Origin of the sequence: Brevibacillus daliensis (genome assembly GCF_021245735.1) — a bacterium.
In the GTDB taxonomy this organism is placed as follows: Bacteria; Bacillota; Bacilli; order Brevibacillales; family Brevibacillaceae; genus Brevibacillus_B; species Brevibacillus_B daliensis.
This window is the reverse complement of sequence record NZ_JAJISB010000046.1, coordinates 1-41,270: the sequence shown is the minus strand read 5'-3', so window position 1 is coordinate 41,270 and position 41,270 is coordinate 1. Positions and strand designations below refer to the sequence as shown.

Sequence of the window (41,270 nt, the reverse complement as noted above, 5' to 3'; positions counted from 1 at the left end):
TGTTCAAACTCTAAATTATTCGTTTTACAGGAATTCTAACGTGTCCCGTTAGCTTAATTAATTACCGGTGCAATTCTAATGGTCAACCTGCGTTTTTTTCTGCAAAATCGCACCAAAATTTACTCAAGTTTAGCAATACTAATGAATGTATCGATTAGATGATGGATAATAAATTAATGAACAAGGTATATATGTTGAGGATTACTTTCAGACAATTGACCCTTCTGCTGATGAAGCAGATGGGTCTTTTTGTGTTCCTAAAAATAATATCCATAAGAGTGTGAAGTTTACAATAGTAATCTGATCATTGAACATCTAGTATTAAATATAGTGAAATGACACATTTGGCGGATAAGGCGTACTACGGGTTGTTTATATTATCCTCGCATAATTTTTTCGAAATGGAGAGTTTATGAAAAAGACTATTGTTTTTGTATTAACGATACTTTTATTATTCTCAGGATTCGCAACACAAAGTTATGCGTCGTTGTCAGATACGCAATCTGCGGCAATACAAGCGTTGCTGGATGATGCCTGTCGTATATCAGGTGTGCCGGGAATGTCAATCTCAATACTTGCTGATGATGAAGTGTTCTACTTTTCTTCCGGGTATGCAGACCGTGAAAGTGGGTTGTCTGCAAGTGAAAATACACTATATGAGTTGGCCTCGGTCAGTAAAGCTTTTACCGGCATGGGTATTCTGCTCTTGGAAGAGCAAGGGCTGCTGTCAACGACTGACACTGTCCAAAAATATTTACCTTGGTTTACGTTAAAGTATCAAGGGAAACCTGTTGATGTGCAAAGCCTTACACTAAATAACTTTCTTCACCATACTAGCGGCCTAACAAATGGTAGGCATACTCAAAATATTCCACAAGGCAATACGCCAGATATGCTGCAAAAGACTGTGGAAATGCTGGTAGATGCTGAGTTGGCGTTCCCTCCCGGTGAACAGTATAACTATGGAACCGTTAATTATGACGTATTGGGTTTGGTTATTGAGATTGTGTCGGGACAAAGCTATGAAGACTTTATGAGGGAACAAGTATTTCAGCCGTTAGGTCTTCACCAGACGTATGTTTATAAAGAAGATGCTCAAGCCACCGGACAGTTGGCACAGGGCTACCGTTCTTCCTTTTTTATGACAACTCCATATAACGCGCCGGATTATTCCGGGAATAAACCCGCAGGCTACATCATTTCTTCTACAAAAGATATGGCGCGTTGGATGGGCATACAGATGGGTATTGTGCAGGACATACCCGAAATATTCCATACGGTTATCGAAAAATCACATCAGGGTGATATGTCTGTTCCGGCTGTCAACGAAATGTATTATGCGGCGGGCTGGTCGGTAAACGCCAACCAAACGATTATAGAGCACCCAGGGGGCAATCCCAATTTCGGAACCGAAGTGGTCATAATGCCAATTGAACGAACAGCCGTCTGCTTGCTGACCAACGGCGCAAATATCAATAGAAGCATGGTACTAAAAGTCAAAGATATATTAGACGGCAATCTAACGCAGTCATATGAAATAAGCGGCACACAGCTTTTGGACATCATTTTATCGTCTACCACAATTATTCTTTGCCTATTGGCCGTTCTGTTCTTTCTCTTAGGATTACGCAGAAGGAAAACGAATGAGCGGCAGCCAATGACAAAAAAGCGAATAATCGTAACAGCTATTTTGCTGATTGCTACGATTGCCCTGTGTATAATGTGCTATGCATTAGATTGGTCAACGATACTTATTTGGCAAACATATAGTGTTCTTACAGCTTTGATTTCGTCGGCATTATTAACAGCAAGCATTACATGGTTTGTATACACTCACCGATATAATGCCTCGCTCCGAAAATAAGCATTTTGTTCGTTCGCCTTATTGGATTATTGTGAAGTAGACATTTGATAACAAACAATGTTAGCACAAAGGGAGTGTCTGCACACTCCCTATTTTTCGCCGTTACTTATGATAGGGTTCAACGCAAATGATCTCAAACTATCCTGTTCGTTAGCTTAACATCGCCCCACCTATAGCATTAAAAGTTCTTGATATTATCAATATTTGTTTTAAATTATCAAACTTTATTTTAAAGCTACATGATATTCTTAATCTGCAAATTATTTTCAACATTATGTTTTTAGACACCCTCAATTTAAATCTTTTACAATCAAGCCAAGAAAAACTCATAATCTACCTTATTGGAATAACAACAAATTTGTTGGAGTAAAAATTACACAATTAAAGTTAGTGCAACTTTGATGTACAAAACAAAATATCGATTTAGCAATATTATTTTGTATATTAAGAAAAATATTGGGTATCAATGTTATTAAGCAAGAGTATACTAATAAACTTGAAAAAATTACATCAATGAATAAGGACTCAAAAATTTTATAGAAAGAATTGTACAGATATGGCTAAAAGAATTCGCTCGACAACATTGTCGGTAATTGAAAGAAGGCTTAAGGAAGGTAGAGGGACAGGACACTTCTCGGAATATAAACCATGGTTAACTATTCATGATGTCCCTTCTAAGGGTGTAGTCACAAGAATTTTTGGTTGGAAGAGTGGTAGGCTACACCATTATTTATCTGAACATTTTGAGTTGGCCCATCATTACCAGTTAGAGTGGTCTAGCAGTGTTATAGACATCCGAGAACAATTTCCGCTTTTACCATTAGAGAAGACACTGTTCATAGCAGAAAAATTAGGAATAAAGCATCCGATTGATCCAAAGACAAAACACCCGATAGTTATGACAACCGATATGATGTTAACAGTGAAAGGAGAGAGTGGTGTAGAATATATCGCGCATTCGATTAAGCCGATTTCAAAAATTAACAAGCGAGTATTAGAAAAATTGGAGATTGAGAGATGTTTTTTCAAGGATGCAGGTGTTACTTGGAGATTAATTACTGAGAAACAGATAAATTATGAGCTAGTTAGGAATGTTAAATGGATTCATTCTGCACGCAGTATTGAAGGATTTAGACAAATAACTCCAGCATTGATTGATCTGGTAACTCCATTGCTTTTCGAAGACATTAAGAAGGCAGAAAGACCTCTTGCTAAAACAACACATTATTTTGATCAACAATTGGAGTTAGAACCTGGAACGTGTATCCATATAGTAAAGTATTTAATTGCCAATCGTATATGGTTGGTTGATATGACTAAAAGAATTAACCCTACATTGGAGCCACTCAAAATTGAACGAAACTTATTTTCAGTGGAAGGTGAGAGATTATGAATGTATTTGTTAATAATCTTTTTGAGTATAAAAGGGATGAAACATTGTTAGAGTGTGAAAGGGTACTTTGGATAAATCGAAAGGAAGACATAGTCATTACTATCTCAATAATCAATGAAAATGCTCTTCCAACACGTAAAGAATTGTCGGTATTAGAAGAAGAAATAAAAGAAGGGAAAGTACTTAAACTAGAGTATGAACCTTTCTCAACCTTTATGGTTCCTGAAGACAAGCTGACAGTAAATGAGATTAAAATCAGAGAGAATGCTTGGAAATGCATCAAAGATATAGTTGAGTTGGAGCCAAACATATATGATCCCAAAGAGAGATATCAATTAATAAAGGAGGTATGTGCTAAGACAGGCAAAACAAAAAAATACATTTACAAATACCTCCGATATTACTGGAAAGGGGGAAAGGTAGAGAATGCTCTGCTCCCTAGGTTTCGAAAGTGTGGGGGAAAAGGGAAGAGAAAAAATCCTACAAAGAAAATGGGAAGGCCTAGGATCACAGTTGAAATTAATCCCGAGAATGCTGGAGTTTCTGTAAACGAGGGGATAAGAAAAATATTTGATGAATTTATTCAGTCGGTCTATCTAAAAGTAAATCGAAGGGATTCTGTGAGATTTACATACATCGAGATGCTAAAGAAGCGTTTCAATATAGGAGTCGAAATAAAATCAGGGAAAGAGATTCCGATCATCCCTCCCGGACACAAGGTTCCAAGTATTGCTCAGTTAAGATACTACATTCGAACCCAATACACCAATCGTGAAACACTAGTTGCACGTGAGGGCGATGTTACCTTTGAGCGTGACTTTAGACCGCTGCTTGGCTCAGAAACGAGAAAGGCTAGCGGACCAGGACAAATATTTCAGGTAGACTCAACTGTTGCAGATGTTTATCTTGTTAATTCAGATAATCCCAACCTAATTATTGGGAGACCTGTAGTTTATATCGTCGTTGATGTGTGGACGCATATGGTAGTCGGTCTATATATAGGTTTTGAAGGACCTTCCTGGCAGGGTTTGATGATGGCTATTGAAAATACAGTAGTAAATAAAGTTGAGTTTTGTGCAGATTATGGTATTTCGATTGAGGAAGAAGATTGGCCATGCCATCATATGCCAGAAACATTTTATGCAGACCGAGGTGAGATGGAGAGTAAATATGCTGACTCTTTAGGAAGAGCATTGGGTGTTAAACTCAAAAACGCACCTCCTTATCGAGCCGATCTGAAAGGCATAGTAGAACAACAATTTCGTACGCTGAATGTAACGGTTCAACCATGGATGCCAGGTGCAGTTAAAAAAGAGTATATTAAACGCGGCGGTCCTGATTATGTACTCGATGCGAAATTGACGCTTAAGGATTTTACAAAAATGATTATCGAAACGATTCTTCACCGAAATAATTATCATTACATGGAATATTACCCTCTGGATAAAGCTATGGTACGGGATAATATTAAGCCGATTGCAAGAGAGTTATGGTTTTGGGGGATGGCACATGACCATTACCTCAAAGAAGTACATCCGGATATAGTGAGGTTAAATGTTTTACCTGAAGCGAAGGTAAAGGCTAGTCGAGAAGGTGTTTTTTTTGAGGGTATGTACTACGGATGTGATGAACTTATTCAACAGGGATGGTTTGTACAAGGGAAATCTATTAAAACCGTGATTGCGTATGATCGGCGTTGTATGAACCATATATATGTTAAGTCAAAAGATAGTAAAAGTTATATCAAATGTAATTTGCTTGATAAATCTTCTCGATACACCGATTTAAGCCTAGAAGAAGTAAAAGAGCTTCGACATGAGGCGAAACTTAATCAAGCTATGTATAAAGATTTCATTCAACTTCAAAAGGAAGTTGAGTTGAGTGCGAAGCTAGAGGATATCAAACTAAGAGCAGAACAACGAATGGAGAAACAACGTGATTTCTCATTGACCAAAACAGAAAGAAAAAAAGGTATTCGAGAGAATAAAAGGGAAACTCGTGATCAGTTACGTAAGAAACAAAGCTATGAACTTGGGAATATGGCATATTCTTCAGAAGAAAGTCAAAAAGAAACGGACAATGCAATATCTCTTATAGAAACCTATAAACCTATTTCAAAACTTGGCTTACTCTCAAGTGTTAAAGAAGGTAGGAATAAAAATGGCTAAGAGAGTTCAGTTTGAGTCAATGTATCAGTATACACCGAGTCTAATAGGGCGACAAGTTGAAGCAAAATATATAACTCAAGAGATTCTAGGGTATAAGGATAATCCATTTATTGAGGCGCTACCTCCAATATTTGAAGAAGTCTATGTGGCTGCAAATATTGGAAAGTATCCAAGTTACCACGATGAGCAACGTAAACTCGGGAAGCTAACTAGATTGCATCTTGTTCAACAGATTTCAGATTACGTTGAGCCACTACAGGCACATTTATTAGTTGAGCAACGTTTATCCAGGTTAATTCGCCACGGTTATAAGGCGAGAAATCCATTTGCCGCTGAAAGTGTAAGGCAGTATCACATTGGATTTAAGAATATCCTTCATGCTGGAATTGATGAGGAAGGATTAAATTTAGCTGGTGTCAGATCCACAGCTGCTGGTTTCGCTATTCTCGGAGTCAGTGGCCAAGGGAAAACAACCGCTATCGAAAGTACACTACTTTTGTATCCACAAGTTATCCACCACACAACATATAATGATCAACCGTTCTTACGAAAACAACTTGTGTGGCTCAAGTTGAACTGTCCGTTTGACGGATCATTAAAAGGCCTATGTTTAAACTTCCTACAAGCAGTTGATTCCCATTTAGGTACAAATTATTTTCAAAAATTCGTCTCTAAAGGCTCTTCTGTAGATATATTAATTCCGGTAATGGCCCATATAGCTACACTTCATGGACTAGGGACACTAGTAATCGATGAGATTCAAAATCTAAGTTTTATGAAAAGTGGTGGAGCTGAGAAAATGCTCAATTACTTCACCCAATTGATTAATACAATAGGGGTACCGGTAGTCTTAATTGGGACATTTAAGGCTATGAAGCTACTTTCAGGTTCGTTTAGTCAAGCACGTAGAAGCACTGGACAAGGTGATTTGATAATGGACAGGTTAACAGAAGGAGAGGAATGGGATTACTTTATTGAAAATCTATGGGGCTATCAATGGACTGCGATAAAAACTCCTTTAACTCCACCTATCAGAAAAATGATGTATGAACTTTCACAAGGAATAATAGATATTGCAGTTAAGCTTTATATGCTAGTTCAATGGGAAGCAATAGGGAATGAGGAAGGTGAAGAAAAAATAACCTTAAGTTTGCTAAAGTATGTAGCAGATCGTCATATGCAGTTAGTTCAACCACTCCTTAAAGCATTGAAACGTAAAGATCCAAATATTTATGCCCTTGTTGACGATCTTTATCCGAAATGGGGTGAGCTAGATCAGTTCTTGCAAAAGTCTACTGAAAAGATCAATATGCAAGGTGAAATCAGAACAAAGATGATTCGCCACGAAAAAGTGGAACTAGACCAAAAAAATTACATTGAATTGGTCAAAACGGCAATCGACTTTGGTGCCAATTCAGACGTAGCCGATGAGATTGCCCGAAGGATATTACAAAATAACGAGGTGGATTGCGATTTTGTAGAGTTGCGAAAACAGGTAGTACGTGAAATTAGTAATAATACTGGAGAAGCGAATGCAGCTTATTCAACTGAAATAAAAAGTAGTAGCTCAGAACGTAAAACGAGAAAGAAAAAAACCTCTGCTGTCCGAGATGAAGGTGATTTAAGAAATGCAGTTCAGAACAAGACAGATAAAGGTGATACTATCTACAAAAAATTAGTCGAAATGGGGAGTATACCTACTGAAGATGAACTGAACAAATTAATCAAATAAAAATATAGGGTCACGTAATAAATTGCAAAGTACTATTGGGAAGGAAAGATTCTATTGCTATCCCATTTTCCTGTGTTATTTCAAGATGAGTTGCTGTATAGCGGAATTGCTAGATACCATTTGATATCCGGTAATTCATCACAGAAACAAACGATTAATGATTTATTTGGTGATAAATCCTCAAGTGCAACAGTAGATCTTCCAAGTAGTTTGAAACAATTATCTCAAAGATTGAGAGAACATTACTCGATAGATACATTAATCCGAAAACATACAATTTACCCATATTACACTGCTTTTTTAACGGAAAGAAAAGCTGTAGACATATACAACCTAATGTCAGGAAGCTCCTTGTGTGGAGAAGTTCATGTTACGTTAGGATTGTCTGCAAGCCTAATTAAGTCACCGAGATACTTAAAGTTCTGCAAAGTTTGCTATAAAGAGAATATTTTACAATTTAACGAGCCTTATTGGCATCGTTCACATCAATTACCAGGAGTATACATCTGTCATATACATAAATGCCCGCTAACTGAAACGGAGATATTTTTTACTACCCGGGAACGACAATTTGAGTTTGTTCCTTTAGTAAAGTTGGATATAGATCAATATAGGGATATAAAAATTAACTTAAATTATTGGGATCATTTGCTGATGATCTCAGAACAGTCAGCAAGATTGATGAGTTTACAAAAAATAGGTATGGAACCCTTAAAAAGTTATACAACAATGCTCAGTAGTAGGCGATATATTACACCCGGCGGGAGATTTCGGTTTGTAAAACTCATTCATGGTTTTTATGAATTTTACACTGAAGGCTTTCTGCAATATTTAAACTGCACGATAGATTCGAGTGATTCATGGTTCCATAAAATGTTGCGAGGACAACACGAGATCTTCCATCCTTTGAGGCATCTGCTTATGCACAAATTTTTGGATTTAGAAATAACTGAGCAGCTACCTAAAGCTAAACTACCTTTCGGAAAAGGACCATGGCCTTGTTTGAACAAAATAGCCGAGCATTATGGAGAGCTAATAATTGATCATTGCACAGTAACGAGGTGCTCGAAAACGGGACTGCCAATTGGGACATTCAGCTGTTCTTGTGGGTTTATTTATTCAAGAAGTGGGCCAGATAAAACGCATAAGGATATAGTTAGAATTGGTAGAATCAAACAATTTGGACATGTATGGAATATAAAATTTAATCAGCTATATAGACAGAATATGTCTTTGCGGGCAAAGGCTTCTTTATTAGGTGTGGATCCAGGTACGGTGAAAAGAAAGTACGATCAACTGGTACTTATGTCCACCAATAAAGAAAAGATAGACACAAAGCAGGAGTTATCAACTCGTCGGGAACGGTTTATGGTCTCCGTCAAGGAAGCAAACCTTAATAATATTCCTATTCGGAATTTGAACGCTAGAGACTACTTATGGTTATATCGTCATGATCGAACATGGTTACTCCAGGTTATTTCCGATAACAGAAGAGAATCTTTTAAGCGAAGTTCAATTATAGATTGGCAAGAGAGAGATAAAAGATTTCTACATGATATTAAACAGGCAGTTTTTATGATTAAGAATGTAATTCCACCTCAACGGGTTACAATGGCAGCAGTGATAAGAAATATTAACAGGGTTGTCCCTGTAGCACTGGATAAATGTCTAAATAAATTACCAGAAACCAAGTCGTATTTAGATACACAGATTGAAACCACTGAACAATTTCAAATACGTCGTTTAGAATGGGCTGCTGAAGAAATCAGTAGTAATAATCTTAAGATTCAGGGGTGGAGATTGTTAAAGGTTGCAGGAATTAATAAGCCACTTCGAAAACGAGTGGAAATAAGGTTCTTTAAGTTAATTAATGGTAAGGACAGTTTCTTAGAAGTTAATGAAGGAGGATAATAGTGTGATTTCTATTGGGTATTTTCCAACACCATTACCTAATGAAGACTTTAGAAGCATACTATATCGTTATCATCTTTGTTCACTTAATCCAGAGCTAACAGACACGAATAAAGAGTTGTTTGACTCAAAAACAGAATTTACAGTCTTCCCTAGAGGGCTTGAAGTAATGTTAAGAAAACTGCCTTTGTCTTACAAGTTCACTGTTAAATCAATCATTAACAATTACACGCTTCTACCATTACTTCTTCCTTTTATTTCTGAAAGACGTAAGGAAGAGGTTCTAAATGATATTTATTATGGTGGAGGGTTAGCAGAAAGTTGCGTTGGAAAATTGGTTGGTAATAAATATGGGAAGAGTGTCTCTGATCTTATTAAATACTGTCCCAGTTGTATGAAAGAAGATATGAGTAATTATGGTTGTTCGTATATTCATCGTGAGCATCAAATTGCATTTATTTACTATTGTAATAAGCACTCAGTAAAATTGATTTCACATTGTAACGACTGTGGTGTGGAGCTAAAGTATTCATCAGTAACTGGTAAGTGCAAAAATGGACACAGGATAGAGTATAGAAATAATAATGACGATGATGATGTATTTGAGAAAAACTTGTATCAAGATCTACACTTTTTAATCAGTAATTCAAATAGTATAAGAGTTTGGTTAATTAAACAAAGGTATTTAGAATACCTCAGTTCAAGAGGATATCTGGAGTTCGAAGGTAAACGTATTAGACGAAAATTATTCATTAGAGATTTTACTGTTGCCTATACACCTGAACAGTTTACACGATTAGGAATAGATGTTGAACATATTACTCAACGGAATACGTTAGAGAGGGTCTTTTGGGGTGATCTCATGGTTATCAATCTCCCTCTGATTCTCCTGATCATTCGATTTTTAGCGGGCTCATTGGAGAATTTCATTTTAATAGGAATTCCGTATTCCTGTGAAATCCCTTTTGGAACAGGTCCATGGAGTTGTGAAAATAAACATTGTCCTAGTTATAAGAAAACGACAATACATAGATGCAATCGTGTAGACAAAGGATTCGGTAGAGTGAGTTGTACATTTATGTGTGAGGACTGTCAAGTTGGTTATGTTATAGAGTGGAAATTGAGAACAGTGGCAAAGGAAAAAAAGCATAAGAAAATTATATATTCAAATGAAAAAGAAGATCTAGTGATCCAATTTTTAGAGGAAAGAAGACCATACAAAGAAATTGCTGAAAAACTATATTGTTCTGTGGACTATGTTAAAAGAGTGGGAAAAGAATACTTAAAACAACAAAAAACAGGAGTGTTAAGTACCTACAATGAAGTGGCTGCTACCATTGAAATTAACCAAGATAATTTTAAGAAAAAGATATATCGCAGGGCATTACAGCAAGTATTAAATGATTATCCAAAACTTAATAGGTATCAACTTAGTTTAAAGTGTAGGACAGCATATATGTGGTTGAAGCGTAATGATTCTATTTGGTTCGAACAGCATCTTCCTCCTTCTAAATCAATTAAAAGGTTTGACTGGAAAGAAGTAGATGAAGCATTGGCAATAAGAGTCAAGGAAGTGGCCCAGCAATTGAAACTATCAAATCCTAGTACGCAGGTGAGAAGATATACAATAATGTCAGCTCTTTCCAAGAATGAAAACGGTAGACTGAAAAATTACATACAACATTTGCCAAATAGCAATCAGGCACTTATAGAATGTGCTGAAACCAAGGAACAGTATCAAATAAGACATTTACCGGCATTAGTCTGGCAACTCAAAACTTACTATAATTATGGAGAGGTAACAATAGAATCAATTCAAGCATATCGAAGGTCTTATCGAGGGATAACGGATGAATTTAAACATGTACTTAGGGAAAAATTGAAAGAAATTAATGAACAATGGGATGCAGTTAATTATAAATGAAGCTGTATCTCTCTAGAATTCTATTTTAAATGATATAATAAATTTGATATTAAACCTGTGGATTTGAAAGGGATTTCGCATAAGTTGTGGACACATAGATGACTCCGTAACATAGAGGCATCCAAATAACCTAGCTTTGATTTTCAATCCTCACAATATGCCAACTGAAGTGAAAGGCTTGTTTTTCCCAATTAATTGATATCAATAAACTGTCTGTTGAAGATATAAACATGTGACTCGTAGAAGGATTAATATAAATAAAAAATGGTTGTACAGACAAATTTGAGGAGAATGTATTGTGAAAATAAATAAACTATATATTAAGAATTATCGAATGTATACAGGTGTGTGGATAAAACTGAACAGTGGTTGCAATATTTTTGTCGGCGATAATGACTCTGGGAAAAGTACCCTGCTTGAGATAATTCAAGTGCTTTTAAGTGGAAGAATAAATAATTTATCGTTTGAACGCCAATTAAAAGCCTCCTATTTTAACTATGCAACTCGTTCTATTTTTAAAGAAACTATTGCCGATCCCTCTAAACCAATCGAAGAACTGCCTTCTATTATCGCAGAAGCCTATTTTGAGAATGATGGTAATAACACTGAATATAAAGGAACAAATAACGAGCTTGGAGAAGACTGCCCGGGCATTCGTATGACTGTAGAGTTTAACCCCGATTTTGCAAAAGCATTTCAGGCCATGTTAAAAAACGGGGAAATTTATGATATACCGGTTGAATTTTATAAAATCAGTTGGAGAGATTTTGGTGACAACCCAATTGTTTTTAGGACGTTTCCAGTGAAGGTTTCACTGATCGACACTACACAAAAAGATTATGACTCAGCAGTAAACAAGTTTATCAATTCACGAATTACTAACAATTTATCTGAGGATGAAAAAGTACATCTAGCTAGGGCGTATAAGAAAATGAAACACGAATTCAATAACAATCCAAACGTATTAGCCCTTAATGAAAGGTTGGCAGTAGAAGAAAAACTTGACGATAAAACGATTAAGTTTGGTATGCGTGAAGAAGCGCTGGAATCTTGGATGAATGAGGTCTCAATTGACGTTGAGAATATTCCCTTTGAGGATATGGGGTTTGGTACTCAGAACTTAATTAAAATGGAATTAGTATTCAAACAAGATACAGAGAAATCTAATGTAATACTGTTTGAGGAGCCTGAAAATAACTTAGCGTTTGGGAATATGTCACGCCTAATATCAAAAATAAATCAAGACGAGAATAAACAGGTCTTTATTTCAACTCACAGTAGTTATGTAGCGAACAAATTAGGACTGAAAAACATAACCCTTCTGTATAAAGGAAATATAAGTCAATTAGATGCTGTAGACCCTGATACTATGAACTTTTTTAAAAAGTTGCCTGGTTACGGTACTGTCCGTTTTTTATTGGCAGATAAGGTGATATTGGTTGAGGGGCCGACTGATGAATTAATTGTTCAACGCGCTTACAAGGATGTTCATGGAAAGTTGCCAATTGAAAATGGAATAGATGTCATTACAGTGGATTCATTAGCATTTAAAAGATATTGTGACCTAGCCATTTTAGTAAGGAAGCCCTTACGAATTATTACAGACAATGATGGGAATGTTCAGCGGAATATCTCTGATAAATATAAAGAGTACACCGAGAAACATAGTGATTTGATAGAAATACATTATGAAACTAATGAATCGCTTCACACAATTGAACCCAGTATTTTAGCCGTCAATTCGGCTGAATTAGAGGTCTTCAACAAGTTTAAAAGGGTTATTTCAAAAAGAAATTCGATGGTTAATAAAAATGTGGTAGAAGTAGAATCTTTCATGATTGACAATAAAGCAGAATGGGGATTGAGGGTATTTGACTCAGATGAATGTATCGAATATCCCACGTATATTAAAAATGCAATACGATAATACATTAGTTCTTGCTTGTGCCGGCTCTGGTAAAACATATGGTATGTGTAATGATGCAAGGTCTTTAACTGTGGAATCTACTAAGAAAGTTTTGATGTTGTCTTACACGCATAAAGGTATTTACTCTATAAAGAAAGAATATGCGAAACAAAATAATGGTGTTCTCGATAAAAATGTTGTTATAAGTACCTGGTTTCAATTCATTCTAAAAGAATTAATCAGACCATACCAGAGAAGTTTTTTGGGGGAAATTAGCCAGATAAGATCTTTTGATTTTTCCAGTATGTACGGTGTTGATTATGCGAAAAAAAATACGACATCTTATTTTTTAAATAGAAATAATGATGTTAAAGCCAATCGTGCTTCCGAGTTTGCACTTTTATTAAATAAATTATCCGATGGAGCTGTATTAAAAAGACTTGAGGACACATATGCATGCATCTATATCGATGAGTTACAGGATTTAGTGGGGAAAGATATAGAACTCCTCGAATTACTATTCCTTTCAACTATAAAAATTTATTGTGTTGGTGACTATAAACAAGCGACATTAAAGACTCATAATCCGAAATCTGATAGAAAAAAAGGTGGTATGAATGTTTTCAGTTATCTTGAGACTTGCAGAGATTCACATCGTATTAACATTGTTAAAAATAATACCTCCAAACGATTTGTTTCTGATATAGCAAATTTTGCGAATTTGGTATACCCAGAGGACCCGATTATTGGAGCATTAGAAGCCGAAGAACCGTACATCGGGGTTTTTCAGATTCTTCAAACTGATGTACATGCTTATATTCAGCACTTAAAACCAAATATCTTAAAATACGATATCAAGACGCCAACCTTAGGGTATCCATCCCTAAATTTTGGTGTCAGCAAGGGGATGACTTTGGAACGTGTTTTAATATTCCCTAATAAACCACTTTATTCATTCTTGTTAGATCCCAGTAGTCGATTGAAAGCTCCAGATAAATATTATGTTGGTGTCACGCGGGCAAAGTATAGCTTGGCTTTTGTGGTTGAGAAGCTCAAACCCAACAGATATTTTTTTGAAGATATTATCAATTTAGATGGTAATAACGTTAGAGTTTTAAAGTTCAGAATATAGCCCTACAAGACTTAGAGTATTGTATTGGAGAAAGAAATACAGATGGCAACCTTTTGCCTAATATATAGTGAAGTAGGGGATTATTTGTTGAACAATCGCAACGAAACATTGCTTCGTTATTTCTGGATTCCAATATTTCATCACCGTTTATTGTAGGATTTATTGTTTCAATCCATATTATCTACATAACCACTAATAATGAATTGGATCAGTTTCTACGGTACCATAATTGGGGGACTATTAACTTATTTAGTATTTTATCAGAATGCAAGGTATCGGCAATCAGATAATGGCTCAATCGGACGCAAATAATTGGAACGGCAGCAACAAGCTGAAGATAAAATAAATATCACTGATTAAATGTCTGTCCCTACATAAATGAATATGTTGGGATAGTAAGCATTCAATCAAATATACAGTTTTTTATTGATTACCATAACCATCCTGGTGGTTACGAGTTTCACTAACGAATTAAGGGTTACACTATTCAGCTCTATTAGGACGCTCGATACTAATAAATGTAGAGGTGCACTGCAATGTGGTCAGATAATGAAACTTCTCAGGACTTATTGGGTTTTAAAGTCCATGTCGACTTAATAAGATCAGTTGTAACCAATCCTAAGTTACTACCTGTTACATTAGGAGTTTTTGGGGACTGGGGTAGTGGGAAAACAAGTATTATGAAAATGTTAGAGCATGATTTAGATCCCGAAAATTATCCTCCAGACTCACCTGAAAAAGAGAAATATGAAAAAATCGCAGTTTTATATTTCAATGGTTGGCTTTTTGAAGGATATGACGATGCAAAGTCTGCGTTGCTTAGCTCAATCTTATTACAGCTTGGGGAGCACAAGAGATTTGGACCTATAATTAAAGAGAAAGTTGCCGGACTACTAAAGTCTGTTAATTGGATGCGTGTAGCAAAGTTTGGTGTAAAAGAAATTGGTATGCCTGCACTGGCAGCATATATAACGGGCGGAGCAAGTATTGTACCAAGTTTAATGGGCTCTGGTAAAAAAATATTTGAATCAATTCTGCCGAAAAAAGACAATGAAGAGGCAGGAAAAGAAGGGAAATCAAAATCCGAGATTAATTGGGAGGAAATGATAAGGGAAGATAAAAGCGAAGCAAGCGCCATGGATGTACGAACATTTCGTCAGGACTTCGAAAAGCTGCTTAAAGAAACAAATATTGAATCCTTGGTCGTATTAATCGATGATTTAGACAGGTGTTCGAACGAACGCATCATAGAAAATTTAGAAGCAATCAAATTATTTTTAAATGTAGAAAGAACAGCATTCGTTATAGGAGCTGATCCTCGGATAGTACGTCATGCAATCGAGGTTAGGTATTCGCAAATGAAATTCAAGGATGAGCGAGACCCTACCGAGGCTTCAGAGAGACTTGTAACCGATTACTTGGAAAAGTTGATACAAATTCCGTATAGACTGCCAAAGCTATCACCGGCTGAGGTGGAAAGCTATATGGCACTATTGTTCTGTGCTAGGGACATTGAAAATGAAACTTTACTTGGTAAGGTTCACAAGGCTTGCGAGGATCAGAGGTGTGCGAATCGTTATTCCGTATTCGGATACGCTGCCGTGAAAGAAGCATTTGGCGAGAACGAACTTCCGGCTACGCTAAGTGAGAGTTTGATTTTCAGTTCCAGCATTGCTCCGCTCATTACTGAAGGACTTAAAGGAAATCCAAGGCAAGTTAAGCGATTTTTAAATGCCTATTTTCTAAGAAAGGAATTAGCAAGAGTTGCAGGACTGCAAAGCATCCGGGATGACGTTCTGGTAAAATTGATGGTCCTTGAATACGGACACTATAAGCAGTTTATGGATTTATTCGAGTGGCAGGCAAAACAAGAAGGAAGGTCTAGCGAGTTAAAGCAGTTTGAAGCGATTTTGGCACCACCTGATGGTAATGTCGATATTGAAGAAGAGGTTAAAAAAATTGATTCACAATGGTCTTCTTCTTTTATGCGCCGTTGGATCGCTATGGAACCGTTACTGAGTGAGATAGATTTGAGGGATTATTTCTGGGTAGCGAGGGATAAGCTGAGTTCAACTTTATCCGGGGTATCTATGATACCACCATTTGTAAGGGCCATACTTGACGACATACTTTCTTCAAATGCTGGAAGAATGGGACGCGCAGTTGATTCTACGTTGAAGCTCAACGCAGACGAACGCATTCTACTGCTAAATCAGATTGAAAAGCATATCCAAAGGAATCCAGACCAAAAAGTTGGTTACGATGCATTAAGGGGACTAATAGAAAAGGGTATCGTTGAAAGTGTTGAAGTTCTCACTCGTACATTATTAAATGTGCCTGCGGATACTATCCCACCCGCTGTTGGTAATGATTTGACAGCCTTACTGATAAGTAAATCGGAACTGAGAGAGCATTTTGAACCTGTATTAAAACAATTGAGATCGACCGAGACAAGAGTCGGCCGAGCTTTAAAACCTATTGAAAGAAAGAGGTAGAGACTGGATGGGCACATCTAAAGGTTATGATGCACCTTCAACTCCTCAATGGGGAGATTTGAAGGGGAAAGTCTCGAGGTTGGCTAAAGAAGGTCGCCCAGGCTTTGATAACTCCAAGCAATTAGTGGGACAGTTTATTCGTGCTAATGGTGGGTCACAAGGTGTGGCAAGAAACGGCGGCATGGGTGCTAAAAGCGCACAGGCCGTAGCGAGAAACTTAGGTTCTTTTCTTTCATTAGTTAACCGTGTTGGTCTCTACGAAGCATTGAAGCAAACGGGACTAGAGTATTTAAAAGGTAAGACCACATCTGATATTGTACTTTCACTTATTGACTATTTCGGAGAAGATGCAAGTACTATTGATCAAGTAGATGCTAGAAATGCCCTTTCTCAACTTATGGATGAGGTATTCAGTGAGGCTGAAGGGATCGATGGTATTGGTCAAATATTAGAGGGGTGTGCTCAACCTGACAACCTTACCGAGATGTTGGAAAGGTTTTTTGGTTACTATGTTTATCAACAATTTTGTCGGTCCTTTTACGAAAGATTGGCTTCTAAAGTTGGTAATTCTCAAGCTGATGCCTTTCTCAATGATATATTGGATTATATTAAATCCGAAATAACAGTTTTAGCCCTTGACAGAGACATTACACAGGTCGATTGGAATGGACAAGAAGGCGAAACAATTTGTGTTCAAGTGTTAGAAAAAACACTAGAAGTGTTCGGAGGTTAGGCATGATAAACGTAACGGTAAGTGCGGTGGAGAAAACCAAACTCGAACTAGCGAAAGTATCTATTCATAATACTGATACTGAGGAAATCTGTAATCTCGATTTTGATTTTAAAACAGTATACCAAAGATGCGGGATTCCAAACTTTACTGTCTTAGATTTCTTGTTTATGGCTTCTGTGTTCTATGCCACAGATAAATTTGTTAGAAGAAAGACAACAGATGATAAATGGACTCGTAGTATTAAGATTAAAATTCCTGTTTATGAGTTGCCGAGGTGGCAAACTGTAAAAGAAAATTTGGATAAGTGCATGTCATTTTTGACTGGAGACATTTGGAATATTGAGTTTTATCTTAATACTTTACCTTTACATAGACCAACTGAAAGAAGACGTCCTCCAAGGCGAGTCTTGCCACGTGTGCAAGCAGACTTGGTTTGCTTATTCTCGGGTGGATTAGATTCATTAGTTGGTGCTGTTGACTGTTTGGAAAGTAATACACAGGGAAGTATTTTATTGGTCGGTCATTATGATGGGCAAGTAAGTGGACCTAAGACAGATCAAAGCAATCTTTTCAAACATTTGCAGCAACAATACTCTAATAGAATCGATTCCTTACAAGTTAGGGTAGGTCAGAACCCCTCAGGTAAGGAAACAACTTTCAGAAGCCGTTCCATTTTATTTCTCGCCATAGGCATCTACGCAGCAGCGAGTATTGGCGAGGATATACCATTATTAATACCGGAGAATGGGACAATCGCTTTAAATATACCTCTTACACCGTCTCGAAGAGGAACTTGTAGCACGAGAACTGCTCATCCGAATTATCTGAGAATGCTTAGTCATATTCTACAAAGTGTCGGGATATCTAATCCAATATTAAATCCGTTAGGTATGAAAACAAAAGGAGAGGTAATTAGCCAGTGCAAAAATCAACAAGTATTACAAAATGCTATTCCTGATTCAGTGTCCTGTGGAAAAAGTGGACATAAATCCAGTTGGATTCGAAGAGATGCAAAAGGTTGTGGGAGATGCGTTCCCTGTATCTTTAGAAGAGCATCATTACATGTCATTAATGCAGACACTGAAAATTATGGGATTGATATTTGTAGTGATGAAATTGATTTGACGAGCAACAAAGCCTCTGTTAATGATTTTAGGGCTGTGTTGGCATTTCTGGGGCATAACTATAATATTGAGGAAATCAAAAGATTATTGCTTTCAAGTGGCGTGTCTATCGAAGAAATTGAGGAATATTCAAACCTTGTTTTTCGAGCGATGACCGAGGTTAAGGAACTTATTAATGACAAAGGAACGACTGGTATTAAACGATTGATTGGTCTTACGTAAGGATGTGAAATAAAATGATAGATGTTCATTGTCACATAGATTTGTACAAAAATCCCTATGTGGTAGCAAATGAAAATGAAAACAGGGGTATTTCAACTATCGCAGTTACAAATTTACCGAGTCACTTTGAATTGGGGTATTCTCATCTCAAAAATTTCAAATATATTCGAGTGGCCCTAGGCTTACACCCACTTTATGCAAATAAACATACGCCCACTGAAATGAAAAGATTCATTGATTTTGCGAAAACGACATCATACATTGGCGAGATAGGACTAGACTTCTCACGAGAAGGTATTACTACAAAAACAAAACAAATCCAAAGTTTCAGTCATGTGTTAAGTCATATCAGTGATAGACCTCGATTTATTACGCTGCATTCAAGGAGGGCTGAATCTACAGTTCTGCAAATGCTAGAAGAGTTTTCAATAAAGGGAGCTGTTTTTCATTGGTATAGTGGTTCATTGTCCTTACTAAAAGAAATTATTGAAGCAGGTCATTACTTCTCGATTAATCCTGCAATGATTCAATCGTCAAATGGATGTAAAATTATTGAAAAGATCCCGCAAGACAGACTATTAACTGAAACTGACGGACCGTTTGTCAAAATTGAAGGTAAGATTATTACATCTCAAGATATATCGATAGTTCTGAAATACTTGAGTTCGCTTTGGAATTGTTCTTATGAAGATGTTGAGTTGCAAATAAAAAAGAACTTCAACAAGATTTTGCTCCCAATCAAACAGTATAGTAAAGGAATCTGATTTATTGTAAGTATAGGAATATAGGGAAATGAGGTGTTTGGGATATTTCTATGTAGATCATCAGAGGTCAGAGAGAAGCTGGTTCAGGAATATGATATCAAACCCATTGCTCATGTTCGATTGTTAAATGGGCAAGAACGTCGAAGTTGTACTAAGGACTTACTTACTGATAGCTATTATTGCTTCTCTTATAGAGCGAAAAATGGTGATGTTGCAGGAACCTTTTTATGCGGTACCTATGCAGCAAATCATTTTCTTGAATTAATTCATCATCCCAAATTAAAACTTTTTGACCCACTAGCATCCGAAACTACAGGAGCGGAAATAAGCGAAGGCACCAATAGAAATGCAGGATTCAATGATACATGGCATCCAGCTGCAAAGCAACTGTTTAATGCTATTAACCTGATAGTTATATGTTGGGGACAGGCTCCTGGTGGTGTACTGCAAAAAATTAAGGACGAAATTGAGAGATATTACAAACGTGAGCCACTCCCTAGGCAAATTAAAGCAATCAACACGATTATTTCAAGGGACAGGGGAGGTCGCTCGCTTCAACAAATGCTTGATGAGTTGCGGAACAAAAATAACAAGATGCGGAATTTTCGCTTCGATTTATTAAATGAAGCTCTAATTAAGTCTAAAATTGAAAAGTCTTTTTTTGGGTAAGCACTGTGAGTTCATTGGTATACTATGCCATGTCCGTTTTTTTCTTAAATTGCCCTTTTCTCGCTAACCTTATGTTTTCATTTGCAAATCTGTAAAATTATTGTGTTTTTTTTATGATGTATGTGAGGAGTGTTGCAATTGAGCCTTCCAGTGAAAGGATATTCCGATGGTGGGTATGAAATAAAAGTGTTTCCCGATGAATATTATTCTTGTAAAAATATTACGCCTTCAGCGTTAACATCGTTAACTCTAGCGTTAAAAGGTTTTTTTAATACCTATAATACACTTCACAGTTTTAATTACAATTTAAATAACTTCACAGAATCGCAAGAAAAGCAATTATGTGAAGTTAGCGAATATCATGGGAATTACCTGCAAACTATAATACACTTTCACCATTTCATAGAATTATTAATGAAGGATGCGCTAAGATTTCATAGTGATAATTTAGCTAACAAGTTACGAAAGAGTACTGTAACAGGTACTGTAACAGAAACTGAATTACTTCAGTATCTACGTGAGGGAAAAGATATTGATACAATAAAGTTTACTAAAAGGACAGTTGAATACAAAGCTTCTGTAAATAGAATTTTTGCATTACCAAGGAGCTCCTTTAAAGACATAATAATTAAGCATAAGGACGCAATAGAAGAAATTAATATACTAAGGAACAAATTGATACATCAAGGAGCATATTTTTTACCCTACAGGAAACTGGATCAATTTATTGTAAGAATGATTCTTCCGCTAGTTCAAGATTTACTTTATAAATGTGAAGAGCTTTGGGATGGTGAAGAATTAGTAGAATATTGGAGATATGATAACGATTATGCCGATATTGATCCAATTGAAGAACTAATTAATATATCAGAAGAGAAGATAATAGATCATAAAGCAATTGCGTTTTATAAAGCAGTTGGATTAGCACTTTATCAAAAACCAGTCGGCAATCTTCTAAAACGATTTTATGAAGAAGATTTAATAAGGCAATTTTATGATATTCAGAATAAATCCAACAAAACTTGTTTTGTATGTAGCTACGACACTCTTTTTCTTTATCCAGATATAAATTATTCCGCTCCACATGAACTTAATAAAGGAGAGCATTGCTTTAAATCGGGTAAGGCAATTTGCACTAATTGTGGTTTTAAACTTTATAATGATGTAAGCGAACCAGTGGATTATGGAATAAACGAAGAGGAAGGGCGTATTTGGGAATATACCCATTTGATAGAGGTATACTAAAAATTATTGCGGTTTCTCACTTTCTTTTCATGAGGGTTTTTAGCAGTTCCACACTTTCTTTTTTTTGTGTTTATCATGTGCCGTGGCAAACTCAATAAAACCAACAAAAATGGTTTCAGAGTTTATTATCACCTGACATGTTGTTGTAGATTTTAAATAAAGTCACACCGTTTATAAAAAAGATGCGCCGTTTTTCCCCTTTGGATATTATTGTCTAAAGGGGTGTTTTTATGTCCAAAAGAAAAAGAACATCCTCTTGGCCCTATTGAAGTCCGGTGGTACGGGATTATTATGGGAATTGGCATCGCCCTTTCTTGGATCGTAATGATGAGAGAAGCGGAGAGAAGAGGATTAAATAAGGATTTATTTGCAGATTTAATGCTTTGGGCCATTCACCTTTCGATTGTTTCAGCCCGATTTTATTATTAATCAAATGTATATTAATGGTACTTACTATCAACCTGCCTTCTTATATGAATCCATCTGGAATTTTATAGGATTTGCTATTTTGCTTGTATTAGGAAAAGTAAATCTGCGGCGTGGTGAGCTTTTTCTATCTTATGTTATTTGGTATTCAATCGGTCGCTTTTTTATCGAGGATCTACGGACAGATAACTTAATGCTTACAGAGCATCTAAGAATGGCGCAAACAATTTCAATTTTGCTTATTATCATTTCTGTCATTTTGCTTATTTTTAGAAGGATAAAGGGCTATGCGAATGTTCGTTATTTAGATAACGGAGCCTGAATTTAAAAAGTCTGGAATTGTTTTCGAATAAAATTGAGAGTCCAGAACTCAGGGTAATAGCTCTCTAATTTGCCAGAGAATTTCCGTAAGTAAAATATAGGAAAATGGAAGAGGGTATTCATGAAAATATTTGAGGCAAATAAAGTTTGCAAGAGGATAGATGGAAGAGTGCTTATTAATGAAGTCTCTATAAGTATATCACAAGGGGAAAAGGTGGCGATCACTGGGAAAAATGGTTCAGGAAAAAGTAGCTTGTTGAAACTTATCGGTGGTATCTTTACAGAAACAGAAGGGCAAGTGAAGCGACCTCGAATTAACATTGGCTATGTCCCAGAACACTTTCCCGAAAATATCCGATTCAAAATACATGATTATTTAATGTTAGTGGGTAAAATGTCTTCTAATTTGGATGAAGGAATTCTAAAAAGAATTGAGAATTATGCTGAACTGTTTGCAATTACAGAATTCCTAACTACCCCTTTAAAAAATTGTTCAAAAGGGACAAAGCAAAAGGCCGGAATAATACAGGCATTATTAAATAACCCTGATTTATTACTATTAGACGAGCCGCTAACTGGGTTAGATGATAAGGCAAAAATTGAACTTTTGAGTCAGCTAAATTCACTCCAAAGGGATAAAACGATAATTTTTACCGCACATGATCCACTACTGATTGAAAGATTAGCCGATAGGATTTTAACTGTAGAGAGTGGAAGAATTGTCTCTGATTCTACAACAATCAAAAAGGAGAAAGTAAGAATTATAAGAGCAAAAACCCCCAATAGAGATATAGTAGCAGATATTCCGTGTATTAGGCATGAATTTGTAGGGGAAGATTCTGTTGAAATAATTGTTTCAGCTAAAGAGTCTGATAAGATTTTGAAGATGTTGCTTGAACGGGGATGTTCAATATTTGAATTAACAGAGAAGAGGTAGTAAGTTGTCAGCTTTTGTCCGTTATCAATTAATAAGCTTTGTTCGATCATTAAAGTTTATCCCACCTGTTGTTATTTTTTTGGCATGGGTATTTATTTTTTATTCCTATAAAGGTGTGCCGATCCTCAGTAGTTATGCAGTAACGTCTATTGCAATGTACTTGATCATGACATGGATTACGATGTCCATTTTTACATTGGATGAAGAAAGCGAAAAGCATATATTAATCTCTCATCTTAGAAGAAAAGTGAATTACTTATTTGGTAAATGGATAACTATCCTGATAGTGATGATCCCTTTACTCTTGTTTGCTATCTTTTTCCCGATCATTACGGGAAGCTTCAAAGGATTTATGTCGATCAAGTTATATATTTATACATTTTACAGCCACTTTGTCTTCTTGGCATTTGGGATATTAGTCGGAACGCTATTTTCAGCTACTAAACTTGCAACAAAAAAATACGCATGGCTTTCATCCGTATTTATAATCGTAGTTTCACTTTCTTCAAAACCAATAATTAAAATGATGGCATTTTCCAAATGGATTTTATGGATATTTCCCCCTGTGTTTAAGGTGATTGAGCATATGGAAGGTGAAGATCAATTACTAATAAATAAACCAATAATATTCGATAGTGTTTTTGTAGTTGTTTATCTAATCATCGGAGCTATCATGTTAGTTCCTCTTTTTTTAAAAAAAGAAGGTTAGCTGCAGTACTATCTTTTGAACACTAATAAAGTCTGATCATACATACAATCTTCAATTAAGGGCGCAAATGTTGAAGATTGCAGTTAGAAAATGATCAAACTTTTTTATAAAAATTGTACAATACTTCACAAAGAAAGAATCGTTTTGATCAATCTTTTTTCAAAACGGGTTCTTTTAATTTAACGTAAGATACGGGTTTGTGGGGTATTTTTGATCAAACTTTATTTTAAGGCTACAGTTGTGAGTTATAATAAATACTGACACCAATTATAACGAATTTTGACACCAGCTTTTAATTATATTTGACACTAAATTATTAATCCTGTTATGACAAATCATTGTCATAACAGGATTTTTTTAATCTAAACTTTCAAAAAGTTTTTACATAGTTTATGGATGAAAATTACATATTATGTTAAAGCGATCATAACTTCTTTTATCAAATATTGTCATTTTACGTCAAAGAAATTCTTGGAGGTTCCTGTGAATTGGAATAACAAAAATTGGGAAGGAGAAGGTAAACTGTTTTATCCAAAAAGAAAAGTAGATAACAAAATAAGCTGTCGCTAAGCCCTGATTGACAGAAAAAAACGCCGGAATCCTGTACGCTAAGGATACCGGCATATTAATACTGTTTTGGCGCATTACTCAATCCGTCACATATCCTTTGGGGTTGGTGCCTTCTGTTTGTCGATTAGGAGTTGGCCTTCCCAGCTTCCCTTAGTTCCACCGATGCGATTCACATTGACGTGCAACATCATCTGCTGCGGCAACTTATGACCAACCGTCACGAATGCGATAAGACCCTCCGGCTTGTCTTGGTCCGCGATCCCTGTATCCAGCCTATTGCCTTTAGAATCCGTAAGGTAGAACGGCAGGTTATCAACGTTAGGAGTACCGAAAAAATTCAGTACATTAAAGCCTTTCTGTCCAGGTACACTATACTGGCCATTCTCCTTGCCGTCAGTACGTATATTCAAACCTTGGGTATCAAATTCATACGGTACTAACTTTCCATCATCCTTTTCGACTCGGTAATGCAGAAGTACCTTGGAATCTTCTGCATACATCTCTGTGAAATGAATAGTCACACCTTGATCCGAAATTTTGTAATCAATCGGCATAGTGAGATCTTCCGCGGCGGCCTGTTTGACTTGGTTGTCCACCAGGCCGTTCAGATTTACATTGCTTTGGCTAAAGTAGGAGTTGTTAAGCGCGAACACACCTGTCGGGATCAGAATGGCAGCCGCTAAGCTGAAAGCTAATATTTTTTTCTTGAGTGTCATTTGAGAGTTCTCCTTTTGGGCGTAATATTGGATAAAGTCTTGCCGAATCCGTTGATCCAGCTCATCTGGAACTTGAATCTCCTCTACATATCTCGTCAATACTTCGTTTAAATTTTGTTTAGACATTTTTTAACGTGACCTCCATCACCAAATGAGTACCGAATCTTTGTCGAAGTTGCTTCAACGCCAGGCTATTTCGTGACTTGACGGTACCGACCGGAATTTGTAGTAACTCAGCAATTTCTTCGTTGCTGTAGTCGAAGTAATACTTGTATAAGACTACAACACGCAATTTATAGGGAAGCTTACCGATAAAACCAATCAACTGCTGCTGTACTTCGCTTTGGATCATAAACTCATCGGGGAGCTCCGGAGGACGACGCTCTTGAAGCATGTCGTGCTTTTGCCACAAGCGGAACCTGCGCCACACTTGCCTTCGCCAATTGTTGATTTGATTGATAACGATTCCGTTCAACCAATACGAGAAAGAACGTGAACGGTCAAAGCTCGGCAGTGATTTGAACATCTGGCAGTAAACTTCGCTCACAATGTCATTCACGTCTTCCTTATTGCGAATCAGCATCGTCACCGTGGCATATACTTTTTTCTTCGTAAAACCGTATATGACCTCAAATGCCGCCTGATCTCCTTCAATAAATCGATCTATCCATAGATTTAATTCTTTATCATTCATCTGAGGGCCCTCCAAACTGTATACAACCCTATATTGGCTCCATCGTGAAAAATGGTTCAATTTTTTTAAAAGATCATTGTTATAAAATTAGCTTAACGAGTTCCGTTGAGAGTTGCATTGTCGGTTTTTGGGAAAGTGAACTTGTTTTAATGAGGAAGTCGTATCGGTAGCTCAATAAAAGGTATTGTGCTGTTTCGTGGGCGCTAGGAGGAACTAGTGTGGTTTGCCACAGGGAACTACTATGCAATGTACTTTGCAGGCATTATTGTAGACCCAAAAGCCATGACTGAGTATGATTATGATCGTTGGATGGATGCGGCGTATTTTTATATGCTGTCCGATTTTGTAGTAGCCGTAACTTTATCATAGTCAGATATTGCACAAGAAGTTGCTGATAAATGGATCGCAAGCGGTGATGAGCTGAGAATGCCGGCGGGCTGGAGTTGCTACTGTTGGCTTTTAGGGAATCGACTAGACGTTGAATTTTCAGAAAGCAAGATTTCCGATATGCCTGACATTGTGAAAAATACGATTCACGATTCGCCAGAACGAACGAAATCAGCTATGAATAATTTTCTATACACCGTGGGGATTTCATATTTGCCACTCCATGAAAAGGCAATCGAGACCGCAAAGGCAATAGGAACAGTAGAAGTCAAACGGGACAAGAAAAAAAGCAGTTTCCTAAATGCTTACGAAAGAATTCAAAAAGAAGTCGATAAAGGAAAGCTTGGATTTAAACGCAAGTATGTAAGATCAGCCTCGAATCGCGAACGATCTTCAATTATCCAGGGGCATTGATACAACAAGAATTTATCGCTATTTTTGTTGAAATTCTTAAATTAACGGTGCAGGATAGTATCAATTACGGTTAACCCTATCATAAGTAGGTTACATTATTTAGTAGAAATTGAATTTTTTATTGAACTAACGGAGCAGTTTAGTCCTTAAACCATTATGAGTAAAAAAATAAGGGGGGAAACTAATATGACAAAGAGAAATAAGGAGTTGTCACTAGAACAACGTGAGGAACTACTCAGAACTTTGAAAGCCCGTTTTGAGAAAAAAATGAACCGCCATAAAGGTCTTGAATGGGCTAAAGTACAAGCTAAGCTTGAAGCTAATACTGAAAAACTGTGGTCGCTCAATGAAATGGAAGGAACTGGCGGTGAACCGGATGTTGTTGGCCATGATAAAAAGACGGGCGAATACATTTTTTATGATTGTTCAGCGGAAAGTCCTAAAGGTCGCAGAAGCGTTTGTTACGATCGTGAAGCACTGGAGTCAAGGAAAAAACACAAACCAGAAAATAACGCTATTGATATGGCAACTACCATGGGCACTGAACTTTTAACGGAAGAACAATACCGGGAGCTGCAGAAACTTGAAAATTTCGATATAAAAACGTCGAGCTGGGTGCAAACACCTGCTAATATTAGAAAACTCGGTGGGGCCATCTTTTGTGATCGTCGCTACGACACTGTCTTTGTGTACCACAATGGAGCAGATTCCTACTATGCTGCAAGGGGCTTCCGTGGCTCGCTAAGGGTCTAAATTTTGCATAGACAGCTAAATTTGAATTTGAGAACGGATCACCTGGGGAAAGGCTTTACTTTCATTCTTCAACTATCGGGTGCTTTAGTGGAATAAGGAGGATCAAAATAATCAATCTTTTTTATAAAAAAACAGGTCTTGAAATTAAAGGAAAGCCAACGTTTTGATCAAACTTTATTCAAAACGTTGGCTTTTTATATGCAGTGAAATCAAGAGTTTAGAGTTATTTCCAATCAAACTTTATTATAAATCAACACTTATTTCCATTTTAGGGCCATTTAATGAAATAAGAAGTTCAATTCAAAAACATTCCTATACAGATATTAAGGGCACTTAAGTGTGTACAAAGGAGAAACTCCCAAAGTGAAATACTAGATTTCGATTTGGGAGTTATTTGTCTTTTTTAATTTATAATTGGAAACCATCCAGGTGCGTTGATAATTTCTTGCCAAAGAGGATCTGATACAAAAAGATGAGATTGAGCGTCTTTCTTTAGTTTTGTTTCAATTTAAATTCCGGTGTACTTTTTATTGCAAAATAAAGATTCAATTTTCAAATGAACCAAAAGGCTATGAGATAAATGAATCTAATATTTCGTATTCTAGCTTTTTAGAATGAATTATTAAATTTTAGAATGGCTGCAATTCAGTCCTTTCCTCTGCCTCCCTTCCCTACTTATTCTAACTTTTTAGAATGAGCGATTATTCTTATTTCCTTTAAATAGCTATTTAAGAGGGTTTTGTGCTTCGTTTTTTTTGGCACAGTTCTTGCTTTATAAGTAATTGTGAGTTTGATAAATTTTCTCGCAATAAACTTATGGAGGTGAAGATAAATGGATAAATCTATTACTATGGAAGAAGTTTTATCTATTTTTAAGGACGAAATGACTATTATGGTAGGAGGATTTATGGGAGTAGGTACACCAGAAACTCTTGTAAGTGCCGTTGACCAATCAGATGTAAAGGATATAACCTTGATCGCTAATGATACTGCTTTCATAGAAACAGGAGTAGGTCCATTAGTTGTAAATAAAAAGTGTAAGAAAGTCATTACTTCACACATTGGTACAAATCCTGAAACAGGCAGACAAATGATTGCAGGTGAACTGGATGTTGAGTTAGTTCCCCAAGGTACATTAGCTGAACGCATACGTGCAGGCGGTTCTGGACTAGGTGGAATCTTAACCCCAACTGGTGTCGGTACAGCTGTTGAGGAAGGCAAAGAAAAAATAAAAGTTGATGGTCGTGAGTATTTACTAGAAAAACCACTTCGCGCAGATGTTGCACTTCTTAAAGCTTTTAAAGCGGATAAAGCAGGGAACTTGGTTTATCATTCATCAGCTCGCAATTTTAACCCATTAATGGCAATGGCCGCTGATACCGTGATCGTTGAAGTTGAGCATATAGTTGAAGTGGGAGAAATTGCTCCAGATGAAGTTATAACTCCGGGAATATTAGTAGATAAAATTATTGTTCAAGGAGGTAATCATTAATGGTAACTTTAGTCCCCCCACAAATGGCGGCTAAACAAATTATTGCAGCTCGTGTTGCGAAAGAATTGAAAAACGGAGATGTTGTCAATCTTGGTATTGGCCTTCCAACAATGGTGCCAAATTATTTACCAGAAGGCGTTAACGTCATCCTTCAATCTGAAAATGGTTATGTCGGTTTAGGGCCTGTAACTGTAGAAGATCCGGATCTTGTAAATGCTGGAGGTCAACCTGCAGGCGTGATTCCAGGTGCCGCATTTTTTGATAGTGGCTTTTCCTTTGAATTGATCCGTGGCGGTCATGTCGATGTTACAGTTTTAGGCGGACTAGAGGTGGATGAACATGGAAATATCGCCAACTGGATGGTTCCTGGAAAAATGGTTCCAGGTATGGGCGGTGCAATGGACTTAGTAACAGGTGCAAAAAAAGTGATTGTGGCAATGGAACATTGTACAAAAAAAGGCGGATCTAAAATATTAGAACAATGTACATTACCTTTAACAGGTAAAGGTGTTGTCGATGTAATCGTAACGGAAATAGCTGTTTTCCGTGTAACAAAAGAAGGATTAGTTCTTGAAGAGCTTCAAGAAGGAGTTACTTTAGAAGAGGCTAAGGAAAAAACAGAAGCTACATTTATCGTGAGTCCAAATCTAGTGTGAAAATAGCTTTAAAGTTTCATAGTAATCATTAGGAGGATAATAGTATGCGTGAAGTAGTAATAGTAAGTGCCGTTCGTACAGCATTAGGTAGTTTTGGAGGTACTTTAAGCAATACACCAGCAACGGAATTGGGTGCAATCGTGATCAAAGAAGCATTAAATCGTGCAGGAGTGAAAGGTGAGCAAGTAGACGAAGTCATTATGGGTAATGTACTTCAAGCGGGATTAGGTCAAGGGCCTGCTCGTACAGCTGCATTAAAGGCGGGTTTACCAATCGAGGTATGTGCAACCGCAATCAACAAATTATGTGGGTCCGGTATGAAGGCTGTACATTTAGCTGCACAGTCAATCCAATTAGGTGACGCTGATATCGTCGTAGCAGGCGGTATGGAAAATATGAGCATGGCTCCATACATTTTACCAAAGGCTCGTACTGGTTACCGTATGGGTGATGGAAAAATCATCGACAGCATGATTCAAGATGGTTTACAATGTGCGATTAATAATTATCACATGGGGATTACTGCTGAAAATATTGCGGAACAATGGGGTTTAACTCGCGAGGGGCAAGATGAGTTTGCTGCATGGAGCCAACAAAAGGCTGAGAATGCAATTAAAGAAGGAAAATTCAAGGATGAAATTGTACCCGTTGTCATTCCTCAACGTAAGGGTGATCCAATTGTATTTAATACAGATGAATTCCCACGTGTAGGTGTAACAGCGGAAGCGCTAGCAAAACTAAAACCTGCATTTAAGAAAGATGGAACAGTAACAGCTGGTAATGCTTCTGGTGTCAACGATGGAGCGGCTGCATTAGTGTTGATGAGCCGTGAAAAAGCGGAAGAATTAGGCATTAAACCAATGGCCGTTCTACGCGGTACTGGTGCTGCGGGTGTGGATCCAAGCATTATGGGAATCGGGCCAGTTCCAGCGACTAAAAAAGCTCTAGAAAAAGCAGGCTTATCTATGACAGATATGGATTTAGTAGAAGCTAATGAAGCATTTGCTGCTCAAGCACTAGCCGTTGGTCGCGATCTAGAAATTCCAAATGAAAAATTAAATGTTAATGGTGGTGCGATTGCCTTAGGACACCCAATTGGGGCAAGTGGTGCGCGTATTATTGTAACTTTATTACATGAAATGCAACGTCAAAGCAGTCGCTACGGCTTAGCTACTCTTTGTATTGGCGGCGGTATGGGTACTGCAACTATCGTAGAAGTAGTGTAGTAGGAAACAACACAGAAATTATAGAGCATGAAGGGAGTCTTTTATGTTAGCTATTTTAGGACTATTAACGATAGTCGTGTTTTTGTATCTAATCATGACTAAAAAGGTTTCTGTTATTATCGCTTTAGTTCTTGTACCAGTTGTCTTTGCCTTAATTGGTGGTCAGGGTGAAGGAATAGGCACAGCAATGCTTGAAGGAATTATTCAAGTTGCTCCAACCGGTATTATGTTAATGTTCGCTGTTTTGTACTTTGGTCTTATGTCAGATGTTGGTTTGTTTGACCCTGTTATTAAAAAAGTTGTAACTGCAGTAAAAGGAGATCCGCTAAAAGTCATTGTAGGAACTGCTGCTGTTACTATGCTCGTTCATCTAGATGGGGATGGTACTGCTACTTTTATGATTACTATTACCGCTTTTCTCCCAATTTATAAACGTCTAGGAATAAATAAATTAATATTACCATGCATTGTTGCATTAGGGGCAGGAGCCATGCACTTAGTCCCTTGGTCAGGTCCACAAGCAAGAGCAATGTCAGCATTACAAACAGATGCCAGCCAATTATTTACACCAATCATCCCATCTATGATTGCTGGAATTATCTATGTATTATGTGTTGCGTTCTTCATTGGATTAAAAGAACGTAAACGTCTAGGTGTTATTGATTTTCATTACAATCTAGAAGAGGAATTAACGGAAGACCAAAGAACGATGAGACGTCCAAAATTGATTTGGTTTAATGCAGTATTAACAATCCTACTAATAGCTGCATTAGTATTGCATATGCTCCCACATCCTGTTCTGTTTATAATTGGTTTTTCAATTGCTTTGTTGGTGAATTATCCAAAATTAAAGGATCAAACTGCTCGTATAAATTCTCATGCAAAAAGTATTGTACTTGTAACAAGTATGATTTTTGCCGCAGGAATTTTTTCGGGAGTTTTAAATGGAACAGGAATGATAGGAGCAATGGCAGATTCATTGGTATCTATAGTTCCTGAGTCTATGGCAAGATTTTTACCTGTTACTGTTGCTGTGCTAAGTATGCCACTTAGTTTAGTATTCACACCTGATGCTTTCTATTATGGAATGCTTCCGGTCCTATCTAATGCAACTGCGGGCTTTGGAATGGATCCTATTGAAATTGGGCGTGCTGCCATCTTTGGTCAGATGACTACAGGATTCCCATTGAGCCCACTAACAGCTTCAACCTTCTTACTAGTGGGACTTGCAGAAGTAGATCTTGCAGAGCATCAAAAATTTACATTTAAATGGGCTTGGGGAACAACCATTGTTTTTACCATTATTGCCCTAATAACTGGTACTATATCAATTTAATGATGGAGGAATGATGAAAATGAGAACAATACGAATTGGCGCTGGAGCAGGTTATGCAGGTGATCGCTTAGAACCAGCTTTAGACTTAATGGAAAAAGGTAACTTAGATTATATTATGTTTGAATGTTTGGCTGAACGTACTATTTCTATTGCTCAACAACAAAAGCTAAAAGATCCTACAAAGGGATATAACAATTTACTAGAGCATCGAATGGTAAAGGTATTACCTCTAAGTAAGAAAAACAATGTAAAGGTCATCACAAATATGGGAGCTGCCAATCCAATATCTGCTGCTAAAAAAATAAAGGAAATAGCACAAAACCTTGGTGTTACTGGGTTAAAAATTGCAGCTGTTATTGGAGATGATGTAACAAGCAAGATAGAAAATTATCTTGATCTTCCTACAATAGAAACTGGAGAAAAACTAAGTACGATTCGTGATTCTATTGTTTCTGCTAATGCTTATATTGGAGCAGAAGGAATTGTGGAAGCACTCAGAAATGGTGCGGATGTGGTCGTTACTGGCCGTGTGGCTGATCCTGCTTTAGCAATTGCTCCACTTATTTATGAATTTGGCTGGAGCTTCGAGGATTATTCCTTATTAGGGGCAGGAACAGTTGTGGGACATTTATTAGAATGTGGAGCACAAGTATCAGGTGGCTATTTTGCTGATCCAGGCTATAAGGATGTTCCAGAACTATGGAATGTAGGATTTCCAATTGCTGAAGTAAATGAAAATGGAGAAGTTATTATTGAAAAACTACTAGATGCTGGAGGTGTTGTTTCAAAAGATACTATTAAAGAGCAAATTCTTTATGAAATTCATGATCCGGCAAACTACCTTACTCCAAATGTAATTTGTGATATTACTGAACTAACTATTGAAGAAATTGGTAAAGATAGAGTTTTAGTAAAAGGTGCTAAAGGGAAAGAAAAGACTGGACTTTTTAAAACAAGTATTGGTTACAAAGACTGTTATATCGGTGAAGGTGAAATGAGCTATGGTGGTAGCGGTGCTTATGAAAGAGCAAAACTAGCTGGAGAAGTCGTTAAAAAACGTCTTGAATTGATAAAAGCGCCAATACAGGAATTAAGAATTGATTATATTGGTGTTAATTCTTTATATAAAGAAACACTGGGTTCCCAAATAGATCCAAAAGAATTAAATGAGGTTCGCCTTCGTGTTGCTGGTAGAACAGAAAAACGTGAGGATGCTGTTTTAATTGGAAATGAAGTTGAGGCTCTATATACAAACGGACCGGCTGGAGGCGGTGGTGCAAGATCAGGAGTAAAAGAAATTGTTTCTATTCTATCCGTACTTATTCCATCTGAAGATGTTACTATTGAAGTTATTTACGAGGAGGTTTAATCATGAAATTACATGAAATTGCTCATTCAAGAACTGGTGATAAAGGAGATATTTCAAATATATCTTTAATTGTCTATGATGAAAAACATTATGAACTAGTGAAGGAACAAGTAACTGCTGAAGCAGTAAAAGAATTTTTAAAAGATATTGTAAAAGGGGAAGTAGTACGTTATGAGCTACCAAACCTACATTCCTTAAATTTTGTAATGGGAAAAGCGCTAGGTGGTGGAGTTACACGTTCACTTGCTATAGATATGCATGGGAAAAGCTTATCTTCGGCTTTTTTAGAATTTGAAATAGAATTGGATAAATAATTTTTCAAAAAAAGTGGGAGATTGCTTTAAGTAGTTTCTCACTTTTTTCCTTTATTATATAAAAATAATTTATGTTATTATTTATGTAAGTGTTTTCCCTCTTCATCTAGAATGTATTCTCTATAGAGGAAGGGTAGATTTGACTAAAAAACTTCGCTGCTTCAGGGAGGATATTGATGTCAATTAAAAACGAATCACTACTGCTCCCATCTAATATATCAGTAGAGAGATTTTCTAGCATAATAAATGCTATTCAAGATGGAGTACTAGTTATAGATCAAGAAGGTATTGTAATACTAATCAATCCAGAATATACAAAAATTACTGGAGTTACTGAAGAGGAAATAATCGGTAAACCACTTTTATCCGTAAGACCAAATGCACAATTAATAACGGCAATGAAGAGTAATAAAGTAATAGTAGGATTACCAAGAAAAGAAAATAATAAAGAATATGTCGTAGACATGGCTCCAATAATTATGGATGGACAGGTTCGAGGAGCGGTGTCTATAGTTAAGGGAGTTATAGAAGTTCATGACTTAATAAAAAAATTAGAAAAAAGCAGCCAAGAGATAAAATTATTAAAGCAAAGCAAGTCCACATTAAGTAAAGCAAAATACCATTTTGAAGATATAATTGGATCTGATGGATCTTTAAAGCGAATAATTGATAAAGCGAAGAAGGTATCTTCAACCTCAATATCTCTCTTTATTTGTGGAGAAAGCGGTACAGGAAAAGAATTGTTGGCTCAGTCTATTCATAATTATAGTGATAGAAAGGACAAACCTTTTATAGCAATTAACTGCGCCGCCATTCCAGAAGCCCTTGTTGAAAGTGAATTATTTGGTTATGAAGAAGGTTCTTTTACCAATGCAAAAAAGGGTGGAAAACCAGGATTGTTTGAGCTTGCAAATGGAGGAACTGTTTTTTTAGATGAGATATCTGAACTTCCTTACGATATGCAAGCAAAGTTATTAAGATTTTTACAGGAGTCAACCATCCGTAGAGTCGGTGGAATAAATGAGATAGCGGTTAATATTCGTATAATTGCCGCAGCTAATAAAGATTTAGGGCAATTAGTAGAAAAAAAACTATTTAGACAAGATTTATACTACCGCCTTAATGCTTTTATGCTACAACTCCCTCCATTACGTTCTAGGCAACAAGATTTGGAAAGTCTTGTTAACTCCTTTTTACACAATAAGAAACATGCACTAGGTAACGTATTCGAGGGATATTCTATTGACAAAGAAGTACTAGAGATATTTAGGAACTATTATTGGTCTGGTAATATTCGTGAATTACGAAATGCTATAGATTATGCAGTAGTGATGGCGGATAGTTCTACTATAACTAAGCTGGATCTCCCTGATTATCTTCTTGGAGAATATATGAATAAAAGTTCTAATATAGGTGGAGAAACCTTAAAAGAGTTAGTTGAACAAACAGAAATAATTAGTATAAAAAATGTATTACAGAATACGGAAAATACTTTAAAAGGAAGGAAAAAAGCTGCAAATTTATTAGGAATTTCGGTTGCAACTTTATACAATAAGATGAAAAAATACGGGTTAGAAGAAAAAGTATAATAATACCATTTTATAGTTTTTTCGCATTTCGCAAAATTCAACAATCTGGCGCAATTACGAAGAAACCCAGCATAAAATGATTAAACTTTTTTATAACGCTACACCTGTTTTGTAGATTTAAAATAAAGTTGCACCGTTTATAAATTAAATAGACTAAACTAATAAGAGGATATTATGTTCAATATATGAGCATTTATCCTCTTTTCTTATGCATATTAGATTTGTTATTTAGATATCGAAAGTATAGTTTAATATGTATATAATATAAGGGAACAAATATTTGTCTTGTGTAGGGGATGTAGCCCACAGCGGGAAGGCAGCAAGACATTATTCATCACTTTTTCCTAACAATTATTTAGATATTGAAGAATTAAAAGATGAAAAATACATAAGAGGAGTTGCTAATGAATTTTTGAATAAACTTAACGAATCAAACATTAATGAACAGTAAATTCTAAATTTTATTAATAATAATCAACACTATGTAATAATAGCCTCTATACTCAAACTTTATAATTTTGGGCACCATGATGCGTATCTTTTTAAAGAGTTTCCCTTAGGTACTTCTTATAAAGTTGATTATCTTCTAATTGGAAAAGGATCAGGTGGATATGAATTCGTTTATATAGAGTTAGAAAAATCTAATGAAAGAATTTTTATACAAAGTGGTGATTTAGGTGAAACATTTAACAAAGGCCTACGCCAAATAGCTAATTGGAAAAGATGGTGTGAAAATCACTTTTTAAGTTTACGAGAAACCTTTGATAAATGTAGAAGTAAAGATAAAGATTTACCGGCTGAATTTATTTCTAATGATTCTACAAGGCGTCACTATGTCGTTGTTGCTGGCCGCAGAACAGATTTCGAAAAAAATAGAGAAACTACATATGCAGTAAGGCGTGAAATGAAAAGAGATAAAGCAATTGAACTATTACACTATGATAATTTATATGATTTCACTTTGGATATTATCGGAAATAATTCTTATTGATGACTTAAAGCAGAGTCAAAGGCTAATTACAGCTCATGAATCGGGAGTAAAAATAAGATTGCAAAAAATTTTTAAATATAACAACGTAGGTTTAAGAGTATTTGAAAAAACAATCGACTGAATAGAACGAATGTTCTATAATTGAAATTAACAAATACTCTTGTAGGAGGAATAGACAAATGAATACAAATATCTAAATGACAACAATTTAGACTTTTTAGATAAATAAGACTTATTGAAGATACTTAAAAATATGGTGAATGGAGGGGTATCCCTAAGCTTTTATGGAAAGCGAACAGCAGAAGAGATTTATAAAAAGGTAAGGCCAGAGTAACTCGAGTTAATAGAAAATTATGTGTAGGGACTGAAGAACAGCAGTCTAGAAATATAATTCTTGAGGGCGAAAATCTTCAGGGGATGGTCACCTTGTATAAATATAGAGAACAAGTAGATTTAATTTTGACAGATCCACCGTATAATACTGGGCATTATTTCCGGTATAATGATAAGTGGGATAGCGATCCAAATGACCCAGACCTTGGGACTTTAGTTTCTGAAGATGATGGTTCTAAACATACAAGGTGGATGAAAGCAATGATGCCACGTCTTCATATAATGTGGAAAATGCTTAAACCAACTGGTGTAATAGCCATATGTATTGATGATAATGAACTATTTCACTTAGGAATGATGATGAATGAAGTATTTGGTGAGGAAAATAGAATAGGGATTATTAATTGGCAAAAGTCTTATTCTCCTAAAAATGATAGTAAGCATGTGTCAACGGCTGCAGAGTACGTATTGGTATATGCTAAAGATAAATCTATTGCTAAGACAGGGTTATTACCACGAGAAGATTCTACTAACTCGAAGTATAAAAATCCTGATAATGACCCAGAGGGACGCTGGAGAAGTAGTGATGCGACAGTGGCATAACCCTACAGGTCAAACGCTGACAGATGCTGAAATGGAAGAGATTATAAAGTTGGCGGATCAGTACGGTTTTGAAATATTGGCAGATGAACACTATCGGTTTATCCCATATGGGGATGAGGAATTAATCCCGTCCCTATATGGGAAATCCAAGCATGTTGTAGCTATGGGATCCATGATCAAATGTCTCGCATGTGTTGGACTGAGAGTAGGGTGGGTGGTCGCTGACAAGGAGTTGATCGACCAAATTCGTGATTTTAAAGATTATACTACTCATACAATTTACGGTACTCGACTGGGTTGAACCAGAAGGCGGAATCGTTGCCTTCCCGTTTTTGAAAGATAAAACACTTAGTAGCCAACATTTTGCAGAGAAATTGATTGCGAGTACGGAAGTATCTGTTCTTCCTGGTGAAGTGTTTGAGCGTCCTGGACATTTCAGGGTTGGATTTGGGCTTCACCCTGACAAATTCCGCGGTGCAATGAAATTGATGTCTGAATTTATTGCATCCAAGGGATGGGAATAGGAATAAGCAGAATTTCCGCTGACTCATGATCTCGGCGAGGCGAGTGAACGAATGATGAGAGGGATGGGAAAATGAGCGATACAAGGACCAAATTGATGCTGGATTTGCAAAGAATTGAGAAGGATGAGTATCAGTTACGCGAAGGTGAGCAGCATCAAGATTTCTTACCTTTGTTACTTCAATATATTGGCGATCCTCAGCCAGAATTACGGGATAACCTGATTTATCCGATGTTTTATATGTGGATTAAGGAAGAGAATAGGTTCAGTGGAGAGGAGTTGCGTAGCCTCTTAACTGTTCTGACTGATGAGAACCATTTGTTCTATAATATTGGCAGCGAGGATGATCAGTCAGTTTTTACAAGGACGTTCTCTGCCTTGCCTATCGCTTTGATTGTGCAACGCCACAGACAGAATCCATTTTTCAATCAAGCGGAAATTGAGCAATTAATGCATGCAATGCTCCGTTATTATAAAGAGGAGAAGGATCTGCGAGGTTACCTTTCAGTAGGAGGCTGGGCTCACAGTGCGTCTCACGGTGCGGATGTTTTTGTCGAGCTGGTGCAGTGCGAGGAGAGCAGCGTCGCAATGCTGCGTGAGGTTCTTGTCGCTATTTCTGGCATGCTTCATAATGGTAGACACATTTTTAGCGATGAGGATGATGAGCGGTTGGTCAACATCGTGGATACGATGATTGACAAAGAGTTACTTCCACATCAAGAAATCGCTGATTGGATTAGCGGCTTAGCGCAATGCTGCAATTTGCCGAGAAGTCGCAGTCAGGTGATTGCTCGCGTGAACAGCAAAAATTTTTTACGCAGTCTCTATTTCAGAAGGGGACAAGATAGCCGAGGGAATGAGCTTAACACTGTCATGCTTGGTACCGAGGCAAAATTGAACAGGTTTTCTATCAGTTAAAGGATTAGAGGGGCTGTCCCAAAAGCCATGGAAAATTGGCTGAGGGATTGCCCCTTTTTATGTCAAGAAAAACAAAAAGAAACCATCCATTGGTAAAATGGAAGTACCACCCACCACGCACAAAATTTTCGTTTAGTTAAAAATGGAAGTCACAAAATTACTACTGTGACTGTTTCATTTAAGTAAACAAAAAGGTTGACCAAAGCCTTAGTTCTTTGTTTGACACCCTCTGGCATGTTCCTCCATTAAAGGGCGCTTTAATGGAGGAAATATCATAGAAATGATCAAACTTTTTTATAAAAGAATGATTCAATAAAATATATTAAGAGCGTGTTTTGATTAATCTTTTTTCAAAACACGCTCTTTCTTTTTGCTTGTTTATCAAGGCTATTAGTATTAATTTGATCAATCTTTATTCTAAAGCTACATGTTTGTCCAATAACATAAAAGATTGTGCCTAGACATTATAGTTGGTACCTTAACATCAAGGTTAGTGCATTTACAATATAGTTGGTCTCTGCACGTTTAATTATCAACTAATCTAGGTGAAATGGAATTAAAACTATACTAACTCCAGTAATGAATCATCGGGACTTATTCTGTATAGATGTTAAATGATAATAAAGTTATTGAATTTACAATAAAGTCGTTTAAAAAATAATAAAGTTGATTGAAAATGAAGACCAATGCTTATGTCTCTAACGGGGTAGATTAGCTTAATAAGAATATATAAATTCTTTGTACGAAATAAAGAATGGGGGGGAGAAAAGATATAAGAAGTGAATAGTTCCTTTAAATTTTTTTGTAAATAAAAAAAAATGATAAAACTTTTTTCAGTTTGAGTCGTCTCTTTAGTGCTGAGATATTGTGGGGAGAAAAAAATGGCCAAAATCAATCCATTAGAAGTAATTGAGGAGATATATAAAGAGCATTACGTATATTTGAAAAATATATTAATAGGATTAACCAAAAATGTTGAGATTGCAGATGATATTATTCAAGAAGTATTCGCAAAGATTCTGATGAATCCATCTATGATTCTTGAAGTGACTTACATGAAAAGCTGGCTAGTGAAAGCAGCGAAAAACACCCTTTTAGATTATTACAAAAAGAAAAAACCAGAACTTCTAAAGAATGAAAATAGTATTGAAACATTATTGATTAACAACCAGTCACCAGAAGTAGAGACTTTAATAAATAGTCAGCTTGAAGCAGTTCTAGGTAAACTATCTACTTTAGACAGGACGATTCTTCTGGCAAAAGTATATTACGGTTATGATTATCAAGAAATCAGCGATTTACTGGATATCCCTGTACCAACATTAAAGTCCAAGATATTTAGGTTGAGAAAACAAATGGCTAAAGAGAGGTGAGAATTATTGGATGCAGCACAAAAGATTCATCTACTTTCACGAGAGTTGATTCCAGTGATCAATGATTTAGATGAAAATGCAGTGAAGGTTGTTTTGGAACATATTCATCATTGTACGGAATGCCAGCATTTATATTTGAACGTCATGGAAATGGAAGAAAACTACCCACAAGCACCTATTGCGAATGAAGTAGATATTAAACCATTGAAAAAATTAGTTCAATTTAATCGAGGTCTTAAACTATTGTTGATTGCTATTCGAGCTGTCATATTATTATATATCATTTATTCAGGAATCCAATTTTATGATTGGGGAACCTCAGCACAGGCGGCAATCAGTTATATTCAGAGCGTCACATTCTTATTTTATTTCCCGGCTTCTTTATTCTTAACCATTTTTACTCTTGTATTTTTCAACAAAAAGTGGATATGGCTCTCTATCATTTTTGATTTGACCATTATTTTGTTTATCGACCGTATCATCACATTTTTTATCTAACGAATTTTGGAGGTGTGCCCATTGTTACAGATTCTTTTCCTTGGAGCTATTTTTGGTCTTTCTATTTTTCTCTTTACACTTGTTTTAACGAAGAAAAATGGCAAATTCTATTATGCTCCTTTAGTGCCATTTATCGTAGCTATATTAGTAACAGCCTATGGCATATTTAAAGTAGGCGGATTTGAAGGAATGGCTTACGGCATTTTAGGTGTATGTATTTTAGTCGTGACACTTGTTGGTGTTCTTTTGCTTCCGTTTATCTCAAAACGAATGACGAGTAATCAGCTAAATAAAGTTGATAAAGCCATTTTAGTCCTCTCACCACTTGTTCTTTTTGCAGCTATAGGATGGATTATCAGCTCAAATGAGGGCTATTGGATTATTGATAAAGGTGCAATAGCAGATACTCAATCCATTAATAGCTATTATACGGTATCCACTATATCCGAAGGTGCGAAACAGTTGCACTTACAATTAGATGAAAAGTATGTAGGTAAGGCGATTGAAGTAGAAAAGGTTAAAACCGTAGGAAATACGGAAGTCACTGTTAAAATTGTTAATGGTGGAGAAGTGGATGCAATACCTTACATTACAATTGGGTTAGATGCAATAGTTGAACCTCTCAAAGTACAAACGACGGATGGTGAGACTATAAGTCCCCATAGAAAAAATTATTAATAGCTTTTATTATTAGGAGCAGTATTCCTGTAATGAGAGATAAGAGTTTTTAGTATGTAAAATCAGTTAGTTTTGTGAATGAATGCACTTAAACAAACAGGGGCGTTAGTTCAATAAGAAGTAAACAATGTAGTGTAGTGCTTCATGCAATCGATAGTAATT

The 41,270-nt window shown here is 36.4% G+C and carries 34 protein-coding genes and 2 pseudogenes; 34 read left to right on the top strand and 2 right to left on the bottom strand.

The window, feature by feature from the left end; all coding sequences use genetic code 11:
• Positions 1 to 412: 412 nt before the first annotated feature.
• The 17 genes and pseudogenes from LM917_RS22905 (at position 413) to LM917_RS22825 (ending at position 23,675) form a co-directional block, all read left to right on the top strand.
• Positions 413 to 1,864 carry a serine hydrolase domain-containing protein gene (locus tag LM917_RS22905; protein WP_232700030.1) on the top strand — a complete coding sequence of 484 codons (1,452 nt, stop codon included), beginning with the start codon at positions 413 to 415 and terminating at the stop codon, positions 1,862 to 1,864.
• A 556-nt stretch (positions 1,865 to 2,420) separates the two neighbouring features.
• Positions 2,421 to 3,257, top strand: a complete 837-nt coding sequence (locus LM917_RS22900; protein ID WP_232700029.1) for a TnsA endonuclease N-terminal domain-containing protein — start codon at positions 2,421 to 2,423, stop codon at positions 3,255 to 3,257.
• Complete coding sequence (locus LM917_RS22895; RefSeq protein WP_232700028.1) at positions 3,254 to 5,425, top strand: TnsB C-terminal domain-containing protein; 2,172 nt, start codon at positions 3,254 to 3,256, stop codon at positions 5,423 to 5,425. Before LM917_RS22900 ends, LM917_RS22895 begins: the two co-directional genes overlap by 4 nt.
• Positions 5,418 to 7,157 carry an ATP-binding protein gene (locus LM917_RS22890; RefSeq protein ID WP_232700027.1) on the top strand — a complete coding sequence of 580 codons (1,740 nt, stop codon included), beginning with the start codon at positions 5,418 to 5,420 and terminating at the stop codon, positions 7,155 to 7,157. Before LM917_RS22895 ends, LM917_RS22890 begins: the two co-directional genes overlap by 8 nt.
• A gap of 54 nt (positions 7,158 to 7,211) precedes the next feature.
• Positions 7,212 to 9,068 (top strand): TnsD family Tn7-like transposition protein, encoded by a 1,857-nt coding sequence (locus tag LM917_RS22885; RefSeq protein ID WP_232700026.1) that lies wholly within the window; start codon positions 7,212 to 7,214, stop codon positions 9,066 to 9,068.
• Positions 9,069 to 9,072: 4 nt separating this feature from the next.
• Positions 9,073 to 10,992 (top strand): TnsD family Tn7-like transposition protein, encoded by a 1,920-nt coding sequence (locus tag LM917_RS22880; protein ID WP_232700025.1) that lies wholly within the window; start codon positions 9,073 to 9,075, stop codon positions 10,990 to 10,992.
• Positions 10,993 to 11,290: 298 nt separating this feature from the next.
• Positions 11,291 to 12,919 (top strand): ATP-dependent nuclease, encoded by a 1,629-nt coding sequence (locus tag LM917_RS22875; RefSeq protein ID WP_232700024.1) that lies wholly within the window; start codon positions 11,291 to 11,293, stop codon positions 12,917 to 12,919.
• Positions 12,873 to 14,030, top strand: coding sequence for a UvrD-helicase domain-containing protein (locus LM917_RS22870; protein ID WP_232700023.1), 1,158 nt, complete (start codon positions 12,873 to 12,875; stop codon positions 14,028 to 14,030). The genes LM917_RS22875 and LM917_RS22870 overlap by 47 nt, the downstream gene beginning before the upstream one ends.
• Before the next feature lie 536 nt (positions 14,031 to 14,566).
• Positions 14,567 to 16,525, top strand: a complete 1,959-nt coding sequence (locus LM917_RS22865; RefSeq protein ID WP_232700022.1) for a KAP family P-loop NTPase fold protein — start codon at positions 14,567 to 14,569, stop codon at positions 16,523 to 16,525.
• A gap of 7 nt (positions 16,526 to 16,532) precedes the next feature.
• Complete coding sequence (locus LM917_RS22860) at positions 16,533 to 17,258, top strand: Qat anti-phage system associated protein QatB (protein ID WP_232700021.1); 726 nt, start codon at positions 16,533 to 16,535, stop codon at positions 17,256 to 17,258.
• Between the two features lie 2 nt (positions 17,259 to 17,260).
• The gene (qatC, locus tag LM917_RS22855) at positions 17,261 to 18,604 is read left to right on the top strand and encodes a Qat anti-phage system QueC-like protein QatC (protein ID WP_232700020.1); all 1,344 of its coding nucleotides are present in this window, start codon (positions 17,261 to 17,263) and stop codon (positions 18,602 to 18,604) included.
• A gap of 14 nt (positions 18,605 to 18,618) precedes the next feature.
• Positions 18,619 to 19,368, top strand: a complete 750-nt coding sequence (qatD, locus tag LM917_RS22850) for a Qat anti-phage system TatD family nuclease QatD (RefSeq protein WP_232700019.1) — start codon at positions 18,619 to 18,621, stop codon at positions 19,366 to 19,368.
• Between the two features lie 33 nt (positions 19,369 to 19,401).
• Positions 19,402 to 20,037 carry a UCP028583 family protein gene (locus tag LM917_RS22845; protein ID WP_232700018.1) on the top strand — a complete coding sequence of 212 codons (636 nt, stop codon included), beginning with the start codon at positions 19,402 to 19,404 and terminating at the stop codon, positions 20,035 to 20,037.
• A 138-nt stretch (positions 20,038 to 20,175) separates the two neighbouring features.
• On the top strand, positions 20,176 to 21,282 hold the full coding sequence (locus LM917_RS22840) for a hypothetical protein (RefSeq protein WP_232700017.1): 1,107 nt from the start codon (positions 20,176 to 20,178) through the stop codon (positions 21,280 to 21,282).
• A gap of 222 nt (positions 21,283 to 21,504) precedes the next feature.
• Positions 21,505 to 22,030, top strand: a pseudogene (locus LM917_RS22835) (prolipoprotein diacylglyceryl transferase family protein).
• Between the two features lie 120 nt (positions 22,031 to 22,150).
• Positions 22,151 to 22,966, top strand: a complete 816-nt coding sequence (locus tag LM917_RS22830; protein ID WP_232700016.1) for an ATP-binding cassette domain-containing protein — start codon at positions 22,151 to 22,153, stop codon at positions 22,964 to 22,966.
• A gap of 4 nt (positions 22,967 to 22,970) precedes the next feature.
• The gene (locus LM917_RS22825; protein ID WP_232700015.1) at positions 22,971 to 23,675 is read left to right on the top strand and encodes a hypothetical protein; all 705 of its coding nucleotides are present in this window, start codon (positions 22,971 to 22,973) and stop codon (positions 23,673 to 23,675) included.
• Positions 23,676 to 24,331: 656 nt separating this feature from the next.
• Here LM917_RS22825 and LM917_RS22820 read toward each other — a convergent pair.
• Both LM917_RS22820 and LM917_RS22815 read right to left on the bottom strand, forming a co-directional pair.
• Positions 24,332 to 25,087: a DUF4179 domain-containing protein gene (locus tag LM917_RS22820; protein ID WP_232700014.1), complete on the bottom strand. Its 756-nt coding sequence runs from the start codon at positions 25,085 to 25,087 to the stop codon at positions 24,332 to 24,334.
• A complete protein-coding gene (locus LM917_RS22815; RefSeq protein WP_232700013.1) occupies positions 25,080 to 25,670 on the bottom strand; it encodes a sigma-70 family RNA polymerase sigma factor in 591 nt (196 codons plus the stop codon). The genes LM917_RS22820 and LM917_RS22815 overlap by 8 nt, the downstream gene beginning before the upstream one ends.
• A 201-nt stretch (positions 25,671 to 25,871) precedes the next feature.
• Here LM917_RS22815 and LM917_RS22810 point away from each other — a divergent pair.
• The 17 genes and pseudogenes from LM917_RS22810 to LM917_RS22735 all read left to right on the top strand — a co-directional run bounded on the left by LM917_RS22810 (position 25,872) and on the right by LM917_RS22735 (position 41,108).
• Positions 25,872 to 26,456, top strand: a pseudogene (locus tag LM917_RS22810) (DNA alkylation repair protein).
• Between the two features lie 186 nt (positions 26,457 to 26,642).
• On the top strand, positions 26,643 to 27,209 hold the full coding sequence (locus LM917_RS22805; RefSeq protein ID WP_232700012.1) for a DUF4256 domain-containing protein: 567 nt from the start codon (positions 26,643 to 26,645) through the stop codon (positions 27,207 to 27,209).
• An 832-nt stretch (positions 27,210 to 28,041) separates the two neighbouring features.
• On the top strand, positions 28,042 to 28,701 hold the full coding sequence (atoD, locus tag LM917_RS22800; protein WP_232700011.1) for an acetate CoA-transferase subunit alpha: 660 nt from the start codon (positions 28,042 to 28,044) through the stop codon (positions 28,699 to 28,701).
• A complete protein-coding gene (locus tag LM917_RS22795) occupies positions 28,701 to 29,357 on the top strand; it encodes a 3-oxoacid CoA-transferase subunit B (protein ID WP_373688821.1) in 657 nt (218 codons plus the stop codon). The genes atoD and LM917_RS22795 overlap by 1 nt, the downstream gene beginning before the upstream one ends.
• A 44-nt stretch (positions 29,358 to 29,401) precedes the next feature.
• Positions 29,402 to 30,583 (top strand): acetyl-CoA C-acetyltransferase, encoded by a 1,182-nt coding sequence (locus LM917_RS22790; protein ID WP_232700010.1) that lies wholly within the window; start codon positions 29,402 to 29,404, stop codon positions 30,581 to 30,583.
• Positions 30,584 to 30,626: 43 nt separating this feature from the next.
• Positions 30,627 to 31,919 carry a CitMHS family transporter gene (locus LM917_RS22785; RefSeq protein ID WP_232700009.1) on the top strand — a complete coding sequence of 431 codons (1,293 nt, stop codon included), beginning with the start codon at positions 30,627 to 30,629 and terminating at the stop codon, positions 31,917 to 31,919.
• A gap of 19 nt (positions 31,920 to 31,938) precedes the next feature.
• Entirely contained in the window at positions 31,939 to 33,288 is a 1,350-nt protein-coding gene (locus LM917_RS22780) for an acyclic terpene utilization AtuA family protein (protein ID WP_232700008.1), read from the top strand.
• Positions 33,289 to 33,290: 2 nt separating this feature from the next.
• Positions 33,291 to 33,602, top strand: coding sequence for an AtuA-related protein (locus LM917_RS22775; protein ID WP_232700007.1), 312 nt, complete (start codon positions 33,291 to 33,293; stop codon positions 33,600 to 33,602).
• Positions 33,603 to 33,778: 176 nt separating this feature from the next.
• Entirely contained in the window at positions 33,779 to 35,191 is a 1,413-nt protein-coding gene (locus LM917_RS22770) for a sigma-54 interaction domain-containing protein (RefSeq protein WP_232700006.1), read from the top strand.
• Between the two features lie 451 nt (positions 35,192 to 35,642).
• The gene (locus LM917_RS24855) at positions 35,643 to 36,182 is read left to right on the top strand and encodes a Shedu anti-phage system protein SduA domain-containing protein (RefSeq protein WP_373688822.1); all 540 of its coding nucleotides are present in this window, start codon (positions 35,643 to 35,645) and stop codon (positions 36,180 to 36,182) included.
• A gap of 426 nt (positions 36,183 to 36,608) precedes the next feature.
• Positions 36,609 to 37,118, top strand: coding sequence for a DNA methyltransferase (locus tag LM917_RS22765; protein WP_232700005.1), 510 nt, complete (start codon positions 36,609 to 36,611; stop codon positions 37,116 to 37,118).
• Positions 37,102 to 37,419 carry an aminotransferase class I/II-fold pyridoxal phosphate-dependent enzyme gene (locus LM917_RS22760; protein WP_232700004.1) on the top strand — a complete coding sequence of 106 codons (318 nt, stop codon included), beginning with the start codon at positions 37,102 to 37,104 and terminating at the stop codon, positions 37,417 to 37,419. Before LM917_RS22765 ends, LM917_RS22760 begins: the two co-directional genes overlap by 17 nt.
• Positions 37,367 to 37,642 carry an aminotransferase class I/II-fold pyridoxal phosphate-dependent enzyme gene (locus tag LM917_RS22755; protein WP_232700003.1) on the top strand — a complete coding sequence of 92 codons (276 nt, stop codon included), beginning with the start codon at positions 37,367 to 37,369 and terminating at the stop codon, positions 37,640 to 37,642. Before LM917_RS22760 ends, LM917_RS22755 begins: the two co-directional genes overlap by 53 nt.
• A gap of 71 nt (positions 37,643 to 37,713) precedes the next feature.
• Positions 37,714 to 38,559, top strand: a complete 846-nt coding sequence (locus tag LM917_RS22750; RefSeq protein ID WP_087431865.1) for a DUF2785 domain-containing protein — start codon at positions 37,714 to 37,716, stop codon at positions 38,557 to 38,559.
• Between the two features lie 881 nt (positions 38,560 to 39,440).
• On the top strand, positions 39,441 to 39,932 hold the full coding sequence (locus LM917_RS22745; protein ID WP_232700002.1) for an RNA polymerase sigma factor: 492 nt from the start codon (positions 39,441 to 39,443) through the stop codon (positions 39,930 to 39,932).
• A 6-nt stretch (positions 39,933 to 39,938) separates the two neighbouring features.
• The gene (locus tag LM917_RS22740) at positions 39,939 to 40,430 is read left to right on the top strand and encodes a hypothetical protein (protein WP_232700001.1); all 492 of its coding nucleotides are present in this window, start codon (positions 39,939 to 39,941) and stop codon (positions 40,428 to 40,430) included.
• Positions 40,431 to 40,451: 21 nt separating this feature from the next.
• Positions 40,452 to 41,108 (top strand): YesK family protein, encoded by a 657-nt coding sequence (locus LM917_RS22735; RefSeq protein WP_232700000.1) that lies wholly within the window; start codon positions 40,452 to 40,454, stop codon positions 41,106 to 41,108.
• Positions 41,109 to 41,270 lie beyond the last annotated feature (162 nt).

What these genes read in the sequence shown, in the direction of transcription:
- LM917_RS22905 (WP_232700030.1), top strand. Translation starts at nt 413, where the DNA reads ATGAAAAAGACTATTGTTTTTGTATTAACGATACTTTTATTATTCTCA.
- LM917_RS22900 (WP_232700029.1), top strand. Translation starts at nt 2,421, where the DNA reads ATGGCTAAAAGAATTCGCTCGACAACATTGTCGGTAATTGAAAGAAGG.
- LM917_RS22895 (WP_232700028.1), top strand. Translation starts at nt 3,254, where the DNA reads ATGAATGTATTTGTTAATAATCTTTTTGAGTATAAAAGGGATGAAACA.
- LM917_RS22890 (WP_232700027.1), top strand. Translation starts at nt 5,418, where the DNA reads ATGGCTAAGAGAGTTCAGTTTGAGTCAATGTATCAGTATACACCGAGT.
- LM917_RS22870 (WP_232700023.1), top strand. Translation starts at nt 12,873, where the DNA reads ATGAATGTATCGAATATCCCACGTATATTAAAAATGCAATACGATAAT.
- LM917_RS22865 (WP_232700022.1), top strand. Translation starts at nt 14,567, where the DNA reads ATGTGGTCAGATAATGAAACTTCTCAGGACTTATTGGGTTTTAAAGTC.
- LM917_RS22860 (WP_232700021.1), top strand. Translation starts at nt 16,533, where the DNA reads ATGGGCACATCTAAAGGTTATGATGCACCTTCAACTCCTCAATGGGGA.
- qatC (WP_232700020.1), top strand. Translation starts at nt 17,261, where the DNA reads ATGATAAACGTAACGGTAAGTGCGGTGGAGAAAACCAAACTCGAACTA.
- qatD (WP_232700019.1), top strand. Translation starts at nt 18,619, where the DNA reads ATGATAGATGTTCATTGTCACATAGATTTGTACAAAAATCCCTATGTG.
- LM917_RS22830 (WP_232700016.1), top strand. Translation starts at nt 22,151, where the DNA reads ATGAAAATATTTGAGGCAAATAAAGTTTGCAAGAGGATAGATGGAAGA.
- LM917_RS22820 (WP_232700014.1), bottom strand. Translation starts at nt 25,087, where the DNA reads ATGTCTAAACAAAATTTAAACGAAGTATTGACGAGATATGTAGAGGAG.
- LM917_RS22805 (WP_232700012.1), top strand. Translation starts at nt 26,643, where the DNA reads ATGACAAAGAGAAATAAGGAGTTGTCACTAGAACAACGTGAGGAACTA.
- atoD (WP_232700011.1), top strand. Translation starts at nt 28,042, where the DNA reads ATGGATAAATCTATTACTATGGAAGAAGTTTTATCTATTTTTAAGGAC.
- LM917_RS22795 (WP_373688821.1), top strand. Translation starts at nt 28,701, where the DNA reads ATGGTAACTTTAGTCCCCCCACAAATGGCGGCTAAACAAATTATTGCA.
- LM917_RS22790 (WP_232700010.1), top strand. Translation starts at nt 29,402, where the DNA reads ATGCGTGAAGTAGTAATAGTAAGTGCCGTTCGTACAGCATTAGGTAGT.
- LM917_RS22785 (WP_232700009.1), top strand. Translation starts at nt 30,627, where the DNA reads ATGTTAGCTATTTTAGGACTATTAACGATAGTCGTGTTTTTGTATCTA.
- LM917_RS22780 (WP_232700008.1), top strand. Translation starts at nt 31,939, where the DNA reads ATGAGAACAATACGAATTGGCGCTGGAGCAGGTTATGCAGGTGATCGC.
- LM917_RS22775 (WP_232700007.1), top strand. Translation starts at nt 33,291, where the DNA reads ATGAAATTACATGAAATTGCTCATTCAAGAACTGGTGATAAAGGAGAT.
- LM917_RS22770 (WP_232700006.1), top strand. Translation starts at nt 33,779, where the DNA reads ATGTCAATTAAAAACGAATCACTACTGCTCCCATCTAATATATCAGTA.
- LM917_RS22760 (WP_232700004.1), top strand. Translation starts at nt 37,102, where the DNA reads ATGCGACAGTGGCATAACCCTACAGGTCAAACGCTGACAGATGCTGAA.
- LM917_RS22750 (WP_087431865.1), top strand. Translation starts at nt 37,714, where the DNA reads ATGAGCGATACAAGGACCAAATTGATGCTGGATTTGCAAAGAATTGAG.
- LM917_RS22745 (WP_232700002.1), top strand. Translation starts at nt 39,441, where the DNA reads ATGGCCAAAATCAATCCATTAGAAGTAATTGAGGAGATATATAAAGAG.